This is a genomic window from Chryseobacterium indologenes (assembly GCF_018362995.1).
GTDB classification, from domain to species: domain Bacteria; phylum Bacteroidota; class Bacteroidia; order Flavobacteriales; family Weeksellaceae; genus Chryseobacterium; species Chryseobacterium indologenes_G.
Genome location: NZ_CP074372.1, coordinates 4438517 through 4496187 on the forward strand (window position 1 = coordinate 4438517; position 57671 = coordinate 4496187).

Annotated in this window: 49 protein-coding genes, 2 tRNA genes and 2 rRNA genes (2 of these 53 running past the window's edge); 33 read left to right on the plus strand and 20 right to left on the minus strand. The window is 37.0% G+C overall.

All coding sequences use genetic code 11. From position 1 onward, the window contains the following. The 4 genes in view from DYR29_RS20195 to DYR29_RS20210 are tightly spaced (at most 2 nt apart) and all read right to left on the minus strand, a layout consistent with a single transcriptional unit that may run on beyond the window. Positions 1 to 398, minus strand: partial view of a type 1 glutamine amidotransferase domain-containing protein gene (locus DYR29_RS20195; protein WP_213278260.1) — the 5' portion only. The gene continues 355 nt to the left of window position 1, outside the view; only the first 398 of its 753 coding nucleotides appear in the window; the start codon lies at positions 396 to 398; its stop codon lies beyond the left edge, outside the window. A 2-nt stretch (positions 399 to 400) separates the two neighbouring features. Then, entirely contained in the window at positions 401 to 688 is a 288-nt protein-coding gene (locus DYR29_RS20200) for a putative quinol monooxygenase (protein WP_213278261.1), read from the minus strand. Between the two features lies 1 nt (position 689). After that, a complete protein-coding gene (locus DYR29_RS20205; protein ID WP_213278262.1) occupies positions 690 to 1574 on the minus strand; it encodes an NAD-dependent epimerase/dehydratase family protein in 885 nt (294 codons plus the stop codon). Continuing rightward, positions 1571 to 2188, minus strand: a complete 618-nt coding sequence (locus tag DYR29_RS20210) for an NAD(P)H-dependent oxidoreductase (RefSeq protein WP_047424400.1) — start codon at positions 2186 to 2188, stop codon at positions 1571 to 1573. Before DYR29_RS20210 ends, DYR29_RS20205 begins: the two co-directional genes overlap by 4 nt. 284 nt (positions 2189 to 2472) lie before the next feature. Here DYR29_RS20210 and DYR29_RS20215 point away from each other — a divergent pair, with 284 nt between their 5' ends. Both DYR29_RS20215 and DYR29_RS20220 read left to right on the plus strand, forming a co-directional pair. After that, the gene (locus tag DYR29_RS20215) at positions 2473 to 3219 is read left to right on the plus strand and encodes a metallophosphoesterase family protein (protein ID WP_213278263.1); all 747 of its coding nucleotides are present in this window, start codon (positions 2473 to 2475) and stop codon (positions 3217 to 3219) included. Between the two features lie 40 nt (positions 3220 to 3259). Next, positions 3260 to 4156: a LysR family transcriptional regulator gene (locus tag DYR29_RS20220; protein ID WP_213278264.1), complete on the plus strand. Its 897-nt coding sequence runs from the start codon at positions 3260 to 3262 to the stop codon at positions 4154 to 4156. Here DYR29_RS20220 and DYR29_RS20225 read toward each other — a convergent pair. Next, entirely contained in the window at positions 4133 to 4600 is a 468-nt protein-coding gene (locus DYR29_RS20225) for a GNAT family N-acetyltransferase (RefSeq protein WP_213278265.1), read from the minus strand. The genes DYR29_RS20220 and DYR29_RS20225 overlap by 24 nt on opposite strands. Continuing rightward, positions 4601 to 5035, minus strand: a complete 435-nt coding sequence (locus DYR29_RS20230) for a GNAT family N-acetyltransferase (RefSeq protein ID WP_213278266.1) — start codon at positions 5033 to 5035, stop codon at positions 4601 to 4603. A 279-nt stretch (positions 5036 to 5314) separates the two neighbouring features. On the opposite strand from DYR29_RS20230, the gene DYR29_RS20235 reads away from it, so the two are divergent. The 3 genes from DYR29_RS20235 (at position 5315) to DYR29_RS20245 (ending at position 8099) form a co-directional block, all read left to right on the plus strand. Then, complete coding sequence (locus DYR29_RS20235) at positions 5315 to 6190, plus strand: aldo/keto reductase (RefSeq protein ID WP_213278267.1); 876 nt, start codon at positions 5315 to 5317, stop codon at positions 6188 to 6190. Between the two features lie 169 nt (positions 6191 to 6359). Beyond that, positions 6360 to 7418: an NAD(P)H-dependent flavin oxidoreductase gene (locus DYR29_RS20240; protein WP_213278268.1), complete on the plus strand. Its 1059-nt coding sequence runs from the start codon at positions 6360 to 6362 to the stop codon at positions 7416 to 7418. Between the two features lie 72 nt (positions 7419 to 7490). Beyond that, on the plus strand, positions 7491 to 8099 hold the full coding sequence (locus tag DYR29_RS20245) for a hypothetical protein (RefSeq protein ID WP_213278269.1): 609 nt from the start codon (positions 7491 to 7493) through the stop codon (positions 8097 to 8099). 47 nt (positions 8100 to 8146) lie between these two features. On the opposite strand, the gene DYR29_RS20250 is transcribed toward DYR29_RS20245, so the two are convergent. Genes DYR29_RS20250 through DYR29_RS20265 form a run of 4 tightly spaced genes read right to left on the minus strand, consistent with a single transcriptional unit; the run spans position 8147 to position 11408 of the window. Further along, positions 8147 to 9484, minus strand: coding sequence for a UDP-N-acetylmuramate--L-alanine ligase (locus tag DYR29_RS20250; RefSeq protein WP_213278270.1), 1338 nt, complete (start codon positions 9482 to 9484; stop codon positions 8147 to 8149). Between the two features lie 6 nt (positions 9485 to 9490). Further along, positions 9491 to 9928: a hypothetical protein gene (locus DYR29_RS20255; protein ID WP_213278271.1), complete on the minus strand. Its 438-nt coding sequence runs from the start codon at positions 9926 to 9928 to the stop codon at positions 9491 to 9493. A 16-nt stretch (positions 9929 to 9944) separates the two neighbouring features. Next, a complete protein-coding gene (locus DYR29_RS20260; protein WP_047373745.1) occupies positions 9945 to 10751 on the minus strand; it encodes a lysophospholipid acyltransferase family protein in 807 nt (268 codons plus the stop codon). 27 nt (positions 10752 to 10778) lie between these two features. Then, on the minus strand, positions 10779 to 11408 hold the full coding sequence (locus DYR29_RS20265; RefSeq protein WP_047424417.1) for an NUDIX hydrolase: 630 nt from the start codon (positions 11406 to 11408) through the stop codon (positions 10779 to 10781). Positions 11409 to 11831: 423 nt separating this feature from the next. Between DYR29_RS20265 and DYR29_RS20270 the strand changes: the two genes are divergently transcribed. From DYR29_RS20270 to DYR29_RS20295, 6 genes are all read left to right on the plus strand, one after another. Next, positions 11832 to 12650, plus strand: coding sequence for a hypothetical protein (locus DYR29_RS20270; RefSeq protein ID WP_047424419.1), 819 nt, complete (start codon positions 11832 to 11834; stop codon positions 12648 to 12650). Between the two features lie 115 nt (positions 12651 to 12765). Next, positions 12766 to 13164: a hypothetical protein gene (locus DYR29_RS20275; RefSeq protein ID WP_213278272.1), complete on the plus strand. Its 399-nt coding sequence runs from the start codon at positions 12766 to 12768 to the stop codon at positions 13162 to 13164. Positions 13165 to 13171: 7 nt separating this feature from the next. Beyond that, on the plus strand, positions 13172 to 13906 hold the full coding sequence (locus DYR29_RS20280) for a curli production assembly/transport protein CsgE (protein WP_249413547.1): 735 nt from the start codon (positions 13172 to 13174) through the stop codon (positions 13904 to 13906). 11 nt (positions 13907 to 13917) lie between these two features. Beyond that, positions 13918 to 14328 carry a curli production assembly/transport component CsgF gene (locus DYR29_RS20285; RefSeq protein WP_213278273.1) on the plus strand — a complete coding sequence of 137 codons (411 nt, stop codon included), beginning with the start codon at positions 13918 to 13920 and terminating at the stop codon, positions 14326 to 14328. A 24-nt stretch (positions 14329 to 14352) separates the two neighbouring features. Beyond that, a complete protein-coding gene (locus tag DYR29_RS20290) occupies positions 14353 to 15717 on the plus strand; it encodes a CsgG/HfaB family protein (RefSeq protein ID WP_213278274.1) in 1365 nt (454 codons plus the stop codon). A gap of 11 nt (positions 15718 to 15728) precedes the next feature. Then, positions 15729 to 17240, plus strand: coding sequence for a carboxypeptidase-like regulatory domain-containing protein (locus tag DYR29_RS20295; RefSeq protein ID WP_213278275.1), 1512 nt, complete (start codon positions 15729 to 15731; stop codon positions 17238 to 17240). 272 nt (positions 17241 to 17512) lie between these two features. On the opposite strand, the gene DYR29_RS20300 is transcribed toward DYR29_RS20295, so the two are convergent. The 5 genes from DYR29_RS20300 to DYR29_RS20320 all read right to left on the minus strand — a co-directional run bounded on the left by DYR29_RS20300 (position 17513) and on the right by DYR29_RS20320 (position 22257). Beyond that, a complete protein-coding gene (locus DYR29_RS20300; protein WP_249413548.1) occupies positions 17513 to 18163 on the minus strand; it encodes a response regulator transcription factor in 651 nt (216 codons plus the stop codon). Between the two features lie 224 nt (positions 18164 to 18387). Then, the gene (locus DYR29_RS20305; RefSeq protein WP_213278276.1) at positions 18388 to 18855 is read right to left on the minus strand and encodes an OsmC family protein; all 468 of its coding nucleotides are present in this window, start codon (positions 18853 to 18855) and stop codon (positions 18388 to 18390) included. 195 nt (positions 18856 to 19050) lie between these two features. Beyond that, positions 19051 to 20610 carry an Rne/Rng family ribonuclease gene (locus DYR29_RS20310; protein ID WP_213278277.1) on the minus strand — a complete coding sequence of 520 codons (1560 nt, stop codon included), beginning with the start codon at positions 20608 to 20610 and terminating at the stop codon, positions 19051 to 19053. Positions 20611 to 20976: 366 nt separating this feature from the next. Further along, complete coding sequence (locus DYR29_RS20315; RefSeq protein WP_002984212.1) at positions 20977 to 21267, minus strand: HU family DNA-binding protein; 291 nt, start codon at positions 21265 to 21267, stop codon at positions 20977 to 20979. Between the two features lie 318 nt (positions 21268 to 21585). Further along, positions 21586 to 22257: a response regulator transcription factor gene (locus tag DYR29_RS20320; protein ID WP_047424429.1), complete on the minus strand. Its 672-nt coding sequence runs from the start codon at positions 22255 to 22257 to the stop codon at positions 21586 to 21588. A 179-nt stretch (positions 22258 to 22436) separates the two neighbouring features. Here DYR29_RS20320 and tssO point away from each other — a divergent pair, with 179 nt between their 5' ends. The 14 genes from tssO to polA all read left to right on the plus strand — a co-directional run bounded on the left by tssO (position 22437) and on the right by polA (position 42062). Then, positions 22437 to 22973 carry a type VI secretion system TssO gene (gene tssO / locus DYR29_RS20325; protein ID WP_213278278.1) on the plus strand — a complete coding sequence of 179 codons (537 nt, stop codon included), beginning with the start codon at positions 22437 to 22439 and terminating at the stop codon, positions 22971 to 22973. Between the two features lie 11 nt (positions 22974 to 22984). Continuing rightward, positions 22985 to 23509 carry a type VI secretion system transmembrane protein TssO gene (locus tag DYR29_RS20330; RefSeq protein ID WP_047424433.1) on the plus strand — a complete coding sequence of 175 codons (525 nt, stop codon included), beginning with the start codon at positions 22985 to 22987 and terminating at the stop codon, positions 23507 to 23509. Positions 23510 to 23557: 48 nt separating this feature from the next. Further along, positions 23558 to 24469 carry a PKD domain-containing protein gene (locus tag DYR29_RS20335; protein WP_213278279.1) on the plus strand — a complete coding sequence of 304 codons (912 nt, stop codon included), beginning with the start codon at positions 23558 to 23560 and terminating at the stop codon, positions 24467 to 24469. 45 nt (positions 24470 to 24514) lie between these two features. Then, positions 24515 to 26920 (plus strand): type VI secretion system protein TssR domain-containing protein, encoded by a 2406-nt coding sequence (gene tssR, locus DYR29_RS20340; protein ID WP_213278280.1) that lies wholly within the window; start codon positions 24515 to 24517, stop codon positions 26918 to 26920. A 429-nt stretch (positions 26921 to 27349) separates the two neighbouring features. Then, positions 27350 to 27757, plus strand: coding sequence for a type VI secretion system tube protein TssD (gene tssD, locus DYR29_RS20345; RefSeq protein ID WP_047424439.1), 408 nt, complete (start codon positions 27350 to 27352; stop codon positions 27755 to 27757). 167 nt (positions 27758 to 27924) lie between these two features. Beyond that, the gene (locus DYR29_RS20350) at positions 27925 to 29853 is read left to right on the plus strand and encodes a type VI secretion system Vgr family protein (RefSeq protein WP_213278281.1); all 1929 of its coding nucleotides are present in this window, start codon (positions 27925 to 27927) and stop codon (positions 29851 to 29853) included. 9 nt (positions 29854 to 29862) lie between these two features. Next, positions 29863 to 31710, plus strand: coding sequence for a hypothetical protein (locus DYR29_RS20355; protein WP_213278282.1), 1848 nt, complete (start codon positions 29863 to 29865; stop codon positions 31708 to 31710). Between the two features lie 70 nt (positions 31711 to 31780). After that, complete coding sequence (locus tag DYR29_RS20360) at positions 31781 to 32959, plus strand: hypothetical protein (RefSeq protein ID WP_213278283.1); 1179 nt, start codon at positions 31781 to 31783, stop codon at positions 32957 to 32959. A 106-nt stretch (positions 32960 to 33065) separates the two neighbouring features. Continuing rightward, positions 33066 to 33737, plus strand: a complete 672-nt coding sequence (locus DYR29_RS20365; RefSeq protein ID WP_213278284.1) for a hypothetical protein — start codon at positions 33066 to 33068, stop codon at positions 33735 to 33737. A 259-nt stretch (positions 33738 to 33996) separates the two neighbouring features. Beyond that, entirely contained in the window at positions 33997 to 36492 is a 2496-nt protein-coding gene (locus DYR29_RS20370) for an ATP-dependent Clp protease ATP-binding subunit (RefSeq protein ID WP_213278285.1), read from the plus strand. A gap of 58 nt (positions 36493 to 36550) precedes the next feature. Then, positions 36551 to 37417 carry a lytic transglycosylase domain-containing protein gene (locus tag DYR29_RS20375; RefSeq protein ID WP_213278286.1) on the plus strand — a complete coding sequence of 289 codons (867 nt, stop codon included), beginning with the start codon at positions 36551 to 36553 and terminating at the stop codon, positions 37415 to 37417. Positions 37418 to 37770: 353 nt separating this feature from the next. Continuing rightward, a complete protein-coding gene (gene tssD / locus DYR29_RS20380) occupies positions 37771 to 38187 on the plus strand; it encodes a type VI secretion system tube protein TssD (RefSeq protein WP_047424455.1) in 417 nt (138 codons plus the stop codon). Positions 38188 to 38652: 465 nt separating this feature from the next. Beyond that, positions 38653 to 39066: a type VI secretion system tube protein TssD gene (gene tssD / locus DYR29_RS20385; RefSeq protein ID WP_213278287.1), complete on the plus strand. Its 414-nt coding sequence runs from the start codon at positions 38653 to 38655 to the stop codon at positions 39064 to 39066. Positions 39067 to 39227: 161 nt separating this feature from the next. After that, positions 39228 to 42062 carry a DNA polymerase I gene (gene polA, locus DYR29_RS20390; protein ID WP_213278288.1) on the plus strand — a complete coding sequence of 945 codons (2835 nt, stop codon included), beginning with the start codon at positions 39228 to 39230 and terminating at the stop codon, positions 42060 to 42062. 189 nt (positions 42063 to 42251) lie between these two features. On the opposite strand, the gene DYR29_RS20395 is transcribed toward polA, so the two are convergent. The 3 genes from DYR29_RS20395 to DYR29_RS20405 are packed head-to-tail and all read right to left on the minus strand — an operon-like array spanning position 42252 to position 43786. Further along, on the minus strand, positions 42252 to 42812 hold the full coding sequence (locus DYR29_RS20395; RefSeq protein WP_213278289.1) for a hypothetical protein: 561 nt from the start codon (positions 42810 to 42812) through the stop codon (positions 42252 to 42254). 7 nt (positions 42813 to 42819) lie between these two features. Beyond that, positions 42820 to 43218 (minus strand): immunity 22 family protein, encoded by a 399-nt coding sequence (locus DYR29_RS20400; RefSeq protein WP_213278290.1) that lies wholly within the window; start codon positions 43216 to 43218, stop codon positions 42820 to 42822. Positions 43219 to 43228: 10 nt separating this feature from the next. Then, a complete protein-coding gene (locus DYR29_RS20405) occupies positions 43229 to 43786 on the minus strand; it encodes a YdeI/OmpD-associated family protein (protein WP_213278291.1) in 558 nt (185 codons plus the stop codon). A gap of 147 nt (positions 43787 to 43933) precedes the next feature. Between DYR29_RS20405 and DYR29_RS20410 the strand changes: the two genes are divergently transcribed. Then, positions 43934 to 44581 carry an MgtC/SapB family protein gene (locus DYR29_RS20410; protein WP_213278292.1) on the plus strand — a complete coding sequence of 216 codons (648 nt, stop codon included), beginning with the start codon at positions 43934 to 43936 and terminating at the stop codon, positions 44579 to 44581. Positions 44582 to 44622: 41 nt separating this feature from the next. Here DYR29_RS20410 and DYR29_RS20415 read toward each other — a convergent pair whose 3' ends face one another. Further along, entirely contained in the window at positions 44623 to 45111 is a 489-nt protein-coding gene (locus tag DYR29_RS20415; RefSeq protein ID WP_249413549.1) for a copper resistance protein NlpE, read from the minus strand. Between the two features lie 278 nt (positions 45112 to 45389). Here DYR29_RS20415 and DYR29_RS20420 point away from each other — a divergent pair, with 278 nt between their 5' ends. The 3 genes from DYR29_RS20420 to DYR29_RS20430 all read left to right on the plus strand — a co-directional run bounded on the left by DYR29_RS20420 (position 45390) and on the right by DYR29_RS20430 (position 49672). After that, positions 45390 to 47528, plus strand: coding sequence for a S46 family peptidase (locus tag DYR29_RS20420; RefSeq protein ID WP_213278293.1), 2139 nt, complete (start codon positions 45390 to 45392; stop codon positions 47526 to 47528). A 72-nt stretch (positions 47529 to 47600) separates the two neighbouring features. Continuing rightward, the gene (locus DYR29_RS20425) at positions 47601 to 48599 is read left to right on the plus strand and encodes a polysaccharide deacetylase family protein (RefSeq protein ID WP_213278294.1); all 999 of its coding nucleotides are present in this window, start codon (positions 47601 to 47603) and stop codon (positions 48597 to 48599) included. Continuing rightward, complete coding sequence (locus DYR29_RS20430; RefSeq protein WP_213278295.1) at positions 48596 to 49672, plus strand: GNAT family N-acetyltransferase; 1077 nt, start codon at positions 48596 to 48598, stop codon at positions 49670 to 49672. The genes DYR29_RS20425 and DYR29_RS20430 overlap by 4 nt, the downstream gene beginning before the upstream one ends. Positions 49673 to 49755: 83 nt before the next feature. Here the strand turns inward: DYR29_RS20430 and DYR29_RS20435 are convergent, their stop codons facing one another. Further along, on the minus strand, positions 49756 to 52623 hold the full coding sequence (locus tag DYR29_RS20435; RefSeq protein WP_213278296.1) for a M16 family metallopeptidase: 2868 nt from the start codon (positions 52621 to 52623) through the stop codon (positions 49756 to 49758). Between the two features lie 1488 nt (positions 52624 to 54111). On the opposite strand from DYR29_RS20435, the gene DYR29_RS20440 reads away from it, so the two are divergent. From DYR29_RS20440 to DYR29_RS20455, 4 genes are all read left to right on the plus strand, one after another. Beyond that, a 16S ribosomal RNA gene (locus DYR29_RS20440) occupies positions 54112 to 55628 on the plus strand. A gap of 214 nt (positions 55629 to 55842) precedes the next feature. Beyond that, positions 55843 to 55916 (plus strand) — tRNA-Ile (locus tag DYR29_RS20445). A gap of 83 nt (positions 55917 to 55999) precedes the next feature. Beyond that, positions 56000 to 56073: transfer RNA gene (locus DYR29_RS20450), tRNA-Ala, on the plus strand. A gap of 153 nt (positions 56074 to 56226) precedes the next feature. Further along, positions 56227 to 57671: ribosomal RNA gene (locus DYR29_RS20455) — 23S ribosomal RNA — on the plus strand; it runs 1313 nt beyond the window's last position. The 16S and 23S rRNA genes sit together here with 2 tRNA genes alongside, the layout of an rRNA operon.

Below are 57671 nucleotides of genomic sequence, written 5' to 3' on the forward strand. Positions count from 1 at the left end.
AAATCCCACATTGCTCCGTGTCCTCCTGCATAAAAGATGGTTGAATACTCTTTCGGATTTACCTGTGACGGTGTCATAGAATGATCAATTTTGTTCTTGTATTCTTTGTTTTCCCAGAATTCTTTGTTTACAGGATCTTTCAAATCGAAACCATCTACCGGAGGAGTTCCGCCTTTCGGACTTACAAAGTCAATTTCGTATCCTGCTTTGTGAAGAACTTCCCATGGGTGAGAAACTTCTCCCAAATAATATCCTGTATCTTCACCAGTACTTCCTTTTTTATCGTGGCTGGTTACAACGAATAAGATTTTCTTTTTCATATTTTTTGATTTTTTGGTTTGTGCCTGTACGAATCCTATGGTAAAGACCGCAAGCATTAGAAATGCTAATTTTTTCATGATTAAATAATATTGGTGGTATAAATCTGTGGTTTTTCCTGTAGCTTTTCATCCACTAAAGCCCCGAAAGCCTGGATGTAAGCTTGCTGGTTGTGCTGATCCAGACCTTCTTTACTTTTCCAGACTTCGTAGAAAACAAATTCGTTTTTGTCTTCAATTCCCTGATGAAGGCTGTAAAGCTCACATGCTTCTTCTTTTCTTGTTTCTTTTACCATATTCTGAAGAACTTCCAATACTTCTGCCTGATGTTCTTCTTTGGCTTTTATAATTGCTGTAAGATGAATTTTCATATTAAATAAAATTTTCAATTGAGTTATAGATGGGTTTCCATTCCAGTTCTGCGCTGGCTTTGTCTGCGCTGCATATACTGTTGGATGCAAAACCGAAATAGCCGCCCGCAGGACCGAAATTATCAACGGCATCCTGTATACTTAAAGACTGTGCCGGTTCCAGATTATATTTTTTACTGATGATTTCTGCAATGTTTCTTAAAGATGAAGCACCATTTTCTGCATAATAGATAGAGCCTTCTTTTGCTTTTTCCAAGGCGAGTACATACAGATCTGCCAAATCTTCAATATGTAGGTTAGACCAGATGTTTTCACCTTCTCCAAAATAAACACCGTGCCCTTTTTTTTGAGAAAAATTGACCAATGCCGGAATCTGAATGCTGTCTTTTTTTATTCCCAGACCTTCCCCGTAAACCATGGTGGGAACAATAACGATACTTCTTATATCTTTTTGAACAGACTGAAGAACATAATTGTTGATAAGAACTCTTGATGCCATTTCCAGTCTTGGAGTCAGAGGAAAATCTTCAGTATACACAAAATCACTTCTTTTACCATTTTCTTTACCTCCGAAAATTGCGGATCCGGAAGTAAATATGAACGTCTTATGACTTCCTTCCATTGCTTTGATGAAATTATCCACAGCGTAAGCGTCATCTGCAGAATCAGCATTGTGGATGACTGCATCAACGCTATCAACAGCTGTTTTTATTACATCTTCATTGTGAATATTCCCTACAATGGTTTTTATTCCCAATGACTCCAGTTCCTGTACGTGAGCTTCGTTACGAACTAATCCGGTTACTTCATAATTTCTGTCAAGCAGTTTTTTTGCGATAGTTCCGCCAATATAGCCGGTAATACCTGTGATCAGTATTTTTTTCATGATACTAATTCTGGTTTTAATTCTTTTTCAAATACGTTTCTTACATGTTCTCTGTAAAGTTTCATGTCGCGCTCTACATTGGCATTTTTCTCCACATCATGGAAATGGAAACTTTCCATTTTCTCCAGTGAGACAAAAGCATTCATTCTATGGAAACCAAATAATGGTCCATCATCTACACTTTTTTCACTGAAAAATTCTCCGGGAAGCGTGAAAGCGGTTGCAGGAGCATTCCAGCTTGTGGTCAGCATATATTTTCTTCCGCCAAGCATTCCTCCCGTACCATAGTTGATTTCAGGATTCTCAGCCTTTCTTCCGTCACTCATATAAATTCCTTTTGCATGACCTGCTGTGAAAACTTCATCAATATATTTTTTCAATCCGTTCGGAAGCTGGAACCACCAGATCGGAGTATGGTAAATAATGTAATCTGCCCAGACAAATTTTTGTACTTCTTCATGTTTATCATAATTTTCACTTACATTAGTGATCTTTACTTCTACATTGTCAAATTCTTTAAGAGCTGCTAATGTATTTTCTGCAATAGTCTGATTATATTTTCCTCCGGAATGTCCAAAATTCTGTCCTCCGTTGATGATTAGTACTTTTTTCATTTTTTTATGATTGTTTAAATTTTACTCTGCAAAGTTAGGATGCATGTTTGTATAATAAAAATAATATAAATTATAGGTAGTTATTATTTAAATGATAGTTTTGTTTTTTGATTCGGGTTGTGAGTTTCGAGGTTATTTTAATCAGGAGTTAATCATTCACCATTGGCTTTGCGAAGCAAAAATTGAGAATTGACGAATCTTCTTTTCATGGTGAAATGTCATGCGTTCTGTTGATCCTGATCTCACAGCTCTCTTGTAAATTTGTTATGATAAATAGAATGGATATGATACAGATTGCAATCTTTAGTGATGTGCATGGGAATCTTCCCGCATTAGATTCGGTGTTGAAGGATATAAAAGCAAGAGGAATTCAACATAAATTCTGCCTTGGTGATCTCATAGATTTTGCGCCCTGGGGAAATGAGGTAATAGAAAAGATGAGAAGTCTCAATATTCTTTGTCTAATGGGAAATCATGATGAAAGAATTGCTTTTGATTTTCCTGTTGTTCCTTTATCCAAACATTCTGAAGAAGAGACTGAAGCAAGATTTATAGCGATTGATCATTCTAAAAAACATATTACAAAGGAGAATAAAAAGTTTTTATCAGAACTGCCTTTTCATTTAAAATTAAATTATAAAGTAGGGAAGAAACACTGGAATATTCAGTTGGTTCATTCCAGCCTATCAAGCAATGACACTTATTTGTATGAATCAGAAGAGGATGAGATTTTTATAAGAATGCTGGAAGATGCTCAATCTGACGTCATTGTCATGGGACACACCCATTTATCTTTTAAAAAACAATTTGAAAATAACACATGGGCCATTAATTGTGGTTCCGTGGGGCGCTCTAAAGAAGAAAACAGACTGGCTTCTTATTTGGTGCTGACTTTAGACGAAGAGAAAATTACTCCGGAAATTATTCAAATACCTTATCCGATTGATGAAACGGTCCGTCAGATAAAGGAAAGCGGAATTCCGGATTATTATGCATTATTTCTTAAAAATGAAAATGTATTAATATTATAATTATTTTGTAACTTTGTATCAGAATATTAATAATTAAATCATGGTCAATTTAGAATGGTATCGTACTTTTAAGGCGATATATAAAACCGGGACATTGACGGGTGCTGCTGATGCTTTATTCATATCACAGCCGGGAGTGAGTCTGCATTTAAGCTCTCTGGAAGCTTATGTAGGATACAAACTATTCGACAGAACCGGTAGAAAAATGATCCCGACAGAACGTGGGAAAGTATTATTTAATGCCGTTGCTGAGCCTATTACCAAACTGGAAGATGTAGAGAAAAACTTTCAAAAATCTACAGAGAAACATACGCCTACCATCAGTGTCGGAATGTGTTTTGAAACTTTTCAGACGACGTTGGAGCAATATGTTTCTTCACTGCCTTTTAATCTGATTATCAGTTTTGGAGAATACCCGGAAATGCTGGATCAGCTGGATAAAGGAATTCTGGATCTTATCATCACTCCGAAAAAAGGGTCTTCACCCAATATAGAACATGAAGCTTTCTCTTCTGAACAAATCATTTTGGTGGGTGGAAAAGATGTGGATACAGCAGCTTTCAATAAAGTTTTGAAAACAAAAGATGCAGAGCAGATCGAGGAATGGCTGAAGAATGAAAAATGGTACGGAACCACCGGAGATATGGAACACCTTTTCCAGTTCTGGACCTTGAACTTTGGTCATAAACCTAATTTCCGTCCGAATTATATTGTTCCTAATCTGAATTCAATCATCCGTTGTTTGAAAGGTGGAACAGGACTAGCCGTTATCCCTGATTTTTTGTGTAAAAAAGACCTTGAAAGTGGGGAAGTTCAGCTAATTTGGGAAGGAAAAAAGAAGCTGGAAAACACGTTGTATTTCGGATGCCGTAAGAAAACCAATTATCAGACTGAAATAGAGCATATCAAAGGCTTATTCCGTCAGGTGATGGCTTAATACAACCATATCGCGCATTTGTAAACCATTTTCATATATCGGATCCGGATAATTTTCAATAAAAAAATCTTTCAGGACTCCGCTTTTAATGAAACCATTTTTCTCATAAAATCTGATCTGTTGGAATCCGGTATCGGATGTTCCAACGGTCAGTGTTTTATAATGATTTTCTTTGGCAATTTCTTTAGCTTTATTCATCAGAATACTTCCGATTCCTTTACTTCTATAGCTTTCAATGACTGCAATATTTTTAATTTCCAGTTCTGTATTGCTGTTTTTATACAATGCCATCACCGCAATATTTTCGGTGCGGTCATGTAAAAGATAAATGTCGGAATTGAAAATATACCGATCAATAGCTTCTCGGGTTTCATCCGCCAACAGCAACAAATGATAAGGAATTTCCGCATCCGGATTTAATAAACTCAATGTAAAATTTTCCATTTAAAGACTCATATGAATAAGTGGGTAATCTTTTCCTGAACCATCTTTTTCTGATCTTCTGATTTTTCTGAACCCCATTTTTTCATAAAATCCAATCGCTTGTGGATTCTGTTCATTCACATCCACTTTGGTCAATCCGGTCTTTTCTTTCATAAACTGATAAAGGGCTTTTCCATATCCTTTCCCACGGGCATCATCATGAATGAAGAGCATTTCAAGATTCCCTTCTGCTACGGCAGCAAAGCCTTTAGTGTCATTGTTTTCTATAATTAAATAAACTTCCAGATTAGGAAGATAATCTCTTGGAATGGCTCCTTTAAAATAATTGAAATCCTCTTCAGCCAGGAAATCGTGGGTTGCCTTTACGGCTGACTCCCAGATTTCCATAATTCTCGGATAATCCTCTGCTGCAGCCAATCTGATATTTTGTGACATGATTTTTAAATTTTAAGCAAAAATAGAGAAAATAGCGATGGATGCCAGAGGGAGAAGTAAATTTGCAACTAGCAACTAGCAACTAGCAACTAGCAACTAGCAACTAGCAACTAGCAACTAGCAACTAGCAACTAGCAACTAGCAACTAGCAACTGGCAACTCAAAACTGCAATTACATAACAATTTTTTAACAAGAACAGTAAAATTGGTAGGCAGAATTTTCAATTTTTTGTTGCAAATTTGTTTATCACTTTATATTAATAACTAAAATAAAGACTTATGCAAAAGAAAACCTATACAGGGCAGCCTGTGGTAACCTTAAATAACGGAGTGGATATTCCGGCTTTAGGCTTTGGAGTATGGCAGATGGAAGACCTGAAAGAATGTGAGAATGCAGTAATCAAAGCTATTCAAACAGGATATAGAATGATTGATACTGCTGCTATTTATCAGAATGAAACCGCTGTAGGTGCCGGGGTGAAAAATAGCGGAGTAGACAGGGATGAACTGTTTATCACGTCAAAAGTATGGGTTCAGGATCATGGGTATGAAAAGGCTAAAAGTGCTTTTCAGAGAACATTGGACAGATTACAGATGGATTATCTGGATATGTATCTGATCCACTGGCCTTATGGAGATTTCCTGGGAACGTGGAAGGCTTTGGAAGAATTATACAAGGAAGGAAAGATCAAAGCTATTGGGGTATGTAATTTTACCGTTGAGAAACTGGAAGAATTAAAAGCTAATTCAACAGTGTTACCGGTGATTAATCAGATTGAGCTGCATCCGGTATTCCAGCAGAAAGAACTGCAGATATACGACAGAGAAAATAATATTGTAACTCAGCCATGGAGCCCGCTTGGAAACGGTAATGCCAACCTTTTAAGCAATCCTGATCTGAAAGCAATCGCTGAAAAATATGGTAAGACCGTAGCTCAGGTAATTTTAAGATGGCACCTTCAGGAAGGATTCGTAGTGATCCCGAAATCTGTGACCCCGTCAAGAATTGAAGAAAACTTTAATGTATTTGATTTTGAGCTGACAGAAGATGAAATGAATGTCGTTCGTTCTTTGGATACAGGAAAAAGATTATTCTTTGATCCTAAAGATCCGGAATGGGAACAGAAAATGCTCAATTCCGTTGCGGATATTTAATAAAAATAAAGAATAGATTATTCCCACATATTTCGCAGAAAGCACAGATTTAATCCGCTGTATTTGTGAAATTTGTGGGAATACTGTTTTTATTCAGGTGAGGAATATCATATCCTGCTGGAAATGAAGTGTTCCTATTTTTTGTACCTTTTTAATTAAAATAGTTCTTATGTTTTGGCCCGATACAATCAGTAAAAAACTAGGGATACAATATCCTTTGATTCAGGCTCCGATGTTTGGAGTGAGTACGGTACAGATGGTGGCAGCCGCTGCAAAAGCAGAGTGTCTGGGATCATTGGCGTTGGCTGATCTTTCAGCAGATCAGTCTGTTGAATTGATCAGGGAAACGAAAAAATTGATAGATCAACCTTTCGCTGTAAATATTTTTGTACACCATATTCCTGAAGTGACGGATGGTTTAAAAGAAAAGTATATTAAAACCAAAGAGTTTCTTGAGCAGCTGGCCAGAGAAAATGACATTGATGCAGAGCTTCCGGAACTTGAGACAATCAGTATAAAGACTTATCATGAACAGGTAGATGCCATCATTGAAGAAAACTGTAAAATTTTAAGCTTTACATTCGGAAATCTGGATGATCAGAGTATTCAGAAATTAAAAGGAAACGGAGTTACCCTCATCGGAACCTGTACGTCTGTAAATGAAGCTTTGCAGCTTGAAAAATCAGGTATTGATATTATCTGTGTTCAGGGAATAGAGGCGGGAGGACACAGAGGAAGTTTTGACGCGGAGAATATTCCGCAGATCGGAGGGTTGTCTTTGCTGTCGCAGGCGTATGATCATGTGAGTGTCCCCCTGATTTATGCAGGAGGAATTTATGGTGCCAAGACCTTAAAAGCTGTTAAAGATTTAGGAGCGCAGGGCTTCCAGGTGGGAAATCTTTTATTGGCTTCTCAGGAAAGTGCTTTACAGCCTTTTGAAAAGGAAAGACTGAAAAAAGTAAGAGAAGAAGAAATTATGTTAACGAAAAGCTTTTCCGGACGATATGCCAGAGGAATAAAAAATCAATTTATAGAAGCGGTTGAAAACTCAGAATATATTTTACCCTATCCTTATCAGAATAAACTGACCAATGCGTTGCGTAAAGCAGCAAAATCTCTGCAAAATACTGAATTTGTATCTATCTGGCTGGGGCAGTCTATTCACCAGTATAGTGAACTTTCCACAGAAGAAATTTTGAGAAATCTGATCAAAGAATGTGAAAGATAGGTCAAGATAGTTTCAATTTGCTGGCAATTTTCTATTTTCGTGAAAGATAAAAACTAAAATCAGCGAAAATAAATGAAATTTTCAGAGGGAATTCAGAGATCACTTCCGTTCGGCTACCTGTTTCTTGTCGTAATGGGAATATTAAAAGAAAGTGTCTTCTATTACCAGATAGGCATTAATATTCTAAAATACTCAACAATTATGGATATCTTGATCAGTCCGATTGCTACCTTAACGGCTCATCCTGTGATATTGATTATCCTCATTGGTATCATTATATTTTCATTTGCTTTTCCCTCTTTTTTATCAAAACAGGCCAGTAAAAATAAACGTTGGGCATTCCAGATGGCATCTCTTAAAGGATATGAAAATATGAGCAAAGAGGCTATTGAGAATCATTTTACCAATATGTTTGTGAAGTTTCTGGCCATGATGCTGCTGTCTTTCTTTGTAGGAATAGGCCTGGGAGAAGGATTTGGGCTTACCAGAAAGATAAGGGAAAACAAACTTAAATATGACTATAGATTAAACTATGGTGATGATAAGTTTGAACAGGTTCATCTCATAGGATCCAACAGCATGTATTATATTTATCTGGCAAAAGGAAATAAAACAATAAAAATAGCACCGTTGAGCTCCATAAAAAATATTGAATTAACCAATAACAAGAAAATTGAATGATAATAATTTAATAAAAAAGCTTCAGATAAGATTCTGAAGCTTTTTGTTTATTTTGTTAAATCAAGACCACCGAAATTTCCGGAACTCATCATGAGATAAACACCATCCGTTTTATCCAATGTATTCCAATAGGCATGAAGATCTTCAGCGTTTGTAAATACCTTTAAATTCTCATTCTTGAATTTTTCTTTGATAAATTCTGGTGATATAGGCTCCATTCTCTTGATCTTCAAAGCATCTTCAGAATAGAAAACGATAGCTTCATTCAAACCGTCCATGGCATGGTCATACTGCTCCAGGAAGGCCGGATTTAAACTGGAATACGTGTGCAGTTCCAGAAATCCGTATTTCTTATCATTTTTAAACTGTTCAGTGAACGCTTTTACAGCTGCCTTCACCTTGCTTGGAGCATGAGCAAAATCTTTATAAAGTGTTCCCTTATCTTCTCTTTCTACTTTTTCAAGACGTTTGGATGCTCCTTTGAAGCTCATAATGGCCTCATAGAAATCTTCATCCATAATACCCAGCTGTCGGCAGATATGTCTTGCGCCTTCCATATTCAACAGGTTGTGAGCTCCAAAAACAGAAAGCGGAACATCTCCCATTTCAGTTTTTAAATACACTTTACCATTACTTATTTCGTATTCAGGAGTTCTATAAGGGATTTTTCTGAAATAGTTTTCAGCATTTTCCACTACTTTCACTACTTCCGGATCTTCTTCGTTATATACCAGAACGCCTCCTGCTGTAATGCTTGCCACAAATTTTCTGAACTGATCTATATAATCATCAAATGTTTTGAAAACATTGATATGATCCCATGCAATACCACTCATTAAAGCGATATTCGGCTGATACAGTAAAAATTTGGAACGAAGATCAATAGGAGAAGAAAGGTATTCATCACCTTCCAGAACCATGAAATCATTATCCTGAGTCAGTTTTACCATACAGTCGAAACCTTCAAGCTGAGCCCCAACCATGAAATCCACATCTTTCTGATGGAAATTCAGAACGTGAAGAATCATTGAAGTGATGGTTGTTTTACCATGTGATCCGGCAATAACAACTCTGGTTTTATTTTTAGACTGTTCGTACAGGAATTCAGGATAAGAATATATTTTCAGACCCAGTTCTTTTGCTTTTGCCAATTCAGGATTATCCTGATGGGCATGCATTCCAAGAATAACAGCATCAATATCCGGAGTGATCTTTTCCGGGAACCAGCCCATTTCCTGAGGCATAATTCCTTTCTTTTCCAAACGGGATTTTGAAGGTTCAAAAATAGCGTCATCAGAACCTGTCACCTGATATCCTTTGTCTTTTAATGCAATCGCAAGATTATGCATGGCGCTTCCGCCAATGGCAATGAAGTGGGTTTTCAATTGTATTTACTGTTTTTTAACATTAATATTAATGACCTGCTGGAAAGCTTCAAGAATGTTGTTCCAGTTGGTCTGATAATTCGGGATGATCATGCTGGCATCTGATTTACTCCCTTCATTTGGACCTTTCTTAACATTGATGGAAGTTGAAATATTGTCGTACAATTTTTTACGGTCTTCCTGTATTCTTCTGAAATTATTCTGAGAAAGTACCTGATCCAGTTTCTTTAAATCCTCATCAGAAATTTTAAAATCTTGTTTATATTTTTTACCCTGCCCTTCAAAAGAGTAGTGTACATTATTCCCTTTTATAAGCATATTTTCATATACAGGAGCATAGCCTCCACTTTTCGAATAGCTGATATCAAAATCCGAATATACTTTCTGGCTGTTGCATGAAACTAATACTATGATTGCGAATAAGATTCCAAGTATTTTGTTCATAATTTTTGTCATTACTTTAATTATTTGAGTCCTTTTGTTCTAATTTTTTAGCTTTAAGTTCTTCATCATAACTGTGTAATAGGTTGAAATCTTCTGTCTGCTCAATGGCAGTCATGATTTTCAATAAAATTTCCGGTGCTTTTTCATTATCATAATCAATATCCAAAGGAGCCTTAAATTCCATCGTAGGTTTTACACCGGTTACCTTTACGCGGAGTCCTTTTTTATCAAAAGCTCTTCTGAATCCGTTTATTTTGATCGGAATTACAATAGGACGCTGATTCTTTACCAACTTGGCCGTTCCTCTTCGTCCCTGTGCAAAAGCAGAAGTAGTTCCTTGAGGGAAAGTCGCTACCCAGCCATTGTCCAATGCTTTCATAATATTATCTACCTCGCTCATGTCTACCATTCTGTTGACATTCTTTCCTTCGGCTCTCCACGTTCTTTTTACCGTTACAGCACCTGCAATTTTGAAGATTTTAGGAAGAATACCCTTATTCATAGTTTCCTCTGCTGCTACATAGTAAAAATCGATCTTTGGATTCAATAGGTAGATTGGATTTTTTATCGTGTTCAGATATCCGTTATTTACAGCACAGAATGCATGATACATTGCTGCCACATCTGCAAAATAGGTCTGATGGTTGGATACAAAAAGTACGTTAGAGTCCGGAAGATCCACAAGGTGTTCTGTTCCGGTTATCTTTAACTTATTAAAGCCGTTGAATCTTCTGTATGATACAACTCCTAAAATAAAAATAATAAACCTTTTCAAAAAATAAGGTGTTCCGAATGCATCGGTGAAAATATTTTTCTTCGCCATCTCTCAATTAAACACGGTAGTGCAAAGTTACATTTTTTTCAGCAACTGGCTGAATTCACTTAATATCATCGCTGTTGCACCCCAGATAATGTATCCGTTGAAATTGATCACAGGAACCTCATATCCGTTTGCGTTGGGCAGCGCCATGATTTCCGGGGTATCAGACAGGTTCAGAAAGGAAGTGATGGGGAATTCTATGGTTTCCACAGCTTCCGTCTGCTGAAGAACGAAGGCGGGATTCTTTTTAGTATAAGAAATGTAGGGATATACATAAAAATTGCTCGGTGGAATATAAATAGGAGACATTTCTCTGATAATCCTTACATAATGCTTGTCTATTCCGATCTCTTCGGAAGTCTCCCGAATTGCGGTTTCAGCAAAATCTCTGTCCATCTCTTCACGCTTTCCTCCAGGCAGTGAAATCTGCCCGCTGTGTCTGTCGTGCTCATTAATTGTTCTTTGAATCAATGGAAAATACCACTCGTTGTCTTTTAAATATAGAACAATATTTACAGCTGCAAACTTAGGATTCTTTGCCAATACTTCATCATAAGTAAAGACCGGGCGTGAGGGAGGTGAGAAAACTCCATGCGCGTGTTCACCGGGAAGTTCTACACTTTTTATTTTTCGTAATAAATCTTTTCCAAAATTTTCCATACTTCAAATTTAACAATATATCTTGAAGAAATAAGGGCCTTAACATTAATTAACCATGTAAGATCAGGATGAAAAGATCAGTAACTTTGGATTTTCCTTGACAAATGAAAGATGGATAATTAATGGTGGTAATATTTTAAAACCCAGCGTTGTGAAGTGTTACTGCCCATGATGAATTTAAAAAAATGAGTGAAAATCACGTCAAGAGATTATTCAATATTCACCATTGAATGAGCTAGTTATGAGTCTTAAAATGACTCCCGTATTTTTCCGTAACTGAAAACAATGACTTCCCTGCAACGGCAAATGGTGACCCTTACAACTATAAACAGTGACTTTTGAAATTTACACTTTGATGGTGGTTTTTCATTTTGACTCAGAGGCTATCTTTGCCTTACTATTAACCAATTAATTTTTACTAAGATGAAAAATTTACTTACAGGTGTATTTACACTATTCGCCATGAGTTTCGGATTTGCACAATTCAATATTGATGTAACTACCCAAACAGGAAACTTAAATGTTGCTACTGTGGATCAGACTGGCCTTTTGAATATCAACTCTTTGACACAGACAGGAAATCGTAATACTGCAGACATTGATCAGGTAGGTATTTTGAACGTTAATACTGCAAAAAGTATCGGAAACAGAAACTCTATAGACGTAGATCAGGTGGGTATCGGAAACTCAAACGAAGTCATGCAGATGGGAAACAGAAACTCTGCTTCAACATGGCAGCTTGGAGTTCTTAACTCTACAGAACAAACTCAGATCGGAAGAAGAAATGATGCTTCTTCAGTACAGGTAGGATTAGGTAACTCTGTTGTTCAATATCAGGACGGAAGAAGAAATGATGCTTCAGCTATTCAGTTAGGTAGCGGTAATCAGGCATTCCAGGTTCAGCTGGGAAGAAGAAATGATGCCAGCGGACTTCAGATAGGAGCTAATAATGTCCTTGTTCAGTATCAGGATGGTGATGATAACAGTGCTAATCATGTACAAGCAGGAACAGGTAATATCGCAGCTTCAGTTCAGGTAGGAGATGATAATACTTCTGTGGGAGTACAGGCAGGTAATGCCAACCAGCTTTATCAGTTCCAGATAGGAAATTCCAATACAGCTATTGACCTTCAGATGGGTAATGGTAACTTTACCTGGGTAGCTCAAAGCGGTACTGGCCATGTTCACTTAGGAGCTCAGATGGGTAACGGAAACTCAATGATTGTGAATCAATCCAATTAAGCCCTATAACACATACTGTAAATCTTAGAAATTGTAAAGGAGAAGCTACAGGGTTTCTCCTTTTTTACCTCCGGTTTCTACCAGTTTGCATCAGTACCTTTAATACATAGAGGCCATGTTTACTTTAAGATGGAGTATTCTTGCTCTTTTCATAGTATTGCCATTGCAGGCACAGGAAATAGACTGGGATAAGATCAACAGCAATACAATCTTTAATCTTATAGCCAGGCAGCAGACTGATCAGACTTCATTCGGTTCCAATATTATTCAGATAGGAGAGTATAACAATGCCGAGCTTTCTCTGAATGCCAGAACTCATATTGCTGTAAAACAACTGGGAGACTTTAATACGCTTTATTTTATCAACTCATTTACAGATAAAGAAACTAAAGCTGCAGTTACTGCACAAGGAAACAACAATATTATTGATGTCACGGGAAGCAACAGTATTTCGGATGGAATTCAGATCAATGTAAAGGGAGACAATAAAACAGTTTTCATGAGAAACTATTAAAATACAAATGATGAAAATTTTATATTCCCTTAGCCTGAGCACATTTTTTAGCTTCCTGTCTGTATGGATGTATGGGCAGGAAGATAAAAAAGTAAATGCAAGAATAGAGAGCAGTCTCCTTGAAAATCAGATTATCCTGAAAGCAATTGTAATGAACAATACCACCGTTTATAAGGAACTGAATTACCTTTTGGTTTCTATTAAAAAAGGAAACGGCGGGAACCTTTCAAACAATCAGCAGAGTGGTAAATTTTCTGTTAATCCCAATGAAGTCAAAATACTATCGGAGATCAGCGTAAATCTTGAATCAAAAGATGCTTTGAAGGCCTTTCTTTATATCAGGGATGAAGAAACACAAAAACTGGTCGCCAAAGACAGCCTGGAGCTTAACAGCGATCTTTTTAAAAAGAAAACCGCAAAGGTAGAAGAGGATGCAGCTTATGAACTGAGAGGACTTACCATTGATGAAACCAAAACCAAGGTTGGAAAAGATTTTTATGATCTGTTTTATATGCAATACAGTCAGCTTCCGGATAAAAGCAGCAGTGCCGTTACCATTACAGAACTTCCCCTTCGCGGAACAAGCGGCCAGATCAATATTCAGATTGAGGATAAGATTATTTACAGTTTTATGACCAATCCGGCAGAAGATTATTTAGCAGAACAGCTGGTCTACAGCTTAAAATATATCAAAGAATTTAATGCTAAGAAAAACCTTATTAAAAATGAATTTATCTACTAAAAATGTCCGCCATGAAAACTTTTATCATTATTTTGACCTTTATTGCGGGTATTTTCTACGGAAAATCTCAGCAGCTCGTCTACAAACCGGTCAATCCGGCTTTTGGGGGTGATACCTTTAATTACCAGTGGCTTTTAAGCTCTGCCAATGCACAAAACCAATTTGACGAAAAAAATGATTTCAGCAATCTGCTGGATCGTGTAAACTCTCTTGACAGCTTTACCCAGAGTCTCAACAGACAAATTCTCAGTGAACTTTCAAGAAAACTGTTTGATCAACAGTTTGGTGATGGAAACATAAAGCCGGGAAATTATCTTTTCGGATCGCTTTACTTACAGATTACCAATACTAATCAGGGACTTTTAATCAATATTTTGGATACCAGCAATGGCGATCAGTCCGAGATCGTAATTCCGAAATAGGAAATCACTAAAAATAAACTTACCATGACAACCTACACTTACACCAGAATCTTTTTCTGTAGTTTCCTGCTATGCATTCTGCAGGCTTGTAGTTCAATATTTGGTTTACCTTCGGATCCCGAAAAACCAACGATGGGAGAGGTTACTTCCTCTACCGCAGAATTGAAAAATCTTCCCCTTCCTAAAGAAAAAATTGTAATAGGGGTCTACAAATTCCGGGACCAGACCGGCCAGTATAAACCTTCCGAGAACGGAAACAACTGGAGCACGGCAGTCCCTCAGGGAACCACCACTATTCTTATCAAAGCACTGGAAGACAGCCATTGGTTTATCCCTATTGAAAGGGAAAACATTGCCAATCTTCTCAATGAAAGACAAATCATCCGTTCCACAAGACAGGAATACATAAAGGATGCAGATAAAAACAGTCAGGCACTTCCACCTCTTTTGTATGCCGGAATTCTTCTTGAAGGCGGCGTAATCTCCTATGACAGTAATATTCTCACCGGAGGACTTGGAGCAAGATATTTCGGAATCGGTGCTTCCACACAATACCGCCAGGACAGAATTACTATTTACCTTCGTGCTGTCTCTACCCTTAACGGAGAAATTCTTAAAACAGTTTATACCTCTAAAACCATTCTTTCAACCAGCGTCAACGGAAGCTTCTTCAGATATATCGATACAGAAAGACTTCTGGAAGCTGAGGTAGGACTCACCCAAAATGAGCCCGTTCAGCTTGCTGTCACCGAGGCTATTGAAAAAGCTGTAAAATCTCTTATCGTAGAAGGAATAAGAGACAAAATATGGGGAAAAGCAGTGGATTCCAGTGGAGGATATCAAAGTTTAATCGATGAATATAACAGAGAACAGGAGCAAAACGATGGAAGAGCAATAGGTGGAAAATATCCAGAAAACTACAGACAGAAAGTTTCCATATTCGCCAATGTTGAAGGGCAGAAAGTGAAAGATGATTATGTAGACTCTAAAATGAATGTCGGAGGTAAAATAGGATTTAAATATTTCCTTACCCCTTACCTGAATATGGAAGTGAACGGCAGTTACTTTACTCTTGAAAATTCAAATATTGTGAAAAGAAACTATTTCGGTCCCGAAGTGAATCTGGAATATATACTTTTCCCTAAATACAGATTCAGTCCATACGTGTACGGTGGGGCAGGAGCCATGTATTCAAAATATAAACCTCAATATAAAGCACAGTTCGGGGGAGGGCTGGAATATATGATCAGCCGGAATGTTTCACTGAGAGCTTCAGCCCAATATGACCTGGGCTTCAAAGACGACTGGGAAGGCCTTATAAACGGAAAAAGGAAAGATCAGGCTTTACGCTTCGGTATAGGAATCAACTTTTACTTCGGAAACAAATAAAAACACGAATTATGAAAACTTTAATTAAAATACTCAGCATATTCATCTTTGCTTTTTGTCTGTTTTCATGCAATGAAGACCTTGTAGAACAGGCTCAAACAGGAACATTAAAAGGGAAAGTTGTAAAAAGAGGCAGTAATGTGCCGCTTTCCAATGTGAAAATCTTTACCAATCCTACAACGCAAACGGTTTTCAGTGGTACAGACGGTTCCTTTGAAATTGCAGCCATGCCCGTAGGCAATTATTCAGTAAAAGCAGAGCTTTCAGGATATATTACCAGCTTTCAGTCTGTCAATATACAGAATCAAAATCAAGTGGTAACAGCAGTTTTTGAGATGGATGACGACACCTCATTGAATTCTCCTCCCGCTACGCCACAGTTGCTAAGTCCGATAGATAACGCAGTCAATCAACCTTTGAGCGTCGAATTAACCTGGAGCGCAACAGATCCGGATACAGCGGATGTTTTAAAATACAGTTTGGCAATTAAAAATAATCTTGACACTAATGTGATTCAGGTTAATGATTTGACAGCTAATCATTATACGCTTTCAAATCTGAAGTTTGGTGTAAGTTACTTCTGGCAGGTGTCTGTTTCGGACGGCATTCACCAGCCAGTTTTAAGCTCAATCAGTAAATTCACCACCAATACGGTACCGGCCAACAGGTATCATTATACACAAAAACAGAATGGAAACTTTGTTATTATCTCCAGTGATGATCAGGGAAATAATTTCCAGTTTACCAGTTCTTCCTACAACAGCTGGCGGCCACGTAAGAACAATAATGCAGGCCTCATTGCTTTCCTTCGTACAGAAGGCGGAAGTACTCATATTTATACAGCCAATCCTGACGGTTCCAATCCTTTTAAAGTAACAACGGTGGCTGTGGCAGGTTTTAATAATTATGAAATGGATTTTGCCTGGAGTACAAATGGTAAAGAGCTTATTTATTCTAACTTCAATAAACTATACAGGATCAATAAAGATGGCAGTGGTCTGAGTCTGGTATATACTACCCCGGACGGAAGCATGATATCCGAATGTGACTGGAGTTATGACGGTAGTAAAATAGCGTTGAAAACCAACGATTATAACGGTTATAATACGAAGGTTTATGTTATAGATATGACAGGAAGTGTCCTTAAAACTGTTTTGTCCGGTTCGCCGGGAGCCAGCGGTGGACTGAATTTCTCCGTAGACGGACAGCTTCTTCTCTTTACCCGTGATGTCTCAGGATATCTTGATGGAAGCGGAAATTACAGACAACTGGATTCACATATTTTCATTTACAATCTGGCTACAGATGCCATAAGTGATATCTCTGCCGAAAGCGAAAAAGTGATGGGAACCAATGATCTTGATCCAAGATTCTCACCGAATAATGCACAGATCATTTTTATGAACACTTCCAATGATAATATTTCGCAGAGAAATGTAATGGTCATTGATCTTAACAGTAGTTTGACAGATCTTACCCGAACATCGCTTTTCAGCAACGGTGAGATGCCGGATTATGAATAAGGTTCAAGGTTTTAAAGTTTAAAGTTTAAAGTTTAAAGTTCCAGGTTGTGAGCCGGAGATTAGAAATTTGGGTTGTTTGTAGATAAACAATAAGGTCAAAGTTATATAAGCTTTTTCATCGCTCAATTTCTGATCTCTAAGTCTCACTTCTCATCTCACAATGAAAAAGAATTATTAAGTTACGCCTGCTTCTGGCAATTAGAACGAATTCAGGCATAAAAAAATTCCAGACTGTAAAGTTTGGAATTTTTTTGCGTTTTCATGGGAGAATTTCAGTCGATAATATGGTTCTCAATAGCATATTTTACAATTCCGACTGAGTTTTTCGCATTGAGTTTCAAAAGAATTCTTTTTCGGTGTGTTTCTACCGTATTGATACTGATAAAAAGTTTTTCAGAGATGTCTTTACTGCTGCAACCATCGCAGATCAGTTTAAGGATTTCCATTTCACGGCGGGTGAGGGGTTCTTTAATGTGGGGATTTTGTTTTTCTTGTTCGCTGCTGATGAAATTTATCATTTTTTCCTTTGCATGATCACTGATATAGATTTCATTAAGGAGCAAGACATTAATGGACTTCAGGAACTCGTCATAGGTGCAGTTTTTGTCCAGATAACCCTTGATGCCTTTGTTGAAGAGCTTCCGCATATCTATCACGTCATAAGAGCTTCCTATGACAATGATTTTGGTGTTTTTATGTTGAGAAATAATGCTTTCTACCAATTTGCAGATTTCTGTAAGCATGAGCATATTGGAGCTCATGACAAGCATTTCCGATGGTTCTTCTTTTAAGTGTTGGGAGAGGGTTTCTAAAGAATTACAAATGTCAATGGTGCTGAAAATTTTGCTTTGTGTAAGCAGTCTTGATAATCCCTCTGTATACAGCATGGGTTCATCAAAAATGGTCAATCTTGGTTTCATCATGGTCTGTTTTATTTATATAAAAATATGAAAAAAACTTTATATTTTAAGTAAAATTGTTAAATAATTTTAATTTATATTGTTTTTATCACTAGTAAAATGTTATTTTTGTTAACTATTCAATAAATAATTCTCTATTTGTGGAATTTTTGCTAAATAATTTAGAGTTATTGTTGTTAAAATGTATTATACATCATTGTTACATGATGTTATTTTGTTTTTAAAATTTATTTAACTAACGTGGTAGGGATATGTTTAACAGGAAAGTTAACTGAGTTGGCAATGAAGCAAAATTGATTTGCTTTATGATGAAGCTGTTCTGCTTTTTCAACCATTGATTTTTCTGCAACTGTTACTTTGGGATGCAAGGTTGCTTCCGTAAAATGACCGCTTCCGCTGGCTGTTTCTTCCATGGTACCAGTAGCTTCATCAGTATATTCTGTTACAATAATACCGGCTTCAGAACAGAAGTGCAGATACCAGAGCATATGACAGGAGGAAAGGGAAGATAAAAGCATTTCTTCCGGATTGTATTTTGTTCTGTCACCACGAAATGCCGGATCAGATGAACCTTCTATAACAATTTTGTTTTCTGCTGAGATCCTGTGGCTTCTTTCGTATTCCTTATATCCGCTGGTTCCTGTTCCTTGATTGCCTGTCCATTGGATAGTCGTTTTGTAATGGTGTTTTTTCATGTTTTAAAGATAAAAGATAAAAGATAAAAGATAAAAGATAAAAGATAAAAGATAAAAGATCTTGTCGTAAAATTCAATAGGGGTGGGCTTTAACCCAGCCTACATATACAAAAAACATCCATTGGCTTTAGCCAAAAGGTATAACAAGAAAAGATAATAAAAAAACCTCCAGTACAACTGAAGGTCTTAAATTTTTTAATTAGAGAATTCTATTAATTCTTCTTTTTTGGCATTGTAGATTTTGTATTCTAAATATTTAAAAGAATCTCTTGGAACAATGGTTACCCATTTTTTGTATTTGATAAACCATTTCATTTGGATGCTTTTGATGCCTTTGGTAAGGTAGGCTTCCACAAACGGGTGTACATGCAGGTAGATTTTTCCTTTTTCTTTCTGCAGGATGGTTCTTAAGGTTTCACCCATTCTTTCCACGATAACAATAGGAGCTACAATTTCTCCGTCTTTGTTAGGGTTTTCTTCTTTGGTGTCGATCTGTTTTTCCGGACGGTTTCTTTGTCTGGTAATCTGGATCAGTCCAAATTTACTTGGAGGAAGTATTTTGTGGCGAGCTTTGTCGCGCTTCATTTCCTCTTTGAGATGCTCGTAAAGATCTCTTCTGTGATCAGAATTCGGCATGTCTATGAAATCGATTACGATGATACCTCCCATATCGCGGAGGCGAAGTTGTCTTGCGATCTCAGTAGCAGCCATTTTGTTCACTTTCAGTGCATGTTCTTTATTGACAGCTGTTCCGGTGGTAATATTGTTACCGGAGTTAACGTCAACGACGTGAAGTGCTTCTGTGTGTTCAATAACAAGATAAGCGCCTTTGGAACTTGGAATGTTAACGTGTTTTCCGAAGCTCTGTTTAAGCTGTTTTTCAACATTGTAATATTCCAGAAGAGGAATATGGGAATCATAAAACTGGACAATATTTTTCTTTTCAGGTGCAATTACTTCCACGTAATTTGTCATTTCGTTCACCATTTGCTCATCATCGCAGATGATATTAACGAAATCCTGATTAAAATTGTCTCTTAAAATAGCTGAAGCTTTGTCTTCTTCGCTTAAAACTTTAGATGGAACTTTATTTCTCTGGATATTTTTAAAAGTGGTTTCCCATTTTTGAACCAGCTGGTTCATGTCATTATGAAGATCCGCAACTTTTTTTCCTTCGGCTACTGTTCTGATGATAACCCCGAAACCTTCAGGCTTGATGCTGTCGATAAGGGTTCTCAATCTTTCCTTTTCTTCGAAGCTTCGGATCTTTTTAGAAATAGAAACTTTATTGTCGAAAGGGATCAGAACCAGAAAACGTCCTGTCAGAGAGATTTGGGTAGAAATTCTTGGGCCTTTTGTAGAAATGGGCTCCTTAGTGATTTGCAGCAGAACGATATCGTCTTTGGCGATCACTTTATCTACCGTTCCATTTTTGTCTATTTCGGGTTGTATCTCGAAATTCTTTAAGCTTGAAGTGCTTTGTTTTTTAGAAATAGTATCTTTTAAAAACTTTCTGTATGTAAGATACTGAGGTCCCAGATCCTGGTAATGCAGAAATGCATCCTTATCATATCCGATATTCACGAATGCTGCATTCAGATTGGGTGCCAGTTTTTTTACTTTTCCTATAAACAGATCTCCAACTATAAAATCGCTTTTGTCCTCTTGCTCATGAAGTTCACATAGTCTTCCGTCTTCCAGTAATGCAATCTTTGTAAGATCATCTTCATGCGAAACTATTAGTTCTTTCTTCATTTTTTAATAAGATAAAATTGTTAAGATTATAGGAATGGGATGTTTTTCTGATTAATTCATCTATTAAATATAAGGATTTTGGATGAAAACCATTATATGTTTATTAAAATAATATTTGAAACCATCCGTTTTCCGCGGAATCTTATAGTTGCAAACAAAAATATAGTTAGTGAACTTTAAGAATTTAAATCCACCAACTATATTATTATATTGTAAATCTCGAAAAGAGGAGATTATTTTTTCTTATGTCTGTTTGCTCTTCTTCTTTTCTTTCTTTTGTGAGTCGCAACCTTGTGTCTTTTTCTTTTCTTTCCGCTTGGCATAATTTTAATTTTTTAGTAACTAGTTAATATTCAGTTAATGTTCTTATTTTACTGCAACTTTAGTTTTTACTTTCTCAACAAAAGATTTTGAAGGTTTGAAAGCAGGAATGTTATGAGCAGGAATCTCAATTGCAGTGTTTTTAGAAATATTTCTTCCTGTTTTAGCAGCTCTTGTTTTAATGATAAAAGATCCAAAACCTCTTAGATAAACGTTATCCCCATTATACATAGAAGTTCTGATCTCCTGCATAAAAGCTTCTACAACTTTCTGTGTTTCATTCTTTTCTGTTCCCAACTTATTTGAGATGGTGTTTACCAATTCTGCCTTTGTCATTTCCTTATTTTAATTTTAAATTTTAGGTGTGCAAATTTAGTTAAAAAAATTGAATACTAGCAAATTAGTGGCAAAATATTTTTATTCAAATCGTTGAGCTTTTTATGTATATGCTATATTAAGGCAGGGTAGCAATAATTTAACAATAAAATAATCTAACGGTATAAAGGTACAAAAAAATTAATGAACAAAATTTAATAAACGGCGGTAGCGATACCTTTGGCAGGGTTTTCTTACTTATATTAAGTGTTTATAAACCCTCCTCAGCTTCCACCAGTTAGCCGGAATTTTAAATTTTCAAATCTGAAATCAGAATTTTTATAAACTGGAATTGTAATAGCCGTTTTCTACGCAGAAACGGATAAGGTGGAGCTTGGTTTTCAGTCCCAGCTTTTCTGTAAGCCGGTTAATGTAAGTGTCAATAGTTCTTGTACTCAGGTTAAGTTTTTCTGCAATTTCTTTATTGCTGAATCCCTCATAACAGAATCTCATCAGCTGTATTTCAGCCGGAGAAAGTTCTTCCTGACCTTTTTTCTGCCTGTCCATATATTCCTGTACTGCAAGTGGCTGCTGCTCCCATTCTTTGGAATAGGTTTGGTAATCAAAGTCTTCAGAAGTAATGCTTCCCTTAATGATATCTTTTATAATGGTGCTTTTTTTCTGACAGTAATAGGTATTGGGGATTTTTGAAAGAATTTCAGCCATATCTTCCTGGTAGGTGCCGGAATAGGTGATAATAGGGGTTTCCGTATTGTTTTTCCGGATATATTTAATCGCTTCAATTCCGCTTAAAACGGGCATAAATAACTCAATGATGAACACATCCTCCTGCCTTCTGTAGATTCTGTTTACCAGCTCGTGCCCATTGTTACAGTCATTCAGAAGCATATAGAAAGGATTCTCCATGAGTGTTTTGATCATTATTTTTTTAAAATAAAAATCACTGTCAGCAATAGAAAAACGTACGGTATTAGATAATATTTTACTCATTCTTAATATCGATTTGGCGAATGATATTTAAAATTTAGAGGTCTAATTTATGAAAAACTTATCAAAGTGAAAATTAATATTAATTTAATCAGGGTTTTCACGAAATAGGCCTGGGGAAATTACGTATTGTGCATAAAATTTTTTTTTTATATTTTCACAGGCCAAACAAATCGCAAATTATGTCTTCTAACAGGGAAAAAAAATTAAACAAATCTGACGTCAGAATAGGCATTTGGAAGTTTATTCTGTCTTTTGTCGTTTTGTCGGTTGTAACTTTTGCGTGCTTATTTCTCTTCTTTAAGAGTTATGATATACAACGTGAAGGAATCAGCCGGGAAGCTGAAGCCTATAAAGAACTGATGCTTCGAAGCGACGTGCTGAAAGATCACATTGATGAAATTTATGACAAAATGAACCAGCTTAGTATTAATAAGGTGGAAAATGACGTGTTCCTCAGAACCAGCATTATGGATAACGTGAGAGATGCCAAAAATATTATGGGCAAAGACAGTGCACAGAGCTTTAAGCACTATGCTGTACTGATGAAGCAGATAGTGCCTATGATGACTTTAAAGGCTAAGATCATTGAAGTGGAATATAAGAAGAAAACCGTTTTAAGAGATCTGGATGAATGTATGGGTAAAATAAAAGTGACCAATAACGAGCTTAGAAAAGACCCTACAAGAAATTTCACAGGAAGTAAAAGAAGAAGATAAAAAGAAAAGATATGCAAGGACAAATCACATTATCGAAGAAAGAAAGGCATTATCAGTTTTTTTATTTAATACTGATGCTTGTGACTGCTATGTTATTTTTAGGAGTGATATTTTTAAAAGGATTTGTATCTCCTTTTTCTGATGAAGACGTGAGAGGAATTCAGAATCTTGAACAGAAAGCTGAATTTGAGCATCATCAAAAAATCGTTATCCCAATCATGGACAGTACTTATACCATGATCACAAAACTTACTGATGACGGCCCACAGCCTTTTGTAGAAAATAATATTCAGCTGGGAGTTAATGATCTTAACAGCTATTTCAGCAGTACTGATGTTGTTGATATCAGAAAAGATGCTTATCCTCAGATTGCAAAATTCTATAAAATGTACTTTGATGACAAAAAAGTAATTTCAACTACTTCAGAAGATATTAAAGTTTTTCAGAAACAGGTGGATGAGTGCAGAATCGGATTTAAGGACAAGCAAAATAAGCTTTATCAGCGTGAGCAGGATCTGAAAGCGAGAGTACAATAAGTAATAAATACTAGGAACTTTATATAAAACACATCACAATTATTAACTATGAATTATTTTCAAAAGAACAAGAAAAACATTATTATCGGTGTTGTTGCAACTTTGCTCATCGCAGCATTAGTTGCTCTATGGCTGCAGAAAAAAGTTATCCATTCAGCCGATGATATTGTTGGGGTGGTTTATCCGTCTTCACTGGCGGTAGGAGACACGCTTTTATTCGAAGATAAAACCCAGTTTGCGAAAACCAAAAGATGGAATTTCGGAGATGGTACAACTTCAGATAAAAACAGCGGGATTCACTTCTATAATAAACCGGGGTACTATCAGGTGAGTTTGATCGTTGACAACAAGTATACGAAATCTTTCCCTGTAATGGTAAGCGCAAGAAGCGTTCAGAAAGCAAAAGATACCGCAAAATCAGCGACTAGTATCGAAGCAGTAGCTCAGGCTATGCAAAATGAAAGCGTATCTTTCCGTGCCATTTCTGATGCAAAAGTGTTTGCATGGAAATTCGGAGAAACAGGAAATACAGATTCTAAAGATAAATTTACAATCTATTCTTATAAAAAACCCGGAGATTATGTGGTAACGCTATACACTGAAGAAAGTCAGGAGCCTATTTATCACCATATTAAGATCCTTCCGGCTTATGATGCACTTGCAGAAGAGGAAGTTTCAGTAGAAGATTCTTACGCAAGAGTAGATAATGATTTCAAATATCACCTTCAGCAGATTGCCAATGGAAACAGTTTCAATATGCATTACAATTACCTGTTGAAAACCTATCTGTGTAACAATGAAAATACAGTAGTAAAGGTAAATGACAGCAAAGTGAACAACTTCTACATGTACTGTGCCGGTCTTCAGTTTGACAAAAACACGGTGATTCAGACTGTAAAGGTGAACCTTGATGATAAACAGGAGTGTGTAACGAAAGTAGAAATCAACCAAAGCAAATAATATCATCCGGTTTACGGATGCGCCAATCATTAAAGATAAAATAGGATGAAAAATAAATTTCCTCTAGCAGCATATTATATAGGGTTATCAGTATTATTGACGAGTTGCCAGGTAAAACTGCCGTCAAAGAAAACCCCGGAACCGTCGCAGTACGGACAGGTGGATGCTTCCCCTGTCGTTAACGGTTATCCTAAAAAGTCAGCTCCATGGATCGTTATTTCAGACAGATCGAGAAATACGGCTTATCTGGATAAAGATGATGAGAAATCTTACAAGGAAGTAAAATTCCTTGAACCTCTGATGGTTTTAAAACATAGAGACGGAATGGTAAAAGTGGCGGAATATGTTCCGGATGCTTTAATGAAAAAAGTTTCGTCAAAATCTATCAAAACATATGGATGGATTCCTGAATCTGAACTTCTTCTTTGGAACAATGCTTTAAAAAGTGAAAAAACAGGATATCCTGTGAGAGTTGCCGTAGTACCAAGTAACAGCGAAGTTATCAAAAACGCTGAAAGATACTATAAGAACGACTCTATTATGGTGTTTAATTCACCAAGCCTTATTGAAACAGCTAATGTAAAGATTCCGAATGGACAAATTGTTTATGTCTACAAACAGGCTGAAAACAACAAGCGATTTTTAGTAGGTAAAAAACCTTCAATTGATATAGACAGCATCGGCAAAGGACTTTACGGATGGGTAAGTTCTAACGTGATTTCCAGCTGGGGAGAGCGCTCTGCGATCAAACTGAAAAATACAACAGGAATCAACGATTCTTCTTTAGGGATCTATGAAGGATATCCGGGAGGATCTGGATCTGATGCTGAAAATAAAAAAGCAGTTCTTCTTACAGATGTTAACAAAAGAACGCCGCTTGAGAATATCTTTCCTGTAAATCTCCCATTGGAACAGGCTCCAACTCCGGATTCAAAAACAAAATATTTCACCAATATTTTAGATTACAGCAAGAACTTTGTATCGAATGTATTGGGTGAACCTATTTATTTTGACCGCTACAGAGAAATCACGGAAAGAGATAAAAATATTAATATTGTCTTTGCGCTGGACGTAAGTGCAGGAAATGCTCCTTATGCGCCTATCGTAAAATCATTACTGCAGGATCTTCAGCTTAGATTTGAGAAACCATCTTATTTTAACAATGTTAAATATGGAGTGGTGCTGTACAAAAATAACCCTTGCGGGGAAAATATTTCTGTATCCAACCTGAGTGCAGACTACAGTAAAATGACAACGTTCATTGATCAGAAAACGAATGAGATGAACTGTGCAAGCAATAGCGGTTATCAGCCGGTTGGTGAAGCTCTTACCGCAGCAGGAAACCTTCTTTCCAGCGTACCTGATGAAACCAATATTGTGGTGACTGTAGGAACTTCTGCCAATCAAAGCGGAAATATGTACAGTGTGATCAGCTCACTTACTCAGGCTCAGGCAAGACTGATTATGTTCCAGACGAGTGCAAGATCATCAGATACCTACAATGATTTCGTATTGATGGCAGAAAATGTTGTTACCAATACAGCTAAAAATATTGCTGAACTTAAAAAGCAAAAGATCATCAATCAATATGATGTTCTTACCAAGAATAACTTCAGTCTGGTAGAAGGAGATGCCGGATTCTTCTCATTGGCTTACCCTAAACAGAGTATGTCTCAGGGATTTGTTATTTTCCCTAAAAAAGGGGATATTACGACTCCAGGGTTCCTGAAAAAATCTGTTGACAGCCTTATTTCACAGGTTACTTTAGACAATCAGAATATTGATAAATCACTTAATGAATATTTCCATTCATCAGTAGGAGCAGGAAAAACAGATGTTGATGTAAAATACAAATATCTGTATCCGGGTCTTACCAATCCGGTTTCTGCAGGAATTGCGGCACAGCTGATCAACTACGGAAGCCCATTCCTTGTAAAAGGATACATTCCGAAAGATCTGAAAGATTATACTCCGGGAATAGAAAAAGGTATCCTTATTTCTGAAGCGGAATATGACAACCTAAAAGCTTTCTATACCGAAGTATACAGAAATACTCAGGCAGACCGTCCGGATTTTAATCAGGCAAGAGCAGTGAAAGAATATGTGAAGCTTCTGAAAAAGTATAACCCAACTATAAAATTCCTGGACAAAGGAGCTCTTTATGAGCAGCCAATGTCTTATGCTATTGGAATGAGTACAGGATTTGATCTTTCCGAAGAAGAACTGATGGCTAAGTACAAACTGAAAGGTTGGAAAAAATCAAAAGTTGTTCCTAGTGAGACTGTGAAAAACTATTTCTATCACTACAAAAATTTAGCAGACAGAATGCTTGCCAACAGAAACAACCCAGCTGTAAAGATTCAGCAAAACGGACAGACTTTCTACTGGCTTAATGAATACTTTACGCCGTCAAGAATTCCGACAGAACAACCGGAATATACAAAGCACTAAAAATTCATTTTATCATATCAAAAAGCAGAAGTACATCCTTCTGCTTTTTTTGTGCCCCAAAACCGGAAGTGAAAAAGGTGAAACACTTAAACCTCAAACTTTAAACCTTGAACTTTAAATCTTGAACCCAAAATTCACAGAAAAGCGAATTGCCCATTCATAATTCACCTTTAATTTACCAATTATCTCTCGCTATAGTGTAAAAATAATTTTTATCTTAAAAATGGGATTTAGTCTAAAATACTGTATTGGTGGCGGTTGTGTTGTTGTGTGTAAATCTATTGTCGTAGAATTACGACAAGAAATCGTAGAACTACTACAATTTCTCAGATTTATATTGAAAAGTTTTTTTTAGCGGAAAAGAGCCTCTATATTTGCTAAACAATCACTGAATCACAAAATATTACTAACGATTAAAATTTACTAATCATGGCCGAAAGAAATTCAAGAGGAATCTTAAAATTCAACAACGGTGAAGGACAGAAGCTGTTAAAAATGAACTACAGCGTATCCAGATCTACAGACGTATCAGGACGTGTAGCATCAGATCCTTCTAACGCACTTATTAAAGTAACAGTAGAAGCTACTGAAAAATCTGATATTCTTGAAAGCTTGCTGAATGGTAAATACAAGCCAACAGTAGGAGAAATTACATTCAACAAATCTCATGAAGAAGGAACATTGATCACTTTGAAATGGGAGAACGGATATGTAATTCAACATCAGGTTGATTTTGATGCAATAGACAGTAACAGCATGCTGATCAGCTTCGTAATAAGTGCAGAAACTATTGACTACGGTACTTCTCAGTATGCTGGTCTTTGGCCTTCAAGCTAAAATTTACACACATTATCAACATTCATAAGAAAAAAGACTGTCCCTTTTAAAGGCGGTCTTTTTTTGCCTGATGAAAACTTATACCAGAAAATTTTACTCTAACATGCTTATATAACCTCTGTTATATAAAATATTGTTATCTTTAATCAAACACAAACACAAAGCATATGAAAACCGAATCAAAGACAAAAGGATCTTCCTTCCGTCCGTCACAGAATGCAGACGGGATATCCGAGAATCATCATGCAGGAATCAACCGGCTGGTTAAATTGTCACTGGTTGTGGAAGGTAAAATTATTAAGTACTACAAACACTTCACTCTTAAACAAAAGGCTAGCCATCATCACGAATTCAGTCTTACCCTTGCCCATGACGCATTAGGGGGCAGACAGAGCCACACTCTTGAAGAAGCTAATAAATTTTTAGGGAAGCGACTTACAGCCGTTATTTCTTACAAAGATATTGAGAAAAGCCCTGAAAGAAACTTTGTCGGAATTATTACTAAAGTGGGATTCAGTCAGGAAAAAATGAGTCTCGGAAATATTGTACTTTCCGGATACAGTCCTACCATTTTACTGGATGGAGCTCCGCATATCCAGAGTTTTGGCGGCGGACACCCCGTTAATATGGGAATTATAGCTGAAGAAGTAATCAAACAAGGAATTGATAAAGAACGGTTTGATATAAGAATTGATACAAATGATTATTCTCAGATCATTTACAGCAGCCAATACAATGAAACCCATTATAATTATCTGGCAAGAATGGCAGAAGCTTATGGGGAACAATTCTATTATGATGGTGAGGTATTGCACTTCGGAAAACTTCCTCCACAGAATAAACCTATCAAACTGCTCTATGGCAGCAATGCAGATAACATTAGGGTAGAATTAAAAGCTGTACATACGAAACCTCAATACTATGGCTATAACAGTAGCAAAAACGAAAAACTGACTTCCGGAGAAACTCCTGTAAGTCATTTGAGCGATCTTGCCAATACCGCATACACCCATAACGATAAAATCTATAAAACCCCGGCACTTCAGGTTGCTCCTATTAAAGCAACAACGCATCTGGATGTTGAACATTCTCAAAGAAGCACTTCAGGCAGCGAAGCGGTAAACGTATTTTCCGTTTCCGGTTCTACAACAGTTCCCTTTTTACACCCGGGATGTGTGGCGGATATTTATATGAGAAAACCGGACAGCAATGAAACCTCCTATTTTACCAAAGTGATGGTAACAGAAGTTGTTCATGAAATTGATACAATCGGACATTATTCAGGAACTTTTGAATCTATTGCTGCGGATACTGGTTTTTTACCCAAACCGGAATTCAATGTGCCTGCAGCACAGCCACAGATCGCAACCGTAATTTCAAATACCGATCCGGAAGGACAGGGAAGAGTTCAGGTGAGATTTGACTGGCAGATGAATGATACCACCCATTTTGTCCGTGTAATGAGCCCCGATGCAGGAGGAACAGATCAGATAACCCAAAATCGAGGGTATGTGGCCATTCCTGAAGTAGGAGACCAGGTAATGGTCAATTTTGTTCACAGTCATCCCGACAGACCTTTTGTCATGGGAGGAATGTTTCACGGTGGAATAGGCCTTGGAGGTGGTGCAGACAACCGTGTAAAATCTATACAAACACGAAGTGGCCACAGAATCGTTTTCACAGAAGATGAAAGCATCATTATTACAGATAAAAGTGGTAATGAGATTCATCTGGATACGACGGGAAGCAATATTAATATTACGGCACCGGAAACCATTAATATTAATGCAAAAAATATAAACATAAGTGCTTCAGAGAATATTACTTCTACTGCCGGATTAAATATTACCGAAGGGGCTGGAGTAAATCATATGAGCACCGCAGGAGGGATGATGATGCAGAATGCGGTATTGGATTATTCTTTAATGGCAGCTAATATTTTGAAAGTAGCAAAAGGAGATATCTCTTCTGAATCAACAAACGTGAAAAGAAATGCAACTAAAGATATAGAAGTTATTTCTGCTGAGGGCACCATTCATCATAATGCCCAGAAAGAAGTTAAAAATAATAGCGGAGAAAAAGGAGCTAACTATTAATCTGATATCATGGGAAATATTACAGAAATAGCAGGCGGAAAGATATCTGAATTATCAACCCAGGAGATTGAAAATAATGCCGGAAACTTTATAAGCAATTTTGCTCCGGGATTCGTTAAACAAAAAGGAGATCAGGCAGGCGTTACTTACGCAAACCCTCCGGGAGATGAAAGAAAAGTTAAAAACTCAATAAAAGGACTGGCTATTTTTCGGAGAAAAAGTAATTATGTTAATAAACCGGAGTTTGGATTTGATTGGTATGCCGGAGAAAATTATGAGACATCCTATACCGAACCACTTAATTATGAAAGTCTGGTGTTAGACGGGGTTGATAGCCTTAAAAAAGAATATGCTCCTCATTTAAAATACATTTCTTTAGGAGAATTTGGTTATATTAATGCAGGTTCTAACAGTGCGAAATCTGGTTTAAATATAAATGGAAAACCCTATTATGTTCCTTGGTTTTCTGGTTTTGCAAAAGATGAATCTGATAATAACAAGAGCTATGAGCTTGAAGTTTTTTTCAATATTGAAGAACCTGTTGAAGGAAGAATCGAAATAGATAGTGGGAATGAAGGGATAGAATTAGAATTTACTGATGAAAGTAGTTCTGGTTTTGAGATTTCTGAAAGTACTCCAAACAAGTTTAGTAAAAATATTAAAATAACATTTTTAGATTATATAACGGAACATACATGTATAATCATTACGTTTCATAAAAAGTCTGAAGAGGAAAAAGCCGAAGAAAAACAATGGAAGGAAGACAAGGCTGCAGGGAAAACAGTTAGTTCAATGCCAACTATTTATATAACTGCAGGTGAATTGATGGGAGTGCTTAATGTGTATAACAATAGCATCGAATATGATTTAAATGTCCGTTATGTAAAAGTTCACTTTAAGGGGTGGATCAAAGTGGATGGATATGATGAGAAAATATATCTGTCAAAAAGAAACGGGACCGCCACACCTGATTATTTTGAAGATAAAGATATTATTAAAAGACAGCAGAAGCTCCAGAAACAAAAAGCTGATCTTGAAGCCGAATTGGCAGAGGTACAAAGTGGTAAAACAGGCTGGTTCAGCAGTAGCGAAGAAACATTGCTGAAGAAAATTGCAGAAAAAGAAGAAGCTATTCTTAAAATTGATATTCAGAATAAAGCGAGATTAAAAATAAACCAGGATCTGAATGCCTATGAATTTAATACCTTAGAAACTAAATTTAGCAGTTCATTTCTAAAAACCTATGAACAAAAGATTAAAGATACGTTTGCTCAGACATTAAGTCATTTCAAAATAGATAAGGATGAGTATATGGAGGTAGATTTTGATGATATGGATGATGACTTATATTTGAAAAAAAATGGTGCTACCTGGGAATTAATGGAAGACGGAATATTTTCTGATAAAGGAGATGCAGGATATGTTCAAAATTATTTAGAAAAAATATACAGGAAAAATAATCCTGATTATGAAGATACCATTGTATTTTTTGTTCCTTTTGATATAGATGATTTATTTGGTAAATCTGAAAGTATATTTGCAGAAGCTGATAATGTAATTGTAGGACCTGCTATCATGGCGAAAAAAGACTGGATAACGATCCCTCATGAAGTTGCCCACTCTTTAGGCCTGGCTCATTCTTTCCCTGATATGGGATCCAATAAATTTGCGGGCTTTGTTGAAGATGTCTTCAAATCAGGACATATGTTTAAAAAAGGGACAACAGAAAATGTAATGGATTATATTTATGGAGATGTACTGATCACTTTTTGGAAGTGGCAGTGGGATAGAATTCATAAAGACACAGACGATATGAAAGCAATAGATAAATCGAAAAAAAATGAAACTGAAAAATAAGAAGTCAATCATCTTTAAGATGTTAGTTTTTATTGGCATAGTAATAAGTTGTCATTCAAATAGTCAAAATATGCAGGAATATAATAAAGAGGTTGAGAAGTTTAATATTAAAGAGCTGTACCCAAATCAGAAAATTGCTTATGAAAAGAATGGAGATGTTGTATTGTTTTACACAGCTGGCAAACAGCATGAAATATACGCGAAGGTTGATCTGAAATCGCAAGTTTTTGATATACAAAATTCAAAATTTCTGAATACGGATGACCTGCTGCAGATTAGCCATCTCAAATATTTTTCTCCCAGAAAGTATTCTACCTTTTATAAATATCCTATTGGAAGAAGTGGAACCGCAGGAGGTGATTTTTTTACACTCATAGAATTTAATGAACTTGGACTTATTAAAAGTATCGAAAAAAATCTCCCGGATGCTAAAAACAAATATTTATATCACTACAATAAATATGGGCAGCTACTGAGGATAGCTGAAGATAAAATAGTAGACAAAATCCTGTTAGAGAATACATATGATGAAAACGGAAGGCTTATTTCTCAAAAGAAAGATACCAAAGATATACAGTCAGAAAGAGAATTTACTTATGATAAAAATGATCATATTCTAAAAGAAAACATAAAAGAAAAAGAAATAGCACCTAACGGCAAAGTAGTAAAAGATGAAGTTTATACTTTACTTTATCAATACAATAATAAAGGGCAAATCGCAAGGAAGTATACCGAAAATGAAAATCATATTGTTGAATTTCAGTATGACCCGGCGGGTAATGAACTTATGAGTGTTGTTGAATACAATGGTGCTCCAGATAAATCTGATGCTAAAAAATGGGTAAATCATTTTACGAAAACAACCTATAAGTATGCTAAAGATCAGATTGCCGAAGAGAAAAAGTATGAATATACGATTGTAAATGCTTCGGTTCTTATAGATAAAAAATGGACTCCAATAACTGTTGAGCAACAGAAAGCATTAGGCTGGAAAAAATTTAAAGAAGAATCTGAAACACCGCTGTCAGGAATTGAAAAAAACTATAAATACGAACCAGAGGCAATTACTACAGAAATCAATACTTACAATTTTTCCAATCACTTTAAAAATGGTAAAACAGAAATAAATAAAGAACTTACCAACGGTGAAAAAATCAAGTTTACACTGGATAATAATGGAAGAATAACCCAGAAAGAAATTAATAATACCCAAAAAAACACATCGGAAGTACAAGTGCTTTATTATTAGATTTCTGTAAATATATATATCTTCAACAACTCTAACTATTAAATAATCAATATAAAAACAGCTTTTCATAAAAGCATCTCATAAAACTAAATAACCTTCAACATCAATGAATAAAATCACGGATCACCTGAAATATTTCTCCAAGCTATCCGCAGCATTCATCCTCAGTATATTTAAAATTTATGCAATAGGGCTTATTTCTACTATCATTACCCTGGTATTGGGAATTTATATTTTATCTGATCGTTTAGGCCTATCAATAGGGCATACAGGAGCTATTGCATTTTTGATAACGACAATTAAGGCTAAACCTGTTTCAGCAAGTATTTTTTATCTGCTGATTATTATGGCTCCATTTTTAACCATTGTCTTTGCCTCAAAATATGCGATGTCTGTAGTGATCAGCAAGCTGCTTCAGGATCATTCCAAAACAATTGTAATCCCGTTTATTGATAAGGTGATTGGAATTTTTAAAGCCAAACAGCCAACCGTTATCCGTACAAGTGCTGATTTTGCAATAGCCAAAGTAAAACTTCTGAATGAATTCAAAAATAGTTCAGAAAACAAAATACTCAAACGTATTTTAGGGTATGCTTTAAATAAAATAAAGTTCGACGAATTGAATCTGGGAGATGATAATGCAGATTTTTCTGAAATTATAAAAACTACTCTGATTGAAAAACTGTATGAGCTAGCAGAACCTTCGGCCATGTTATTCTATATCTACATCGGACTTCAATGGTTCAGTTTGATTTTATTATACTTTTTGAATATATAAGAGAAAAAAGAGGGCTTAGGTGAGTAATTTATCACAAAACTTCACCATCAGAATTATATTGAAAAACAAAAAAACACCATTGTTACATCTCTAATTGAAGAATTAACTATCTTTATCTCGTTTAGAATAAAATAATTAATTTTAGCTACACAAAAATGACTTTTGAATCTCTTTGAGACAGGGATGAAAAATGTAGATCAAATACCATCAAATCTGAAGTACAGACAACAGCAAATATATTAATATAAGAAAATTATAAATGGGAGTACTAGTAACCAACGAAACCGTAAAGCAACTATTTCACATTGCTCAGTCGATAGCGAAGGAAAATTATAATGGAACCTATGGAGGCCCGCATATTCTGCAGGCTTTAATGCATAAAGATATCGGACTTAATGAATTTCTGAAAAGTATAGATAAAGATCCCGGCTATTTTTATGAATGGGCAGACGTCCGTATTGAAGAATACCCTAAAACAAATCATCTTCCCGATGAAGTGGGTCAGGATGATGCCATAGATACTCTTATTGAAGAAGCTGATGATATCCGTTTAAAATTGGGATTGGATGAGATTACCCCTATCTGTATTCTGACAGCAATTGTAAAACCACAGGTTGTATTCTCACTTCAGCAGCTGAAATCACTTCCGTTGAGAGAACATGAGATATTCAATCTATACAGAAAAGATACACCGTTTACCGTTTCAGAAGATGGTGATTTCTCATCATTATTTTCAAACGGTTCAGACTATTCAGACTCTTCTTTTCCTTCCATTAAAAGCTATTGTGTAGACAGAACCGCACAGGCAAGAAAAGGAGAAATTGAAAATATCATCGGCAGAGATAAAGAACTCAGAATGCTGGTAGAAATTCTTTGCCGCAGAAGCAAACCAAACGTGATCATCATCGGGGAACCAGGAGTAGGAAAAACTGCATTGGTAGAAGGATTTGCTACTGAAATTATCAAAGGAAATGTTCCTGAAATGCTTAAAAACGGTACCCTTTTGGAACTGGACACCGGAGCATTGCTAGCCGGAACTTCTTATAAAGGTGAAATTGAAGACCGTCTGAAAAAAGTAATCAATGAATGTAAGAAAATTGAAAAAGCCATTCTTTTCATTGATGAGATTCATACCCTTTTAGACCCGAAAGGAAGCATCGGAAACGTTGCCAACCTTTTGAAACCTGAGCTTGCCAGAGGTGAAATTACCGTAATTGGAGCTACTACCCAGGAAGAATACAGAAAAATTATAGAGCCGGAACAGGCTTTTAACCGTCGTTTCGAGGTTTTAACCGTGCATGAGCCGGATGAAAAGACTTGCGTGAAAATGATTGATGTTCTTCTTGAAGGCTACAAAAAACATCATGGTATTGAAGTCGAAAAAACTGCGATTCCGGAATGTGTACGTCTCGCTAAAAGATATGCAAAAGGTAAAAAATTACCCGATGCCGCTATTGATTTATTAGACAGAACAATGGCAGCCATCAAAATGCTTGATGAATTGTCAGAAAAAGAATTGAGCAGCTGGAAAGAAAGCTATGATGCTATTTTAGAAGAAGAATATACAGACAGCAAAGACAAAGCAGACGAGCTGATCTGGACTTATAATCTCCTGAGGGATAAAATAAGCCCGATTCTTTGGGGGTCGCTGAGTGAGCAGCCTGCCATTGACAACTCTATGCCGGTAGATCAGATTCAAAAGATTATTGAAGACACTTATGCCGAACTTCTGCAGCATGCTGCGAAGAAAAGAGAAAAAGTAGACAGACTTGAACTTGCCGCTGTAATGGCTGCGAAAACCAATATTCCAATCGGAAAGATCCAGGCTCAGGAAAAAGAAAAGCTTCTGAATATGGAATCTCTTCTGCTAAACAGAGTAGTAGGACAGGATCATGCATTAAAAATCCTTTCCGATGCTATTGTGGAAAACCGAAGCGGATTGAATAAACCAGGTCAGCCAATCGGGTCATTCTTCCTTCTGGGACCTACAGGAACAGGTAAAACAGAGCTGGCAAAATCAATGGCAGAGTTACTTTTCAATGATGAAAAAGCAATGGTGCGTTTTGATATGTCTGAATTTAAAGAAGAACATTCCGCAGCCTTATTATACGGAGCGCCTCCGGGATATGTAGGATACGAAGAAGGAGGTATGCTTGTCAATAAAATCAGACAACAGCCCTATACCGTTGTTTTATTTGACGAAATTGAAAAAGCCCACCACTCAGTTTTTGATGTGTTCCTTCAGATTATGGATGAAGGAAAAGTTCACGATAAATTAGGTAAAGAAGGAGATTTCAGCAATGCATTGATCCTGTTTACCTCCAATATCGGAAGTGAAGAAATTGTAAAACAGTTTGAAGAAGGAAAAGTTCCTGAATCATCTTCACTGATGCAGATTATGTCAAATTCAGGACGATTCAGACCTGAGTTTTTAGCAAGAATCACAGAGATCATTCCTTTTGCACCAATCACAGAATCTATTGCAGAAAGAATCTTCAATATTCAGCTGAAATCACTTCATACCTCATTGACAAGACTGGGAATCACTTTAAAAATCAGTGATGATGCAGTAAGAAACCTTGCATTAGGCGGATTCAGCAGCAAGTATGGAGCAAGACAGATCTCAGGAGTAATCCGTGCACAACTTGCCAGACCGATCTCTAAAATGATTGTCAGAGAAGAAGTAAAATCCGGCCAGGCCATTCATGTAGATTGGAATAAAGAGGAAGAAAAGCCAAGCTGGAAAGTAGATTAATTAGGAAGCGAAAGGGCAAAAAAATACATTTGCCTTTTTGCTTATAAATACAAAAAAAATGAAAACCATTGTCAGAAATATTTTTACAGGCTTACTATTATTGGGAACTGTTATCAGTGTAAACGGGCAGTTTCTTGCTGCTTCAGATACCTCAGAAAGCAGTGTGAGAAGATATAAGGGCATCATTAATGCCAATAAAGATCTTGTAGAATTTATTGAACAGTTACTCCTTCAGAAAGGACTTCCCAAGCATCTGAGAAACCTAGCCCTGATAGAATCCCATTTCGACAGAAATATTACTTCCGGAGCCGGAGCCGTGGGAATATGGCAGCTGATGACTGCACATGCCAACCAATACGGACTTACGGAACAAAATCGTACTGATGTTTATAAAAGTACGAAAACAGCGGTCATCTCATTAGCAAACCTTTATAAAAAATATAACAACTGGGTAACCGTTGTAGCTGCCTATAACTGCGGTGAAGGAAATATTGCCAAAGCGATGGAAGCTGCAGGCTCCTCTCAATATCACGAATTCTCTAAATACCTTCCCGGAGAAACCATTAATCATGTGAAGAAATACCTCAATGCATGTTATGCTACCGGAGAGCTTCAGAGTGTTTTAAGCAACTATAATTCTTCAAGGATCAACAAAGTTTTCTTTGAAGACGGAAACAGAAGAGTGATGGCTGCTGCGCTTTCAGAAACAGAAATCAATGCCGGATTCAATCTGAAAGTTGTCGCTGATGAACTTAAAGTGGATATGGATAAAATCCTCACCTGGAATCCAGGTATCGTAGAAGAGCTTCAGAAAAAAGGAGAAAGCCCTTTCTATCTGCCGGTTGACCTGATGCCGGATTTTCTGCTAAGAAAAAATAAAATACTGGTGCGCTCCATCAAAGAAGGAGCAAGTACTCAACAGTAGATAATTTCAGATACAACGAATAAAATAGCAATCGGTTTTTTAACTGATTGCTTTTTTTATTAAAAATTGATCTGTTAAAAAAAGGCCAATTTTATACTAAAAGAATCTTAATATTTCTCACTCAGGTGGAAAATTTTATTTTTTATCGTTGTTTTTCAATAAGTTGAAACCCTTTATTGGTGGTATTTTGAATTGATTTGTTAAATCCATTGTCGTAGAATTACGACAAGAAATCGTAGAACTACTACAATTTATCAGATTTATATTGAAAAGTTTTTTTTAGCAATAAAGAGCCTCTATCTTTGCTAAACAATCACCGAATCACAAAATATTAACGATCAAAATTTACAATCATGGCAGAAAGAAATTCAAGAGGAATCTTAAAATTCAACGGAGGAGAAGGACAGAAGCTGTTAAAAATGAATTACAGTGTATCCAGATCTACAGACGTATCAGGACGTGTAGCATCAGATCCTTCTAACGCATTGATCAAAGTAACAGTAGAAGCTACTGAAAAATCTGACATCCTTGAAAGCTTGTTAAACGGTAAATACAAGCCTACAAAAGGAGAAATTACATTCAACAAATCTCACGAAGAAGGAACATTGATTACTTTGAACTGGGAGAACGGATATGTAATTCAGCACGAAGTAGACTTCGATGCAATCGACAGCAACAGTATGCTGATCAGCTTCGTAATCAGTGCTGAAACCATTGACTACGGCACTTCACAGTATGCTGGACTATGGCCTTCTACAGGTAGTAATTAAGCCTATTCATCATCTTAGTAAAAATAAAATTGGTACAGAACAGTACACCCATCCGGGTATACTGTTCTGTTTTTTTATATAAGATCAAGACGTTTATGAAAATGCAAGAAATAATAAAGGTTTATAGTCTCAACCTGTACATGTTTATAGTGAATAAACAGACGGTTTTAATTCCTGTAAAATTACCTTTTCAACAATTTATTTCTCTTATTGGTGGGATAATTAATGAGTTTTTCTTATTTTTTGATGATGTTTAATGTGTTTATTTATAGTGTTTTATGTTTTGTTTTAAATCTTTTGTCGTAGAATTACGACATGAAATCGTAGAACTACGACACCAAATCGTATAATTACTACACTTTTTCATATTTCTGTTCAAATACTTTTTTTTCAAAACCAGGGGAGCTATCTTTGTTATATAATTATTGAATAACAATTTATTACTAACGACTAAAATTTACAATCATGGCAGAAAGAAATTCAAGAGGAATCTTAAAATTCAACAACGGTGAAGGACAGAAACTGTTAAAAATGAACTACAGTGTATCAAGATCTACAGACGTATCAGGACGTGTAGCATCAGATCCTTCTAACGCATTAATCAAGGTTACGGTAGAAGCTACTGAAAAGTCAGACATCCTTGAAAGCTTGTTAAACGGTAAATACAAGCCAACAGTAGGAGAAATCACTTTCAACAAATCTCACGAAGAAGGAACACTAATTACTTTGAAATGGGAGAACGGATATGTAATCCAGCACGAAGTAGATTTCGACGCAGTAGACAGCAACAGTATGCTGATCAGCTTCGTAGTCAGCGCTGAAACTATTGACTACGGTACTTCTCAGTACGCAGGACTATGGCCTTCTACAGGTAAATAATCCAATACAATGTAAAGAAAAAAAGAACAGTATACCGTTGGTATACTGTTTTTGTGTTTTCATGCACTTCCACCTTGAACCCCGAATCTCCATCCCCGAAACCCTTCCTCAAACTACCAACTTTTACTCCTATTTTCTTATATTTGTTCATTATTCAAAATATGGACGCAACACAAGATAAAAGGCTGTTTCTCATCGATGCCTATGCGATGATTTTCAGAGGATATTACGCATTAATCAGGAATCCAAGACTCACCAGTAAAGGACTGGATACTTCTGCGATCTTTGGTTTTACCAATTCTTTGATCGAATTGATCAGAAGGGAAAAACCTACCCACCTGGCAGTAGTTTTTGACGTAGGACAGGCGAGTGTAAGAACTGATGACTATTCAGATTACAAAGCCAACAGAAGCGAAACTCCTGAAGCGATTAAAATTGCTGTTCCATACATCCACAGAATTCTTGAAGCCATGCATATTCCCCGCCTGGGAGTAGAAGGATATGAGGCGGATGATGTAATAGGTACTATTGCGTGCAAAGCAGAAAAGGAAGGGTATACCACTTTCATGGTAACACCGGATAAGGATTTTGCACAGCTGGTTACAGATAATATTAAAATTTATAAACCAGGCTTAAAAGGGGGAGATATTGAAATTCTCGGAGTAGAAGAAGTAAAAGCAAAATACGAAATTGAAGATCCTAAGCAGGTAATTGATTTCCTTGCTATGATGGGTGATGCAGTAGATAATATTCCCGGGCTGGAAGGTGTAGGAGAAAAAACGGCGATGAAGTTTCTGAAAGAATTTGGAAATATCGAAACTTTATTAGCCAATACCGATAAGCTGAAAGGAAAGCTGAAGGAGAAAGTGGAAGCTTCTGCAGAGCGTGGTATTTTATCTAAAAAATTAGCAACTATTATCTGTGATGCCCCTGTAGAATTTCATCAGGAACAATATGATCTGGAAACTCCGGATTTTGAAAAAGTAAAAGAAGTCTTTGATGAAATAGAATTCAGGAGACTTTACGAAAATCTTTACAGAGCTTTTGCTCCTGCTCCGACAGAAACAGTGGTGGTGAGCGAGGTAGAAGTAAAGCAGACTCCGGCAGGTACAGAAATCAAAGGACAGGTAATGCAGCTTGATCTTTTTGCCAATTTTGAAGAGCTGGAACAGGCTACTTCTACAAAATCTACCATTGAGCAGAATGATCATCTCTATCAGTTTATTGATAATCCAAAAGCACAGAAAAAACTGGTCGATAATCTTTTACAGCAAAAGGTTGTTTGCTTTGATACGGAAACCACTTCATTAAACGAACTGGAGGCAGAATTGGTGGGAATGAGTTTCTCTTATAAAAAAGGACTTGCCTATTATATTCCGCTTTCTGAAGACAGAGCTGAAGTGCTGCAGACATTAGAGATTTTCAGACCGTTTTTTGAAAAAAAAGACCTGCTGAAAATTGCTCATAATCTGAAATATGATTATAAAGTTTTAAAACAATACGACATTACCGTTAAAGGAGCAATGTTTGATACTATGATAGCCCATTACCTGTTGAATCCGGACGGAAGACACGGTATGGATTACCTTTCAGAGGTATACTTGAACTATAAACCCGTATCCATAGAAACCATTATTGGGAAAAAGGGTAAGAAACAGGGAAGCTTCAGAGATGCAGATCTGAGAACACAGACCGATTATGCAGCAGAAGATGCAGACATTACTTTCCAGTTATACGAGCTTTTTGCACCACAGTTGAAAAAAGAAAATCTGGAAGAGCTTTTTTACAATATTGAAATGCCTCTGATGGAAGTTCTTGCAAAAATGGAACTGGCAGGTATTTCTCTGGATGAAAAATGGCTGGCACAGGAAAGTGTAGACCTTGAAAATGACCTGAAGCAATTAGAAACCACAATTTTTGAACTTTCCGGAGAAGAATTCAATATGAATTCACCAAAACAGCTGGGAGAAATCCTGTTTGAAAAAATGCAGCTGGATCCGAAAGCCAAAAAAACAAAGACGGGACAATATGCAACCTCAGAAGATGTTCTTCAGAAATTAAGTTCAAAACATGAGATCATCAAGCATATTCTGGAATACAGAACCTATCAGAAATTAAAATCAACTTATGTGGATGCTCTGCCATCACAGATAGATAAGGAAGATAACAGGGTACATACCAATTTCTCACAGACTACAGCCGCTACAGGCCGTCTGGCGAGTGTAAATCCGAACTTACAAAATATCCCGATCCGAACTTTAAGAGGACAGCAGATTCGTGGGGCCTTTGTTTCAGGAGAAGGAAAGAAAATTATTTCTGCCGATTATTCACAGATTGAACTTCGTTTAATTGCTGAAATCTCGGGAGAAGATAATATGATCAAAGCATTCCAGGATGGAGAAGATATTCACGCTTCCACAGCAGCAAAACTCTTTAAAATTCCTTTGGAAGAAGTTTCCAAGACCCAGAGAAGCCAGGCAAAGACTGTAAACTTCGGTATTATCTACGGACAGGGAGCTTTTGCTTTGGCAGAACAGACCGGATTATCCCGTACAGAAGCCAAGCAGATGATCGAAGCATATTTTGAAACCTATCCAAAACTGAAGGAATACATGGCTGAGCAGGTGAATAAAGCACGTCAGCTTGGTTTTGTAGAAACCATATTAGGAAGAAAACGTCATTTGAAAGATATCAATTCCAACAATTTCGTGGTAAGAGGACATGCAGAAAGAAATGCTGTAAATGCACCGGTTCAGGGAAGTGCCGCAGATGTTGTAAAGCTTGCCATGATTAAAATTGACAGGGAACTTGAAGAACAACAGCTAAAAACAAAAATGCTGCTTCAGGTACATGATGAATTGATATTTGAATCTCCAACAGATGAGATTGAAGCCGCTTCAAAACTGATTAAAACTGAAATGGAAAATGCTTTAAAAACGCAGGTTCCTTTGTTGGTAGAAATTGGAGTAGGAGACAACTGGCTGGAAGCGCATTAATCAATACTGTAAATCATACTTTAAATAAAAAACTTCTGTCTTTTGGGCAGAAGTTTTATTTTTATTTAGAATTAGGATACCTTTATTTTTTTCCTACAGAATCTAGGTATTACTGGTAACATGATCTGGAGAAACATTTTCAAATAAATATCTCTCCTTTTTCACCTGAACTTTTCAATAAGCTGTTTTTTAGTAATGATAACCATTTTTGAAAGCTTCAAGTTTTATTTGCAGATCCTGTTTTATCTTCTCATTAATCGTTACCCATTGATGAGGATTATCAAGTTTGAAATCTTTGTATATACCTAGTAATTCCTCAAAATTAGTTTTAAAAAGATTTAATTTCTCAAAGACTCCGTTTTCAAAAAGGTCAATATATTCATCAAAACGGTAAAGAAGAAATTGCTCTTCATCGGTAAGCTGTTCTTCGTAAGAAATATGAGTGGCGGTTTCAAAGATATTTTTTAAAACTACTTTATTTTCATCTAACAGATGATATAAAATTCCTAATACAGCTCTGGATGTGATCTCTGAATCTGAATCAAGAGTATTCTTTTTTAAGACCTGTATGATATCGTGTGTATTTGCACAAGTGGAAAGCTCAATGAATACATATTCAGATTCATTCTCAGATGCCAATATGGAATCAGCCCAGCTAATGACCTTCTCTTTTCTGATCACACCATAATCTAAAAGGATTACAAAAACCTTCAGCAGATTCCCGTAATCCTTTATTGTAGCTCTTTTCATTTGAAGGCTAAATGTCATATTCTATTTCCCCCACATAATGCAGTGAAAAATCATCATTCTCTACAGAAACCGGATTCGGAATTACAAATCTTGTCGCAAAAATAATAGCATTCACGGGAGTATCCAGAATTAGCTCATTCAGTTTGTTTTCCAGGATGGGAAGCCATTGGTCGGCATAAGAATATTCTGCAAACTTGTCATAAAGACTAAGCCTTTCATCTTCAAAACCATACTCTATAAAATCATCATCAAACCATTTGATGTTTTGTGATTCCGCGAATTTTGAAACGTACTGATCATCAGTTTCCTCTTCTATATAATAATTTTCATCCTCTTCTACAAAAGCATAAAAGTCTTCTTCATTCTTGAAATATCCTAACCAGAAGTGTGAAATTTCTTTATCCATAATAATCTTTTTATTCTAATCTTTTTGATTGTTTACTTGTATCAATAGCTTTTTCAAGCCGTGAAAGTCTTGTCTTTTCCTGTTTGGCACTCATAATCCAATGTATGATAACCTTTTTATAGGAAGGAGCCTGGCTTTCAAAAAAATCCCATGCAGCCTGATCATCTGTAAACTGTTTCTGATAAACAGGATCAAGAGCAACTTCTACTTTTTCATGGGAATAAATTCCGGATTTGTTCTCTTTTCTGAGATCAAATGCTTTTTGCCCTGCGGGAGTCATCAGTTCTGCTTTGGTGAGCTCTTCAACTTTCTTGATATTGATGTTGCTCCAAATGCTGGAAGACTTTCTCGGAGTAAAACGTATAGAATAACTTTCGTGATCTATTGATTTTCGCACTCCGTCTATCCAGCCAAAGCACAAAGCCTGATCTACAGATTCAGACCAGCTCATCGAAGGTTTTCCGCTTCCGGTTTTGTAGAACCCTGTTAAAAGTTCTTTTGCATCTTCATGGTGCTTCTCAAGCCATTCTCTGAATTCTTCTTTTGTCGAAAAAAATGTAGGTTTCATAACTCCTGTACTTGCCTTTTACATTGAATCTGTAATATTACGAAAGTTTTTAGTCAAATAAAATCTTCTTGCCCTAAACAAAGTTCATTGATAACCCCGAAGATAAATTTTTTATCGTAATTTTATTCTGTGTTTAAATTATAAAAAATGAATTTTCTTCAGGACCATTACGCTGTCAAAAATGAATTATTACTCATTCTTATTTCTGTTATTTTAGGGCTGTTTATTGGTGCTGAACGTGAATACCGTAATAAATCTGCGGGTCTCAGAACCTTTATACTGGTTTGTTTCGGTGCTTGTCTCTTTACTATTCTTTCCATAAAAATTGGCGTTGAAAATCCGGATCGTCTCGCAGCCAATATCATTACCGGAATCGGATTTCTGGGGGCGGGTGTTATTTTCAAAGGAGACAATAAAATTGAAGGAATTACCACAGCAACCACTATTTGGGCAACGGCTTCTATTGGAATGGCGGTAGGTTCAGGATATGTCTATATTGCAATGTTGGGAACTGCTTTGGTATTAATTATTTTGAATGTATTGACTTACCTGCAGAATTTCATTGATAATTATAATAAAGTAAGGGAATATAAAATTGCTGTTACGGCTTCTGCGGATATTCAATATTGTGAAGATATCTTTAAAGAACACCACCTAAAATACCTGATGATCAAACAGCAGTATTCACCGGAAAGTTTAACTGTTATCTGGCGGCTAACAGGGAAAAATACCCATCATGAAGAAGTAATCAGACGTCTGGTAGATGACCCCAAAATTAAAGCCTATCAGTTTTAGAAGATATAAAAGCAAAAAAATAAAGGCCGAAGCCTTTATTTTTATTTTTTCTTGAATACATAGAGATCCTTGTTGGGACCATCAATTTCTTTTCCTTCCATATCTAACTGTATCAGCATATTTTCACCCACTTTATATTTATAATTGGCAGATTTACCTTTTAAAGTAATCATGCTTCCCGTAGAATCCCATGCAAAAGAGCCTTTATCCTGGTTCTTTGAATTTCTGTCAAGATATTCTTCAGAAATGCTGAAGGTTTTATCATTATTCAATGTTAAAGAAGTCTTGATTCCCGGACAGTCAGCACAAGGAACTGTCGCTTCATAAGTACCGGCCCAGTCCAGTGCATTTTCAGACGTGTCACCAGGTGCTGTAGGAGTAGCTTTTGTGATACTGTCTGTAGCAGCTGGTTGAACAGCTATTGCGGAATCTGTGGTTGTACCGGTTGTTTCAGTCGTTTCTTTTTTAGAACATGAAGCAATGAATAAAACTGCTCCCATTCCCAACATGAACATTTTGCTTTTCATCATAATAATTGATTTAAATATGTTTTTAATAATAAAGTTACTTCCAATCAACAAAAAGTAAGCCATAGGGGGGGAGGGTTTAATGTTTAATGTTGCTGGTTGATAGTTGACAGTATATGGTTCGGGTTTACTATATAGATCATTAAATGAATTTTTTACTTTCTTTTCATTAATACATTTTACTTTTTACATTTTACAAAAACCTACTCTTAACAACTTTTCCGCCTGTTTTATAAGGTCTATTCTTATTTTTCTTTGTAAATTCGGGCAAAATTTTGATTATGACAAAAAAGATACTTTTATCTGTATTTCTTTTGCCAGCTGCAATGGCATTTGCACAACAATATGGAGGAATGTGGATTCCTACTGAGCTGAATGAAAAGGAAATGAAGGATTTGGGAATGAAGATTTCTGCAAAAGATATTTTCAACCCTCAGAAACCAAGCATAAAGGATGCGGTAGTACAGTTTAACGGCGGATGTACTGCAGAAATTATTTCGCCTAAAGGACTGCTTTTAACCAATCACCACTGCGGTTTCGGTCAGATTCAGGCGCATTCTACCGTTCAGAATGACCTTCTTTCAAACGGATTCTGGGCAAAAAATACACAGGGAGAACTTCCTAATCCGGGCGTAAAAGTAGACTTTATTGTAGATATAAAAGAAGTTACTGATCAGATTTTGGAAGGCACAGATAACCTGACGGAACCGGAACTTACCAAAAGGATCAACAATAATATTGAGGTTTATAAAAACTCTCAGAAAATTGAATCTTACCAATCAATCATGGTAAAGCCAATGTATTATGGAAACAAATACTATGCTTACACCATCGAAACTTATAAAGATATCCGTCTTGTAGGAGCTCCGCCTCAAAGCATCGGGAAATTCGGAAGTGATACAGACAACTGGGTTTGGCCTAGACATACCGGAGATTTCTCTATGTTCAGAATCTATGCAGACAAAAACAACAGACCTGCAGAATATTCAAATGACAACGTACCTTACGTTCCAAAACACTACTTACCGGTTTCTATAAAAGATAAAAACGAAAACGATTTTACGTTTGTATTCGGATTCCCGGGAAAGACTACAGAATATCTTCCTGCAATAGGCGTAGAGAAAATCATGAAGGATATTGATCCTGCAAGAATTGCTGTACGTGATGTTGCTTTAAAAACTCTGGATGAAAAAATGCGTGTTGATAATGAAACACGTATCAAATACGCTTCAAAATATGCTTCTGTAGCGAACTACTGGAAAAAATGGATTGGTGAAGTAGAAGGATTGAAGAAATCCAATGCTGTAGAAAAGAAAGTAATGTACGAAGGCTCTTTGGTTGCTAAAAATCCGGAGATCAAAAATACATTGGATCAGTTGAATAAACTGTACAATGATCAGGCACCTTATGCTTTAAACAATGCTTATTTCACGGAAGTCGTAAAAAATGCAGAAACATTGAAGCTTGCCGGTGATTATTATGATTTTGTAGCTTCTGTGGAGGCCGGAAGAATGGATGAGAAGGAACTTACAAAGTTAAAAACAAAATTAACCTCTTTCTACAAAGATTACAGTGCAGAGCTTGATGCTAAAGTAACCGCAAAACTATTGGCTTTATATGCTAATAAAACAGCACCTCAGTTTTTACCGGCTGGTTTCAGCAAATATAAAGATGAAAGCCCGAATATTCCTGTAATAGAAGATATGTCTAAAAATTCTATCATCACAGGAAGAGCTGCTGTGAATGGGGGAACATTGACTGCAGATATTGATAAAGCGTTTTCTAACCAGGATAAACTGATCAAGACTTTAAAGAAAGATCCTATTTATCAGTTGTATGTTTCTATGAAAGAAACCTATATGAAAACCGCAGATCCGCAGTATACTTCAATGCAGGCAAAAATCGATGCTTTACAGAAAAAGTTCATGGCACAGCAGATGCAGACGGATAAAGACAGAAAATTCTTCCCGGATGCTAACTCAACGCTTCGTGTGACGTATGGTAAAGTAAAAGGATCTACACCTAGAGATGCGGTTTCTTACGGATACCAGACTCACCTGGCAGGAGTAATGGAAAAATATATTCCTGGAGATTACGAATTCGATGTTCCAAAGAAGCTGATTGACCTTTACAACAAAAAAGATTTCGGTAACTATAAAGATAAAACAGGTGATGTTCCTGTAGGATTCACTGCAACGAACCACACTACCGGAGGAAACTCAGGAAGCCCTGCTCTTGATGCCAACGGAAATCTTGTAGGATTGAATTTCGACAGACAGTGGGAAGGAACTATGAGTGATATCAACTATGATCCACGTTTCAGCAGAAACATCATGGTAGACACAAAATATATCCTTTTCATCATTGAAAAGTTCGCTGACTCAAAGTGGCTTGTTGATGAAATGAAAATTATAAAATAATTTTTAAAAGTTATACCTTTAAGAATCTATTTGAACTGAGCTTTGAATAGATTCTTTTTTATTTTAAATAAGATGAAAGACAGGATCATCAATGTTTTGGCAGCTTTTGAATCTGATAATATCGGGAAATCTTTTCCGCTGGATTACTGTTTGCCGCTTTATCACAGTGTCTCAGACAGAGAGCTTCCCCATATAAAACATGTGATCCGGTATAAGAATACAAAACAGTTTGAAGAAGATCTTGATCATCTTGCAAAGAATTTCCAGTTTGTCAACTGGCAGCAGTTCAAGGATTATATGTCTGGTGATTTTAAATCTAAGAAAAAAATTGCCCTGCTTACATTTGATGACGGTTTCAGAGAGTTTTATGATATTGCGGTGCCCATTTTGGAAAGAAAAGGTATTTATGCCTGCAATTTTGTTAATCCGGCTTTTATAGACAATAAAGATATGATGTTCAGATGCAAAGCCAGTCTTCTTGCAGATGCCGTTGAAAAAAAGAAAACCATTGATCCTAAAATTTATTTTGTGCTATCGCTTCAGAACGCCGATAGAAGCATTTTAAAGAAGAAAATTTTATCTGTAAATTATCAGGAAAAAGATATTCTGGATCAGCTTGCTGAAAAGCTTGAAGTGGATTTTAATGCCTATTCAAAAGAATTCAAACCTTATTTAAGCACAGAAGAGTTAAAAGAACTTGCCGGAAGAGGTTTCGGAATTTCTTCTCACAGCTGGGATCACCCGAAATACGGAGACTTATCATTGAAAGAACAGATGGAAACTACAGATAAAACTTTTGCTTATTTGAAGGAAAACGGTTTCCTCTATGAAAGTTTTGCATTTCCGTTTACTGATTTTGAGGTTCAGAAAGATTTTTTTGATGAGCTTTTTAAAAATGAAGAAATCTACTGCAGTTTTGGCTGTGCAGGAATAAAGCTGGATAGTGTGAAGAGAAATTTTCAAAGAATTCCAATGGAAATGGGGGAGAGTGGAGAACAGATACTGAAAAAAGAAATGGCATACTTCAAACTGAAAAGGCTGATTAATAAAAATATGATTCTGAGAAAATGATAACGCTGAAAACATTCAACAGAAAAGAACTGGAAGATTTTATATCATCCGGAGCATTTTTGCAGTATGATTTTCTTCCTGTTACGAAACATCGTGCATTATCACATATTCGGAATCCTAAAGCATCAGAGGAAGATACCCTTCTTATTCTGGCTTTCTCTGAAGAAAAACTGATCGGTTATGTAGGATGCTTCCCGGATTATTTTATCATTAATGGAAAAAAAATCCGATATGCGTGGCTGAGCACTTTGTATGCAAACCCTGAATACCGGAAAAAAAGACCCGCAAAAGCATTGCTGAAAAAGGTTTTTGAAGAATATGAAGGTAGAATTGCCATTACAGAATTTACCAAAGAAGCAGAAGCACTTTACAATATCATGGGTGTTTTTGAATATGTCTTTCCTAAAGAGGGGAAAAGGTATTACTTCAGAACCGATGCCGCTAAAATGATTCCTGAAAAAAGACCGGGAACACAACCATTGAAGCCACTTTTTCAGGCTTTGGATGCTGCTGCCAGTGTATTCATCTCAATAAAAAACTTACCAGTACAGAAACCGGATTTCAAATATGAAGTTCTTCCTCGTATTGACAAAGAAAGTGCTGATTTTATGACTGAATTTTCCGGGGTACGCAATGCAGATGAAATCAATACTTTTATAGACTATCCATGGGTTTTGGAAGGTAGAAAAGATGAAAAATATCTCTTTTCAAGCTTTGCGGGTACATTTAAATATTTTTGGATTAAGATTTTCGATCAGAATAATCAGCTCAAAGCTTGCTTACTATTACAGCTCCGCGACGGATACCTTAAAATTCCCTACCTTTTTTCAACTTCTGACTTAGCTGAGGTAGTTCAGTTTTTAAATTACTTCATTATCATCAATAAAGTGAAAGGCTTTACCAGTTATCAGGCCAGGCTGAACAAGGCAATACAGGAATCAAAAGCGTTTTCCCATATCTATAACCGTAATTTTAAAAGAGAATATCTGTTTCATCAACGGCTGCTGGAATTGCTTCCCGATAATTTTAATCCTAACTATCAGGATGGAGACGGAGATTGTATGATGACGTAATAGAATTATGAATTATCATTGATCAATTAAATTATCATTTATAAAAACAAACCGCCTGATAATGCTATCAGACGGTTTGTTTTTTAATGTCCGAAAATATCTTTCAGACTTACTTCTTTAAATGTTCCCATTTTATTGACGGCTTCCATATTCAGATTTTCTTTTTTACCGATAATGGCTGTATTAAAATCTATGGATTTCACTTCTGTCTGATAAAAATGTCTGATATCTTCAAATTTCAGATCCTGGATCTGTTTATAAATATCTTTTCTGAAATCATGATAAATATTGAGCTTTTTCAAATCTAATGTATTGAAAAAAACGTTTTCACGGGTTACTCTTGTAGAAGCAATCTGTTTAAGGGCTGCATTTCTGGAATTTTCAAACTGAATAGGTACTTCAGGAGGTTCTTTCATCAACTCGTTTAGTGTATCCACGGCAACCATAAGCTTATCAGGCTGAGTTCCGATATAGGTTGTTACATAATCAGGATGGTTAAGTTCAGAGTTGGCTGCATAAGAAACGTAAGCAGAATAAGCAAGACTTTTACTTTCACGCATCTCTTGGAAAACAATTGAAGATAATCCCCGTCCAAAATATTCATTAAATACATTGATCTTTCCAAAATGAAGCGGATTCACAAGATTTCCCTTTCCGATCTTGCTCATTTCCATCTGAACCATATCATAATTGATGAAATTTACATTTCCTCCGGTGGCAGGCTCTGGATATTGCTTCGCTTCCGGAATCTGAAGACTTTCAGTTTCTATATACTGACCAATATATCCCTTGAAATTCTCAAAGTTTTTACCATAGAAGAATACCTGATATGGATATTTGAAAAGCTTTTTCATTCTGTCAGTGAATACTTCAGAGTTGCTGTTTTCAAGTTCCTCTTTAGAAATAACATCCGTAAAACGTGAGTGAACGCCCAATTTGGTATAATTGGTCAGCGCTGTCATAATACGGTTTTTATCCTTCTTGATAGCCTCTCTGTTTTCCAGTACAGTTCCCACAAACTGATTGTAGATTTCCTGATTTGGTTTTACATCATGCATCCAGTGCTGCAGTAGAGCAATTCCTTTTTCTATATTTTCTTCCAGTCCGCTTAGAGAGATAATCAACTGGTCATTCGTAGTTTTGAAATCATTGCTGATCCCGATTTTAAAAAATTCCTTTTTTAAATCTTCAGGCGAAAGAGTATCCGTACCAAGGTATTGCAGCAACTGAGTGGAAATTCCGAGATCTCTGTCATTATCGCTTCCAAAAGGAAAAATGAAATGCAGCTGTGCAATATCATTATATTTATTCTTGACGGAACTTAATTTTTTTCCGTTAAGCTGATCAGTGGCAATCTCTTTCTGATAGTCGATAAATTCAGGTTTAATATCCTCCGTCTTATCCATTAAAATCTCTCTTAAAAAATCAGACTGAGTATCCCTGTTGATTTTAACAGGCGTAATACCTGGATTTTCAACTCTGATCAACGTATCATTGACCCCTTTTTCTTTATTGACAACAACATAATTTTCTTTGAAAAAATCCTTGGCAAAATTTACTACATCTTCCTTCGTAAAAGCAGCATACTCATCCATCTCATTCAGTTCCTGCTCCCATGTTCTTCCTTTTATATAAGAATCGTACAGTGTCGTAGCAAGTCCTTCGGCCGTTTCAAGGCCTTTCATTCTCTGAATTTTGAAATCATTGATGATTGCCGGCAGCATCCAGTCAGGGAAATCACCTTTCTTTATCAATTCGATTTCCTCCAGGACCATGTTCTTTGCTTCTTCCAGAGTTTGATTTTCTTTAGGTACGGCTACAATAGAAAAATATCCATATTGTCTTAAACCTACAGAAAATGCTTGAGCCCAAAGCATTTTTTGAGTCTGATTGATGTGCAGATCCAGTAATCCGGCTTCACCTCTGTTGCTGAGGATATTCGCAACAACATCTGCAAGCATGGCATTTCTTGTTCCATAGCTTTCCGTTCTCCATGCCAGCTGAGTGCGTGGAGTAGTAGGGCTTTTCACCGTTCTTGTGACAATTTCTGTAATGGGTTGTTCAATGATAGGTGTCTTTTTCGGAAGCTCTTTATAAGGTAAAGTACCAAAATATTGATCAACTAATTGAATGGTCTCTTCAAAATCAAGATCACCAACCAGCACCATTGCATAGTTATTAGGAACATAATATTCATCAAAATACTTATGAATAGCCTTCATAGAAGGGTTTTTCAAATGCTCCGGTCTTCCCAGTGTCGTCTGTTGGCCATTAGGATGCGTAGGGAAAAGAGCACTCATCAATTCATAGCTTACAAGTCTTGTGTCATTATCCTGAGCCCTGTTGAACTCTTCATACACAGATTCCAGTTCCGTATGAAAAAGACGAAGTACAATTTCAGAAAATCTCTCCTTTTCTATTTTCAGCCACTTTTCAAGCTCGTTGTTTGGAATATTGTTTTTATATACTGTTTCATCAAACCAGGTATGCGCATTTGTTCCGCTGGCTCCCAAAGAAGAAATGGCTTTGTCATATTCATTCGCAATAGCGTATTGGCTGGCTTCCTGAGAAACTTCATCAATCTTTTTATAGATTTCTTTTTTCTTTTCAGGATCCTGTTCTGCTTTATGCTCTTCATACAAAGCTGAGATCTGGTCCAGAAGTTCTTTTTCCTTTTCCCAGTTTTGAGTCCCGATTTTTGAAGTTCCTTTAAACATCATATGCTCTAGATAATGAGCCAGTCCTGTATTATCGGCCGGATCATTATTGCTTCCGGTTCTTACAGGAATAAAAGTCTGTATCCTCGGAGCATCGAAATTTTGAGCAAGAAAAACTTTCAGCCCATTTTTCAAAGTATAGATTCTGACGTTATTTTCGTCGTGTGTTATTGTAATATATTCGTATTGGTTTTTATCAGTATGAACCGTTTCCTTATATTTTCTGTCTGTCATATAAAACTCATTTCACTCCTTAGAATCCGGAATGCACTACAAATGTATGAAATCAAAAAAAGATGATGGCCGGTTTTATCACTATTACATCTATGGTGATAGTTGAAAAGGTAAATCATAAGAATGAAAAACCTATAATAGAAAGGATACAAAGGCTGCTGTCGGCACTCTCTTTTTTATTTAATATCTTCATTACTATATATAGGTATAGCTTTTACTATCCATTATTATATATACGATTTTTTTCAGGAGCTTATTCCTGCTATCCATTTCTACTCCTCGCGCGGTGCTTTCCCACGCGCAAACCCATCTGCTCTCCAACCCAAGCTGCGGGGTAACCATTTCTATCAGGGCTAGGGGTGGGAATTATAAATTATAAATTATAAATTATGAATGATGAATGATGAGTTTCGGGGTAGGAGGGTTTCGAGTTTCGGGTTTCTATGTAGAAAAAGAACATTGGTGTTGAATTTCATATTCCTGATTTCTATGTAAGATGGTTATTGAGTATAAATCTCTATTTCCATCGTGTCATTGCTCAGGAATCCAAACTTCTTTACGAGAGCTTTTAAAGGAAATAAGTTGGCAGAATATGTTGAAGATTTTTTTTAGCAGTTAGTATTAGCAGTGTCATGCTGAGCTGAGTCGAAGCATTTTAATTAAGCTGAATTATATTTCAGCTATTTTAATTTTACGGAAGAGTTTTATCCGGATTCCTACGGAGTGACAATACTATCCGGGATATAGAATAATAATGATTATAAATACTAATAAATACTATACCGCAGCCAAAACTTTTAAAAAGCTATTCTATATAATTATATATATACCTTATTTTGATCATTCCGCACCAACCCCCGCACCCCGCACCTCGTATCCCGAATCCCTTTCCACCGAACGAAAACCCTCTCCCACGCTCAAACCCTCCAACTCTCCAACTTTCCCTTCCTTCTTCCAAACAAATGTTTAAAATTTTTGATCCTTTGTTTCAGTAGTTTAGGGTTAAATATTACGGAAAGGTAAAATTTATGTTAAATAAACTTGTTTTGCGTTGCAAGAAGTTGTTATCTTTGCCCCACTGAAAACGAGAGTACATCAGTAGCGCAGAAGAGCTTTTAGATAAGCTAAGACATTAAGATACTTCAAAAAGAGACGGACGAAAAAACTTCAAAACTTTTATTAAAAAAAGTTGCGGGTTAAAAAAGAGTTTGTATCTTTGCAGTCCCAAATAAAGGGAGCGCAGGAGTAGGGTGATTAAGGTTAAGAAAGGAATTAAGGTTACTTAAAAAAACTTTAAAATTTTCTTTCAAAACATTTGGTCATTAAGAAATAAAGTTTTACTTTTGCACTCGCAAATACGGAGTGACACTGACAGAGAAGATTGCTACGTTAAAAAGCGAAAGATATAAAGATCATTGACATACAATATAACAACCAAGTAAAGAAAAACTAAAGCGTTAAAAAACTTTGAGTGAGTCAGACAAACATACAATGGAGAGTTTGATCCTGGCTCAGGATGAACGCTAGCGGGAGGCCTAACACATGCAAGCCGAGCGGTAGAGATCTTTCGGGATCTTGAGAGCGGCGTACGGGTGCGGAACACGTGTGCAACCTGCCTTTATCTGGGGGATAGCCTTTCGAAAGGAAGATTAATACCCCATAATATTTTTGATGGCATCATTAGAAATTGAAAACTCCGGTGGATAGAGATGGGCACGCGCAAGATTAGATAGTTGGTGAGGTAACGGCTCACCAAGTCTACGATCTTTAGGGGGCCTGAGAGGGTGATCCCCCACACTGGTACTGAGACACGGACCAGACTCCTACGGGAGGCAGCAGTGAGGAATATTGGACAATGGGTGAGAGCCTGATCCAGCCATCCCGCGTGAAGGACGACGGCCCTATGGGTTGTAAACTTCTTTTGTATAGGGATAAACCTACTCTCGTGAGAGTAGCTGAAGGTACTATACGAATAAGCACCGGCTAACTCCGTGCCAGCAGCCGCGGTAATACGGAGGGTGCAAGCGTTATCCGGATTTATTGGGTTTAAAGGGTCCGTAGGCGGATCTGTAAGTCAGTGGTGAAATCTCACAGCTTAACTGTGAAACTGCCATTGATACTGCAGGTCTTGAGTGTTATTGAAGTAGCTGGAATAAGTAGTGTAGCGGTGAAATGCATAGATATTACTTAGAACACCAATTGCGAAGGCAGGTTACTAAGCAACAACTGACGCTGATGGACGAAAGCGTGGGGAGCGAACAGGATTAGATACCCTGGTAGTCCACGCCGTAAACGATGCTAACTCGTTTTTGGTTTTTCGGAATCAGAGACTAAGCGAAAGTGATAAGTTAGCCACCTGGGGAGTACGTTCGCAAGAATGAAACTCAAAGGAATTGACGGGGGCCCGCACAAGCGGTGGATTATGTGGTTTAATTCGATGATACGCGAGGAACCTTACCAAGGCTTAAATGGGAAATGACAGGTTTAGAAATAGACTTTTCTTCGGACATTTTTCAAGGTGCTGCATGGTTGTCGTCAGCTCGTGCCGTGAGGTGTTAGGTTAAGTCCTGCAACGAGCGCAACCCCTGTCACTAGTTGCCATCATTAAGTTGGGGACTCTAGTGAGACTGCCTACGCAAGTAGAGAGGAAGGTGGGGATGACGTCAAATCATCACGGCCCTTACGCCTTGGGCCACACACGTAATACAATGGCCGGTACAGAGGGCAGCTACACAGCGATGTGATGCAAATCTCGAAAGCCGGTCTCAGTTCGGATTGGAGTCTGCAACTCGACTCTATGAAGCTGGAATCGCTAGTAATCGCGCATCAGCCATGGCGCGGTGAATACGTTCCCGGGCCTTGTACACACCGCCCGTCAAGCCATGGAAGTCTGGGGTACCTGAAGTCGGTGACCGTAACAGGAGCTGCCTAGGGTAAAACAGGTAACTAGGGCTAAGTCGTAACAAGGTAGCCGTACCGGAAGGTGCGGCTGGAACATCTCATTTTAGAGCGTCTTATGACGATAAACAAAATTAGTATCGTAAGATACAAAGTACTTACTTCAAAGTAAAGCTTTAGTTTTTTGTTTGGTTGGTTATATTAAAAATACAAAACCCACTAGAAATTAGTAAAGGGATTGAGAGAGACAAAGAAGAGAGAGTTTAGAGAAGAGACGCGGGTCAATTATCTATCAGTCTATCCTCTTTACGTCTAAGAGACAGTCTCGTAGCTCAGCTGGTTAGAGCGCTACACTGATAATGTAGAGGTCGGCAGTTCGAGCCTGCCCGAGACTACTAATTAATGCGGCTGGCAAATAGCTTATAGCTGATGGCAATAGAGCCAATAGCGAGAAGCAAGAAGCCAACAGCAACTAGAGGGGGAATTAGCTCAGCTGGCTAGAGCGCCTGCCTTGCACGCAGGAGGTCAAGGGTTCGACTCCCTTATTCTCCACAGTTTTGGAAGATTGATTTAAAAGTTACGGATGGAGCCAAAAACAACATCTGTTCATCAATTGGACAAGAAGACATTAAGATCATTGACATTAACGGTAAAGACATCACAAAGAGAAAACCGAGCGCATAAAGCGCTTGAGTAACCAATAGGAAAGAAATCGTTAAGGGCGTATGGCGGATGCCTAGGCTTTCAGAGGCGAAGAAGGACGTGGTAAGCTGCGAAAAGCTGCGGGGATTGGCACACACGAATTGATCCGCAGATGTCCGAATGGGGCAACCCAATACATTGAAGATGTATTACCTCGTAAGAGGAGCAAACCCGGAGAACTGAAACATCTAAGTACCCGGAGGAAAAGAAATCGAAGAGATTCCGTAAGTAGTGGCGAGCGAAAGCGGATTAGCCCAAAAGCTGATATATGTTTAATAGAATGTTCTGGAAAGAACGGCCATAGAGGGTGATAGCCCCGTATATGAAAGGCATATTTGAGTGATAAATGAGTAGGGCGGGACACGTGAAATCCTGTCTGAATATGGGGGGACCATCCTCCAAGGCTAAATACTCCTGAAAGACCGATAGTGAACAAGTACTGTGAAGGAAAGGTGAAAAGCACTTCGAATAGAAGGGTGAAATAGAACCTGAAACCGTACGCCTACAAGCGGTCGGAGCAGCGTAATGCTGTGACGGCGTGCCTTTTGCATAATGAGCCTACGAGTTAATTTTACTAGCGAGGTTAAGGTATTAAGTACCGGAGCCGGAGCGAAAGCGAGTCTGAATAGGGCGCATAGTTAGTAGGATTAGACGCGAAACCTTGTGATCTACCCATGGGCAGGTTGAAGCTCTGGTAACACAGAGTGGAGGACCGAACCGGTTGACGTTGAAAAGTCTTCGGATGACCTGTGGGTAGGGGTGAAAGGCCAATCAAACTGGGAGATAGCTCGTACTCTCCGAAATGCATTTAGGTGCAGCGTCGTATATAAGTTTATTAGAGGTAGAGCTACTGATTGGATGCGGGGGTTTCATCGCCTACCAATTCCTGACAAACTCCGAATGCTAATAAATGTTCTACGGCAGTGAGGGCATGGGTGCTAAGGTCCATGTCCGAGAGGGAAAGAACCCAGACCAACAGCTAAGGTCCCAAAATATATGTTAAGTTGAAGCAACGCGGTTGGACTGCATTGACAGCTAGGATGTTGGCTTGGAAGCAGCCATTCATTTAAAGAGTGCGTAACAGCTCACTAGTCGAGCGGTCCGGCATGGATAATAATCGGGCATAAACATATTACCGAAGCTATGGATTTATATTTTAGATATATCTGGTAGGAGAGCATTCTATTTGCGCCGAAGCAGTATCGTGAGGTATTGTGGAGCGGATAGAAAAGAAAATGTAGGCATAAGTAACGATAAAGCAGGCGAGAAACCTGCTCACCGAAAGACCAAGGCTTCCTCAGCCATGCTAATCAGCTGAGGGTTAGTCGGGACCTAACGCGAACCCGAAAGGGGTAGTGGATGGACAATGGGTTAATATTCCCATACTTGCTCACACTAAAAAGGGGACGGTTGGATGTAGCTGCTAAAGACTGACGGAATAGTCAAGG

Coding starts and splice junctions, on each gene's coding strand:
- DYR29_RS20200 (WP_213278261.1), bottom strand. CDS start 688: ATGAAAATTCATCTTACAGCAATTATAAAAGCCAAAGAAGAACATCAG.
- tssD (WP_213278287.1), top strand. CDS start 38,653: ATGGCAGAAAGAAATTCAAGAGGAATCTTAAAATTCAACAACGGTGAA.
- DYR29_RS20420 (WP_213278293.1), top strand. CDS start 45,390: ATGACAAAAAAGATACTTTTATCTGTATTTCTTTTGCCAGCTGCAATG.
- DYR29_RS20315 (WP_002984212.1), bottom strand. CDS start 21,267: ATGACAAAGGCAGAATTGGTAAACACCATCTCAAATAAGTTGGGAACA.
- DYR29_RS20375 (WP_213278286.1), top strand. CDS start 36,551: ATGAAAACCATTGTCAGAAATATTTTTACAGGCTTACTATTATTGGGA.
- DYR29_RS20415 (WP_249413549.1), bottom strand. CDS start 45,111: ATGATGAAAAGCAAAATGTTCATGTTGGGAATGGGAGCAGTTTTATTC.
- polA (WP_213278288.1), top strand. CDS start 39,228: ATGGACGCAACACAAGATAAAAGGCTGTTTCTCATCGATGCCTATGCG.
- DYR29_RS20215 (WP_213278263.1), top strand. CDS start 2,473: ATGATACAGATTGCAATCTTTAGTGATGTGCATGGGAATCTTCCCGCA.
- DYR29_RS20355 (WP_213278282.1), top strand. CDS start 29,863: ATGGGAAATATTACAGAAATAGCAGGCGGAAAGATATCTGAATTATCA.
- DYR29_RS20270 (WP_047424419.1), top strand. CDS start 11,832: ATGAAAAATTTACTTACAGGTGTATTTACACTATTCGCCATGAGTTTC.
- DYR29_RS20285 (WP_213278273.1), top strand. CDS start 13,918: ATGAAAACTTTTATCATTATTTTGACCTTTATTGCGGGTATTTTCTAC.
- tssR (WP_213278280.1), top strand. CDS start 24,515: ATGAAAAATAAATTTCCTCTAGCAGCATATTATATAGGGTTATCAGTA.
- DYR29_RS20330 (WP_047424433.1), top strand. CDS start 22,985: ATGCAAGGACAAATCACATTATCGAAGAAAGAAAGGCATTATCAGTTT.
- DYR29_RS20370 (WP_213278285.1), top strand. CDS start 33,997: ATGGGAGTACTAGTAACCAACGAAACCGTAAAGCAACTATTTCACATT.
- DYR29_RS20300 (WP_249413548.1), bottom strand. CDS start 18,163: ATGATGAAACCAAGATTGACCATTTTTGATGAACCCATGCTGTATACA.
- tssD (WP_047424455.1), top strand. CDS start 37,771: ATGGCAGAAAGAAATTCAAGAGGAATCTTAAAATTCAACGGAGGAGAA.
- DYR29_RS20220 (WP_213278264.1), top strand. CDS start 3,260: ATGGTCAATTTAGAATGGTATCGTACTTTTAAGGCGATATATAAAACC.
- DYR29_RS20320 (WP_047424429.1), bottom strand. CDS start 22,257: ATGAGTAAAATATTATCTAATACCGTACGTTTTTCTATTGCTGACAGT.
- DYR29_RS20265 (WP_047424417.1), bottom strand. CDS start 11,408: ATGGAAAATTTTGGAAAAGATTTATTACGAAAAATAAAAAGTGTAGAA.
- DYR29_RS20305 (WP_213278276.1), bottom strand. CDS start 18,855: ATGAAAAAACACCATTACAAAACGACTATCCAATGGACAGGCAATCAA.
- DYR29_RS20335 (WP_213278279.1), top strand. CDS start 23,558: ATGAATTATTTTCAAAAGAACAAGAAAAACATTATTATCGGTGTTGTT.
- DYR29_RS20275 (WP_213278272.1), top strand. CDS start 12,766: ATGTTTACTTTAAGATGGAGTATTCTTGCTCTTTTCATAGTATTGCCA.
- tssO (WP_213278278.1), top strand. CDS start 22,437: ATGTCTTCTAACAGGGAAAAAAAATTAAACAAATCTGACGTCAGAATA.
- DYR29_RS20425 (WP_213278294.1), top strand. CDS start 47,601: ATGAAAGACAGGATCATCAATGTTTTGGCAGCTTTTGAATCTGATAAT.
- DYR29_RS20255 (WP_213278271.1), bottom strand. CDS start 9,928: ATGAACAAAATACTTGGAATCTTATTCGCAATCATAGTATTAGTTTCA.
- DYR29_RS20395 (WP_213278289.1), bottom strand. CDS start 42,812: ATGAAAAGAGCTACAATAAAGGATTACGGGAATCTGCTGAAGGTTTTT.
- DYR29_RS20295 (WP_213278275.1), top strand. CDS start 15,729: ATGAAAACTTTAATTAAAATACTCAGCATATTCATCTTTGCTTTTTGT.
- DYR29_RS20235 (WP_213278267.1), top strand. CDS start 5,315: ATGCAAAAGAAAACCTATACAGGGCAGCCTGTGGTAACCTTAAATAAC.
- DYR29_RS20260 (WP_047373745.1), bottom strand. CDS start 10,751: ATGGCGAAGAAAAATATTTTCACCGATGCATTCGGAACACCTTATTTT.
- tssD (WP_047424439.1), top strand. CDS start 27,350: ATGGCCGAAAGAAATTCAAGAGGAATCTTAAAATTCAACAACGGTGAA.
- DYR29_RS20280 (WP_249413547.1), top strand. CDS start 13,172: ATGATGAAAATTTTATATTCCCTTAGCCTGAGCACATTTTTTAGCTTC.
- DYR29_RS20350 (WP_213278281.1), top strand. CDS start 27,925: ATGAAAACCGAATCAAAGACAAAAGGATCTTCCTTCCGTCCGTCACAG.
- DYR29_RS20290 (WP_213278274.1), top strand. CDS start 14,353: ATGACAACCTACACTTACACCAGAATCTTTTTCTGTAGTTTCCTGCTA.
- DYR29_RS20435 (WP_213278296.1), bottom strand. CDS start 52,623: ATGACAGACAGAAAATATAAGGAAACGGTTCATACTGATAAAAACCAA.
- DYR29_RS20230 (WP_213278266.1), bottom strand. CDS start 5,035: ATGTCACAAAATATCAGATTGGCTGCAGCAGAGGATTATCCGAGAATT.
- DYR29_RS20365 (WP_213278284.1), top strand. CDS start 33,066: ATGAATAAAATCACGGATCACCTGAAATATTTCTCCAAGCTATCCGCA.
- DYR29_RS20410 (WP_213278292.1), top strand. CDS start 43,934: ATGAATTTTCTTCAGGACCATTACGCTGTCAAAAATGAATTATTACTC.
- DYR29_RS20310 (WP_213278277.1), bottom strand. CDS start 20,610: ATGAAGAAAGAACTAATAGTTTCGCATGAAGATGATCTTACAAAGATT.
- DYR29_RS20205 (WP_213278262.1), bottom strand. CDS start 1,574: ATGAAAAAAATACTGATCACAGGTATTACCGGCTATATTGGCGGAACT.
- DYR29_RS20430 (WP_213278295.1), top strand. CDS start 48,596: ATGATAACGCTGAAAACATTCAACAGAAAAGAACTGGAAGATTTTATA.
- DYR29_RS20405 (WP_213278291.1), bottom strand. CDS start 43,786: ATGAAACCTACATTTTTTTCGACAAAAGAAGAATTCAGAGAATGGCTT.
- DYR29_RS20245 (WP_213278269.1), top strand. CDS start 7,491: ATGAAATTTTCAGAGGGAATTCAGAGATCACTTCCGTTCGGCTACCTG.
- DYR29_RS20225 (WP_213278265.1), bottom strand. CDS start 4,600: ATGGAAAATTTTACATTGAGTTTATTAAATCCGGATGCGGAAATTCCT.
- DYR29_RS20210 (WP_047424400.1), bottom strand. CDS start 2,188: ATGAAAAAAGTACTAATCATCAACGGAGGACAGAATTTTGGACATTCC.
- DYR29_RS20240 (WP_213278268.1), top strand. CDS start 6,360: ATGTTTTGGCCCGATACAATCAGTAAAAAACTAGGGATACAATATCCT.
- DYR29_RS20360 (WP_213278283.1), top strand. CDS start 31,781: ATGCAGGAATATAATAAAGAGGTTGAGAAGTTTAATATTAAAGAGCTG.
- DYR29_RS20400 (WP_213278290.1), bottom strand. CDS start 43,218: ATGGATAAAGAAATTTCACACTTCTGGTTAGGATATTTCAAGAATGAA.